Source organism: Hymenobacter latericoloratus (assembly GCF_014199535.1).
Classification (GTDB): Bacteria; Bacteroidota; Bacteroidia; order Cytophagales; family Hymenobacteraceae; genus Hymenobacter; species Hymenobacter latericoloratus.
Map to the genome: position 1 here is coordinate 1,084,788 of NZ_JACHNV010000001.1, position 57,671 is coordinate 1,142,458.

Annotated in this window: 47 protein-coding genes (2 of these 47 cut by a window edge); 29 read left to right on the forward strand and 18 right to left on the reverse strand. The window is 57.9% G+C overall.

Features of this window, described 5'->3' with window-relative positions; all coding sequences use genetic code 11:
* Both GGU46_RS04750 and GGU46_RS04755 read right to left on the reverse strand, forming a co-directional pair.
* On the reverse strand, positions 1-471 hold the start of the coding sequence (locus GGU46_RS04750) for a sensor histidine kinase (protein WP_246398614.1). 1,035 nt of this gene lie to the left of the window's left edge; the window shows 471 of its 1,506 coding nt (coding positions 1-471); its start codon is at positions 469-471; its stop codon lies beyond the left edge, outside the window.
* Between the two features lie 36 nt (positions 472-507).
* Positions 508-873, reverse strand: coding sequence for a CZB domain-containing protein (locus tag GGU46_RS04755; RefSeq protein WP_183402381.1), 366 nt, complete (start codon positions 871-873; stop codon positions 508-510).
* A gap of 234 nt (positions 874-1,107) precedes the next feature.
* On the opposite strand from GGU46_RS04755, the gene gcvT reads away from it, so the two are divergent.
* Positions 1,108-2,214 carry a glycine cleavage system aminomethyltransferase GcvT gene (gene gcvT / locus GGU46_RS04760; protein WP_183402382.1) on the forward strand — a complete coding sequence of 369 codons (1,107 nt, stop codon included), beginning with the start codon at positions 1,108-1,110 and terminating at the stop codon, positions 2,212-2,214.
* Between the two features lie 135 nt (positions 2,215-2,349).
* Complete coding sequence (locus GGU46_RS04765; RefSeq protein WP_183402383.1) at positions 2,350-3,063, forward strand: 2-phosphosulfolactate phosphatase; 714 nt, start codon at positions 2,350-2,352, stop codon at positions 3,061-3,063.
* On the opposite strand, the gene aceA is transcribed toward GGU46_RS04765, so the two are convergent.
* Entirely contained in the window at positions 3,060-4,352 is a 1,293-nt protein-coding gene (gene aceA, locus GGU46_RS04770; RefSeq protein ID WP_183402384.1) for an isocitrate lyase, read from the reverse strand. The genes GGU46_RS04765 and aceA overlap by 4 nt on opposite strands.
* 182 nt (positions 4,353-4,534) lie before the next feature.
* Positions 4,535-6,166, reverse strand: coding sequence for a malate synthase A (aceB, locus tag GGU46_RS04775; protein ID WP_183402385.1), 1,632 nt, complete (start codon positions 6,164-6,166; stop codon positions 4,535-4,537).
* Between the two features lie 311 nt (positions 6,167-6,477).
* On the opposite strand from aceB, the gene GGU46_RS04780 reads away from it, so the two are divergent.
* Both GGU46_RS04780 and mltG read left to right on the forward strand, forming a co-directional pair.
* Positions 6,478-7,962, forward strand: coding sequence for a helix-turn-helix domain-containing protein (locus GGU46_RS04780; protein ID WP_183402386.1), 1,485 nt, complete (start codon positions 6,478-6,480; stop codon positions 7,960-7,962).
* A gap of 93 nt (positions 7,963-8,055) precedes the next feature.
* Positions 8,056-9,111, forward strand: a complete 1,056-nt coding sequence (gene mltG, locus GGU46_RS04785) for an endolytic transglycosylase MltG (protein WP_183402387.1) — start codon at positions 8,056-8,058, stop codon at positions 9,109-9,111.
* 31 nt (positions 9,112-9,142) lie between these two features.
* Here mltG and GGU46_RS04790 read toward each other — a convergent pair whose 3' ends face one another.
* The gene (locus GGU46_RS04790; protein WP_183402388.1) at positions 9,143-10,612 is read right to left on the reverse strand and encodes a hypothetical protein; all 1,470 of its coding nucleotides are present in this window, start codon (positions 10,610-10,612) and stop codon (positions 9,143-9,145) included.
* A 171-nt stretch (positions 10,613-10,783) separates the two neighbouring features.
* On the opposite strand from GGU46_RS04790, the gene dtd reads away from it, so the two are divergent.
* On the forward strand, positions 10,784-11,233 hold the full coding sequence (gene dtd / locus GGU46_RS04795; RefSeq protein ID WP_183402389.1) for a D-aminoacyl-tRNA deacylase: 450 nt from the start codon (positions 10,784-10,786) through the stop codon (positions 11,231-11,233).
* Between the two features lie 53 nt (positions 11,234-11,286).
* Entirely contained in the window at positions 11,287-11,613 is a 327-nt protein-coding gene (locus GGU46_RS04800; protein WP_183402390.1) for a nucleotide pyrophosphohydrolase, read from the forward strand.
* Between the two features lie 78 nt (positions 11,614-11,691).
* Here the strand turns inward: GGU46_RS04800 and GGU46_RS04805 are convergent, their stop codons facing one another.
* The gene (locus GGU46_RS04805) at positions 11,692-12,867 is read right to left on the reverse strand and encodes a ribonuclease D (RefSeq protein WP_183402391.1); all 1,176 of its coding nucleotides are present in this window, start codon (positions 12,865-12,867) and stop codon (positions 11,692-11,694) included.
* Positions 12,868-13,170: 303 nt separating this feature from the next.
* Between GGU46_RS04805 and GGU46_RS04810 the strand changes: the two genes are divergently transcribed.
* Both GGU46_RS04810 and GGU46_RS04815 read left to right on the forward strand, forming a co-directional pair.
* Complete coding sequence (locus GGU46_RS04810) at positions 13,171-16,137, forward strand: SusC/RagA family TonB-linked outer membrane protein (RefSeq protein WP_183402392.1); 2,967 nt, start codon at positions 13,171-13,173, stop codon at positions 16,135-16,137.
* A gap of 20 nt (positions 16,138-16,157) precedes the next feature.
* A complete protein-coding gene (locus GGU46_RS04815) occupies positions 16,158-17,567 on the forward strand; it encodes a RagB/SusD family nutrient uptake outer membrane protein (RefSeq protein WP_183402393.1) in 1,410 nt (469 codons plus the stop codon).
* Positions 17,568-17,654: 87 nt separating this feature from the next.
* On the opposite strand, the gene GGU46_RS04820 is transcribed toward GGU46_RS04815, so the two are convergent.
* The gene (locus tag GGU46_RS04820; RefSeq protein WP_183402394.1) at positions 17,655-18,137 is read right to left on the reverse strand and encodes a hypothetical protein; all 483 of its coding nucleotides are present in this window, start codon (positions 18,135-18,137) and stop codon (positions 17,655-17,657) included.
* Positions 18,138-18,302: 165 nt separating this feature from the next.
* On the opposite strand from GGU46_RS04820, the gene GGU46_RS04825 reads away from it, so the two are divergent.
* Positions 18,303-18,563: a hypothetical protein gene (locus GGU46_RS04825; RefSeq protein ID WP_183402395.1), complete on the forward strand. Its 261-nt coding sequence runs from the start codon at positions 18,303-18,305 to the stop codon at positions 18,561-18,563.
* 252 nt (positions 18,564-18,815) lie between these two features.
* On the opposite strand, the gene GGU46_RS04830 is transcribed toward GGU46_RS04825, so the two are convergent.
* A complete protein-coding gene (locus GGU46_RS04830; RefSeq protein WP_183402396.1) occupies positions 18,816-20,753 on the reverse strand; it encodes a CocE/NonD family hydrolase in 1,938 nt (645 codons plus the stop codon).
* 201 nt (positions 20,754-20,954) lie between these two features.
* Between GGU46_RS04830 and GGU46_RS04835 the strand changes: the two genes are divergently transcribed.
* Positions 20,955-23,516, forward strand: a complete 2,562-nt coding sequence (locus tag GGU46_RS04835; RefSeq protein WP_183402397.1) for a M14 family zinc carboxypeptidase — start codon at positions 20,955-20,957, stop codon at positions 23,514-23,516.
* 82 nt (positions 23,517-23,598) lie between these two features.
* On the opposite strand, the gene GGU46_RS04840 is transcribed toward GGU46_RS04835, so the two are convergent.
* From GGU46_RS04840 to GGU46_RS04850, 3 genes are all read right to left on the reverse strand, one after another.
* Positions 23,599-23,916, reverse strand: a complete 318-nt coding sequence (locus GGU46_RS04840) for a hypothetical protein (protein WP_183402398.1) — start codon at positions 23,914-23,916, stop codon at positions 23,599-23,601.
* A gap of 416 nt (positions 23,917-24,332) precedes the next feature.
* The gene (locus tag GGU46_RS04845; protein WP_183402399.1) at positions 24,333-25,565 is read right to left on the reverse strand and encodes an S-adenosylmethionine:tRNA ribosyltransferase-isomerase; all 1,233 of its coding nucleotides are present in this window, start codon (positions 25,563-25,565) and stop codon (positions 24,333-24,335) included.
* A gap of 86 nt (positions 25,566-25,651) precedes the next feature.
* Positions 25,652-26,365, reverse strand: a complete 714-nt coding sequence (locus GGU46_RS04850) for a class I SAM-dependent methyltransferase (RefSeq protein ID WP_246398610.1) — start codon at positions 26,363-26,365, stop codon at positions 25,652-25,654.
* A gap of 290 nt (positions 26,366-26,655) precedes the next feature.
* Between GGU46_RS04850 and GGU46_RS21875 the strand changes: the two genes are divergently transcribed.
* Positions 26,656-27,246: a hypothetical protein gene (locus tag GGU46_RS21875; protein WP_215906253.1), complete on the forward strand. Its 591-nt coding sequence runs from the start codon at positions 26,656-26,658 to the stop codon at positions 27,244-27,246.
* Between the two features lie 929 nt (positions 27,247-28,175).
* On the opposite strand, the gene priA is transcribed toward GGU46_RS21875, so the two are convergent.
* From priA to rpsF, 7 genes are all read right to left on the reverse strand, one after another.
* Positions 28,176-30,722, reverse strand: coding sequence for a replication restart helicase PriA (gene priA, locus GGU46_RS04860; RefSeq protein ID WP_183402401.1), 2,547 nt, complete (start codon positions 30,720-30,722; stop codon positions 28,176-28,178).
* A gap of 69 nt (positions 30,723-30,791) precedes the next feature.
* The gene (locus GGU46_RS04865) at positions 30,792-32,813 is read right to left on the reverse strand and encodes a thioredoxin domain-containing protein (protein ID WP_183402402.1); all 2,022 of its coding nucleotides are present in this window, start codon (positions 32,811-32,813) and stop codon (positions 30,792-30,794) included.
* A gap of 101 nt (positions 32,814-32,914) precedes the next feature.
* The gene (locus tag GGU46_RS04870) at positions 32,915-35,215 is read right to left on the reverse strand and encodes a GSCFA domain-containing protein (RefSeq protein ID WP_183402403.1); all 2,301 of its coding nucleotides are present in this window, start codon (positions 35,213-35,215) and stop codon (positions 32,915-32,917) included.
* A 147-nt stretch (positions 35,216-35,362) separates the two neighbouring features.
* Positions 35,363-36,520 (reverse strand): toxin-antitoxin system YwqK family antitoxin, encoded by a 1,158-nt coding sequence (locus tag GGU46_RS04875; RefSeq protein WP_183402404.1) that lies wholly within the window; start codon positions 36,518-36,520, stop codon positions 35,363-35,365.
* Positions 36,521-36,737: 217 nt separating this feature from the next.
* On the reverse strand, positions 36,738-37,181 hold the full coding sequence (rplI, locus tag GGU46_RS04880) for a 50S ribosomal protein L9 (protein WP_183402405.1): 444 nt from the start codon (positions 37,179-37,181) through the stop codon (positions 36,738-36,740).
* 21 nt (positions 37,182-37,202) lie between these two features.
* The gene (gene rpsR, locus GGU46_RS04885; RefSeq protein WP_044002832.1) at positions 37,203-37,454 is read right to left on the reverse strand and encodes a 30S ribosomal protein S18; all 252 of its coding nucleotides are present in this window, start codon (positions 37,452-37,454) and stop codon (positions 37,203-37,205) included.
* A gap of 8 nt (positions 37,455-37,462) precedes the next feature.
* Positions 37,463-37,837, reverse strand: a complete 375-nt coding sequence (gene rpsF / locus GGU46_RS04890) for a 30S ribosomal protein S6 (protein WP_183402406.1) — start codon at positions 37,835-37,837, stop codon at positions 37,463-37,465.
* 378 nt (positions 37,838-38,215) lie between these two features.
* Between rpsF and GGU46_RS04895 the strand changes: the two genes are divergently transcribed.
* The 18 genes from GGU46_RS04895 to GGU46_RS04980 all read left to right on the forward strand — a co-directional run.
* On the forward strand, positions 38,216-39,565 hold the full coding sequence (locus GGU46_RS04895) for a cytochrome c3 family protein (protein WP_183402407.1): 1,350 nt from the start codon (positions 38,216-38,218) through the stop codon (positions 39,563-39,565).
* 149 nt (positions 39,566-39,714) lie between these two features.
* Positions 39,715-42,756: a TAT-variant-translocated molybdopterin oxidoreductase gene (locus GGU46_RS04900; protein ID WP_183402408.1), complete on the forward strand. Its 3,042-nt coding sequence runs from the start codon at positions 39,715-39,717 to the stop codon at positions 42,754-42,756.
* A gap of 77 nt (positions 42,757-42,833) precedes the next feature.
* Positions 42,834-44,291 (forward strand): NrfD/PsrC family molybdoenzyme membrane anchor subunit, encoded by a 1,458-nt coding sequence (gene nrfD, locus GGU46_RS04905; protein ID WP_246398607.1) that lies wholly within the window; start codon positions 42,834-42,836, stop codon positions 44,289-44,291.
* Complete coding sequence (locus GGU46_RS04910; protein ID WP_110977108.1) at positions 44,284-44,808, forward strand: DUF3341 domain-containing protein; 525 nt, start codon at positions 44,284-44,286, stop codon at positions 44,806-44,808. The genes nrfD and GGU46_RS04910 overlap by 8 nt, the downstream gene beginning before the upstream one ends.
* Positions 44,808-45,551 (forward strand): c-type cytochrome, encoded by a 744-nt coding sequence (locus GGU46_RS04915; RefSeq protein WP_183402409.1) that lies wholly within the window; start codon positions 44,808-44,810, stop codon positions 45,549-45,551. Before GGU46_RS04910 ends, GGU46_RS04915 begins: the two co-directional genes overlap by 1 nt.
* 9 nt (positions 45,552-45,560) lie before the next feature.
* Entirely contained in the window at positions 45,561-46,889 is a 1,329-nt protein-coding gene (locus tag GGU46_RS04920; RefSeq protein WP_246398603.1) for a quinol:cytochrome C oxidoreductase, read from the forward strand.
* Positions 46,890-46,968: 79 nt separating this feature from the next.
* On the forward strand, positions 46,969-48,036 hold the full coding sequence (locus GGU46_RS04925; RefSeq protein WP_183402410.1) for a cytochrome c oxidase subunit II: 1,068 nt from the start codon (positions 46,969-46,971) through the stop codon (positions 48,034-48,036).
* A gap of 25 nt (positions 48,037-48,061) precedes the next feature.
* Positions 48,062-49,921, forward strand: a complete 1,860-nt coding sequence (locus GGU46_RS04930) for a cytochrome c oxidase subunit I (protein WP_215906254.1) — start codon at positions 48,062-48,064, stop codon at positions 49,919-49,921.
* A 170-nt stretch (positions 49,922-50,091) separates the two neighbouring features.
* Positions 50,092-51,174, forward strand: coding sequence for a COX15/CtaA family protein (locus GGU46_RS04935; protein ID WP_183402411.1), 1,083 nt, complete (start codon positions 50,092-50,094; stop codon positions 51,172-51,174).
* A gap of 55 nt (positions 51,175-51,229) precedes the next feature.
* Positions 51,230-52,081 (forward strand): heme o synthase, encoded by an 852-nt coding sequence (cyoE, locus tag GGU46_RS04940; protein WP_183402412.1) that lies wholly within the window; start codon positions 51,230-51,232, stop codon positions 52,079-52,081.
* A gap of 94 nt (positions 52,082-52,175) precedes the next feature.
* Complete coding sequence (locus tag GGU46_RS04945) at positions 52,176-52,763, forward strand: cytochrome c oxidase subunit 3 (RefSeq protein ID WP_183402413.1); 588 nt, start codon at positions 52,176-52,178, stop codon at positions 52,761-52,763.
* Positions 52,764-52,785: 22 nt separating this feature from the next.
* Entirely contained in the window at positions 52,786-53,556 is a 771-nt protein-coding gene (locus GGU46_RS04950; RefSeq protein ID WP_183402414.1) for a cytochrome c oxidase subunit 3, read from the forward strand.
* A 90-nt stretch (positions 53,557-53,646) separates the two neighbouring features.
* Positions 53,647-53,988, forward strand: a complete 342-nt coding sequence (locus GGU46_RS04955) for a cytochrome C oxidase subunit IV family protein (protein ID WP_183402415.1) — start codon at positions 53,647-53,649, stop codon at positions 53,986-53,988.
* A gap of 4 nt (positions 53,989-53,992) precedes the next feature.
* Complete coding sequence (locus tag GGU46_RS04960) at positions 53,993-54,658, forward strand: SCO family protein (protein WP_183402416.1); 666 nt, start codon at positions 53,993-53,995, stop codon at positions 54,656-54,658.
* Positions 54,645-55,202, forward strand: a complete 558-nt coding sequence (locus GGU46_RS04965; protein WP_183402417.1) for a DUF420 domain-containing protein — start codon at positions 54,645-54,647, stop codon at positions 55,200-55,202. Before GGU46_RS04960 ends, GGU46_RS04965 begins: the two co-directional genes overlap by 14 nt.
* A gap of 70 nt (positions 55,203-55,272) precedes the next feature.
* Positions 55,273-55,551 carry a hypothetical protein gene (locus GGU46_RS04970; RefSeq protein WP_246398601.1) on the forward strand — a complete coding sequence of 93 codons (279 nt, stop codon included), beginning with the start codon at positions 55,273-55,275 and terminating at the stop codon, positions 55,549-55,551.
* A 103-nt stretch (positions 55,552-55,654) separates the two neighbouring features.
* Positions 55,655-55,939, forward strand: a complete 285-nt coding sequence (locus tag GGU46_RS04975; protein WP_183402418.1) for a DUF983 domain-containing protein — start codon at positions 55,655-55,657, stop codon at positions 55,937-55,939.
* A gap of 100 nt (positions 55,940-56,039) precedes the next feature.
* Positions 56,040-57,671, forward strand: the 5' end (the start) of a protein-coding gene (locus tag GGU46_RS04980; RefSeq protein WP_183402419.1) for a sensor histidine kinase. It continues 2,112 nt past the right edge of the window; only the first 1,632 of its 3,744 coding nucleotides appear in the window; its start codon is at positions 56,040-56,042; its stop codon lies beyond the right edge, outside the window.

The window sequence follows — 57,671 nt, forward strand, 5'->3', positions numbered from 1 at the left end:
TTTGCCCGTCAGGTCGGTGGTGAGGTTGCGGTGCTCTAGGTCGTTGAGGCCGATTTGGTTGGGGTTACGGCGTAGCGCCTCGCGCTTTTCGCTGATGAGCAGGTGGGAATAAGCGGCCCACTGCTGAAATAGCTGCTGCGCCCGAACCATGCGCTCGTACTGAGGGGTGCCCAGCGAGAGGTCGTTGCGCAGCTCTGTAAAGCGGCCCAGCAGGTTCCGCTCGCCGGCGTAGTACGGGTCGAGCACGGTTTCGTTGCCAATGAGCAGGTAGCCCCGAAACCCGGTTTCCATATCGATGATGTTGCGCAGCAGGGTAGTGGCCTCGCCCGTAATGCGCGTGGAGCGCTCCACGCGTTGGGAGTTGCGCAGCACGGCCCGGGAAAGCTGATAATTTATAGCCACCACCCCGGCAAAGAGCACGGAGATGGCCACAAAACCAGCAAATAGTTTGGTAGAGATTTTCAGCTTCATGCAGAAGAATGACGGCGGGGCGGCGGCCGGGCTTGTTTAGCGGCTCGCGCGAAGTTTCTGCTCCATCGTACGCAGCAGACTAGTGATATGGTCGGCTATCCTATTCATTTCGGCCAGCCCCGCAATAGCTGCCTCCTGCTGCCCATTCTGGTGCAGGTCCATGAGGCGATTGGCTACCTGGTGCATCTGGATATGGACGCGGTCCAGCTCCCGGGTTTCGGGCAGGTGCCCGTAGTCGCGCAAGGCCTTATCGGTAATCCATTGCCCGAAGCTGCACGCCTGCGGGTCGCGGATGGGCGCCTCGCTGGTGCCGCTGCCGTAGAGGAAAGACCGGAGCTTCGACTTGAACAGCAAGTGCTTGACAAAAGCTGATTCGAAGTCCTGTTTGAGGTCGTTGGTCATGCAAAAGAGAAAAACAGCGCGGGCTGGAAGTAAACCGGCCAAGAGAGGACCGCCACCGGAAGGTACACCGAACAGAAACCCGGGCCGGGTTCCGGCAACAAAGTTAGCGCAATCCGGCGGCGCTACCGGGCATAATTGGCTACTTTCGTCCGGCCAATGGCCCCCCGGCTACCCGGCGCCCGCCGGGCCGCCTCTCCCCATTCTATATCCCTACCCCATCCTCCACCCCCCCCCATGTCTGAAACGCTCAAAACTGTTCCGCTCAATGATGTGCACCAGCAGCTAGGTGCCAAAATGGTGCCTTTCGCGGGCTACAACATGCCCGTGCGCTACTCTTCTGACCTCGACGAGCACCACACCGTGCGCCGCGCCGTGGGCATTTTTGATGTGTCGCACATGGGCGAGTTCCGGGTGCGCGGCCCCCAGGCCCTACCCCTCATTCAGCGCGTAACCTCCAACGATGCCAGCAAGCTCACGCCCGGCAAGGCCCAGTACAGCTGCCTGCCCAATCAGCAGGGCGGCATCGTGGATGATTTGCTGGTGTACATGCTGGGTGAGGAAGAATACCTGCTGGTGGTAAACGCCTCCAACATCGAGAAGGACTGGAACTGGATTCAGCAGTTCAACACGGAAGGCGCCGAGCTGCAGAACGTGTCGGACGACATTAGCCTGTTTGCCGTGCAGGGCCCTAAGGCCATTGCTGCCCTGCAGCCCCTCACCGACACCGACCTGAGCAGCATTCCCTACTACTCCTTCGCGCAGGGCACCTTCGCCGGCGCGCCCGACGTCATCATCTCGGCTACCGGCTACACCGGGGCGGGCGGCTTCGAGCTCTACGTGCCCAACGAGCATGCCCAGCAGGTGTGGGAGAAAATTATGGAAGCTGGTCAGCCTCACGGCCTGAAGCCCATCGGGCTGGGCGCCCGCGACACGCTGCGCCTGGAAATGGGCTACTGCCTCTACGGCAACGACATCACCGACGAAACCTCGCCCCTGGAAGCTGGGCTGGGCTGGATTACCAAGTTCACCAAAGACTTCACCAACGCCGACAACCTGAAAAAGCAGAAGGAAGCCGGTGTGGAGCGCAAGCTGGTAGGCTTCCTGATGGACGGCCCCGGCATTCCGCGCGGACACTACGAGCTGGTAAACGAAGCTGGCGAGAAAATCGGGGATGTGACCAGCGGCACCCAGTCGCCGAGCCTGAGCAAGGGCATCGGCCTGGGCTACGTGAAGACCGAGCTGAGCACGCCGGGTAGCAAAATTTTCGTGCAGGTGCGCGGCAAGCAGCTGCCCGCCACCGTCGTGAAGCTGCCCTTCGTGAAAGGCACCGAGGAAGCGTAAGGATTTATCTATGTCATCCTGAGCAGCGCGAAGGACCTTCTCATGTTAGAACGATTCGTTGTTACGATTTACGTTCTGGCGTGAGAAGGTCCTTCGTGCTGTTCAGAATGGCAGATTTTTGACTGTTCATACTAGATGCCCACTTTCGACATCTGTTTTTCGCCCGAGCTGCTACCCCTCTTTACCCTGCAAGGCCGGGTAGCGGTGGTGGTTGATATTCTGCGGGCGACTTCCTCCATTGTTACGGCGCTGGCCCAGGGCGTAACCCATATGGTACCCTTCAGTGAGCTGGCCGACTGCCGGGCCATGGCCGCCCAGGGCTACCTGACCGCCGCCGAGCGCGACGGCCGGCAGGCGGAAGGCGTGGACCTGGGCAACTCGCCCTTCGGCTACCTCGATGGGGTAGTACCTGTGCGCGGCCGCGCCGTGGCCATTACCACCACCAACGGCACCCGCGCCCTGCACCTTTCCGCCGCCGCCGATGAAATTGTGGTGGGCGCTTTCCTGAACATCGGGGCCGTAGCAGATCATCTGCGCAAGTTGGGCAAAGACGTGGTGGTAGTCTGCGCGGGCTGGAAAGGTAATTTCTGCCTCGAAGATACCTTGTTCGGAGGCGCTCTGGCCGCCCGCCTGCAGGCCGATTTCGATACGACCAGCTCCGACGCCACCCTGGCCGCCCTCGACCTCTGGCAGGCGGCTCAGCCCGATGCCGCCGCCTACCTGCTCAAATCCTCGCATGTGCGCCGCCTCAACCACCTGGAAGCTCACAAAGACATGGAGTTCTGCCTGCGCCAGGATGAATACGCCGTTGTACCGGTGTTCCGCGAGGGTGCAATTCAAGCTGTCTAAATCCGTGACTGAAATTGGGTTTGCTCCGTGCTGCCGGCTAGGGCGGCGGTGCTGGCTTGGCCGGCCGTGACGACGTGCTGCACGGCATCGAAGTAGCCAGTACCCACGAAGGCTTGGTGCTTTACAGCCTTGAAGCCGTGTTTCTGGAGGGCAAACTCCCGCTCCTGCAGCTCGGAGTAGCCGGCCATGCCCCGGTCGCGGTAGGCAGTAGCCAGTTCGAACATGCTGGTATTGAGGGCGTGAAAGCCCGCCAGCGTGATAAACTGAAACTTGTAGCCCATAGCTGCCAGCTCCTCCCGGAAGGTTTCCATCTGCTCCCGGCTCAGCTTGGCGGCCCAGTTAAACGAAGGTGAGCAGTTGTAAGCCAGCAGCTTACCGGGAAATTGGGCATGAATGGCCTGGGCAAAGTGGCGGGCCTGCTCCAGATCGGGCGTGGAGGTTTCCATCCAGATCAGGTCGGCGTAGGGGGCGTAGGCCAGGCCGCGGGCTATGCCGGCTTCTACCCCGCAGCGCACCCGGTAAAAGCCTTCGGAGGTGCGCTCCGCCTCCTGCAAAATAAACGGCTGGTCGCGCGGGTCCACGTCGGAGGTGAGCAGGTCGGCGGCGTCGGCATCGGTGCGGGCCACCAGCAGGGTGGGCACACCCAGCACATCGGCCGCCAGGCGGGCCGCCACCAGCTTGTTGATGGCCTCCTGGGTGGGTACCAACACTTTACCGCCCAGGTGCCCGCACTTCTTGGCCGAGGACAGCTGATCCTCGAAATGTACACCCGCCGCGCCGGCTTCAATCATCATCTTCATCAGCTCAAAGGCATTCAGGTTGCCCCCGAAGCCGGCTTCCGCGTCGGCCACAATGGGCACCAGCCAGTGCACCGAACCCTCGCCCGACACGCTCTGAATCTGGTCGGCGCGCAGCAGGGCGTTGTTGATGCGGCGCACCACGTTGGGCACTGAGTCGGCGGGGTAAAGGCTCTGGTCGGGGTACATGTGGCCGGCTCCATTGGCATCGGCTGCTACCTGCCAGCCCGAGAGGTAGATGGCCGGCAGCCCTGCTTGTACCTCTTGCACAGCCTGGTTGCCCGTGAGGGCCCCCAGTCCGGCCACGTATTCCTGGGTGTGCAGCAGGCGCCACAGCCGCTCGGCGCCCTGCCGGGCCAGGGTGTACTCAACATGCACCGAACCGCGCAGCTTCAGCACGTCCTCGGCTGAGTATGGTCGCCGGATGCCCTGCCAGCGCGGGTTAGTGGACCAGTCTTGCTCCAAGGCGACAATGCGTTCCTGCTTGTTCATGGGGGTAGGGGTTAAGGATGAAGAAAAGACAAGGCTCGGCCTAGCCGACTATGCAAGCGGCTTTTGGGGTTGAGAAAATAAAGAGGGGTAGGGGCGGGGCTTGCCCCCGCCCGCCGTTCCGTAAACCTATTATCGTATTGGGCAGGCAGCGGGCACACGGCGGGCGGGGGCAAGCCCCGCCCCTACGTTAGCTGCTCGTAGGCGGGCACGGTCAGGAATTCGACAAATTTCTTGCTGCTAACCAGTTGGTCGAAAAGGCTGGCCGCTTCCAGGTAGCGGCCGGCGGCGTAGCGCAATTCGCCCACCTGGGCTTTGATTTTATCCAGCTGGCCGGGCACCAGGGAGCGGTACAGCTCCAGCGTAAGGGGGCGGCCATCCTGCAGGGTAGTGCCGGGCGTGTGCACCCACTGCCACACCTGGGCCCGACTAATTTCGGCGGTGGCGGCATCCTCCATCAGGTTATAAATCGGCACGCAGCCATTCCCGCCCAACCACGACTCCAGGTACTGAATGGCTACGTCGATGTTGAGCTTAAGCCCTTCCTCCGTGATGTTGCCGGTGGGGGCGCACACCAAATCAGCGGCCGTTACGTGCACGTCGTCGCGCTTATTAGCAATCTGGTTGGGCTGGGGCATCAGGTCATTGAACACATCCAGGGCTACCGGCACCAGGCCGGGGTGAGCTACCCAGGTGCCGTCGTGCCCGGCGCGGGCCTCCCGGATTTTGTCCTGCCGGACTTTCTCCAGGGCCGCTTCATTGGCCTCGGGGTCGTTCTTGATGGGAATCTGGGCGGCCATGCCGCCCATGGCGTGCACCCCGCGGCGGTGGCAGGTCTGGATAACCAGCTCAGAGTAAGCCGCCATAAACGGCACCGTCATGGTTACCTCGGCGCGGTTGGGCAGGCGAAACTCTGGCTTCAGCCCCAGTCGCTTGATGTAGCTGAAGATGTAGTCCCAGCGCCCGCAGTTCAGGCCCGCCGAGTGCTCGCGCAGCTCCCACAGAATTTCGTTGAGCTCGAAGGCGGCAGGTAGAGTTTCGATCAGAACGGTGGCTTTGATGGTGCACTTGGGCATTTTCATCGACCACTGGGCAAACCCGAATACGTCGTTCCAGAGGCGCGCTTCCAGGTGGCTTTCGATTTTGGGCAGGTAGAAGTAGGGGCCGCTGCCCCGGGCGCACAGCTCGTGGGCGTTGTGGTAGTAGTATAACCCAAAGTCGAACAGCGCGGCACTGACCGGCTCCCCATCCACCAGCATATGCTTTTCCAGCAGATGCCAGCCGCGCGGGCGCACCATCAGCACGGCTGTTTCCGCGTTCAGCCGGTACTCCTTCTGCGGGGTCGAAAGCGAAATGGTGCGGCGCACGGCGTCGCGCAGGTTGCGCTGGCCCTCTACGACGTTGGCCCAAGTCGGCGAATTGGAGTCCTCCAGATCAGCCATGAACACCTTGGCTCCCGAGTTCAGGGCGTTGATAATCATTTTGCGCTCCACGGGCCCGGTAATTTCCACCCGCCGGTCGAGCAGGTCAGGGGGCAGGGGGGCCACCGTCCAAGGCTTTTCCCGAATCAGGCGGGTTTCCGGCAGAAAGTCGGGTAGCTGGCCCGCCTCCAAGGCCCGCTGCCGCTCCGTGCGCCGCTGCAGCAGGGCCCGCCGGGTCCCATCGAAGCGCCGGTGCAGCTCGGCCACGAAAGCCAGGGCCGAGGGCGTCAGGATTTCGGCGTACTCCGGGGAGTAGGCTCCCACAATTCTCACGCGCTCCGGCACAAGGTAGGTGGGCGGTGAGGCAAGCGTCTGCGGTTCGGCGATGAATGACATGGGCGTAGCGGTTTGACAATGAACGGAAAGGAACAACCTCCGGGAGTATGTCAAACATACGAAAGCGAATTTTATCAATCAAGCGAAAATTCGCTAATTTCTTTAAGTCCCTCTATCCGGCTAGCTTTGCAGGTTTTTACAGGTAAAGTGATAAAGAGCCCGTAAGTGGTTGTCTGCTGCCGGGGGTACCGGAGCGGCTACACCGGTTCGGCAGCAGTTACTGCACGTTTCCTGCGGGGCTAGGCTCGGGCATCCGCTCGCAGTAGGGTCTTTATCATGGCGCTTCTTCTCACCTCATTACCTCACGCACTATGCTGAGTCACGGTCAGGTTGTCCGGCTGATTTTTGGGCTGAAACTGCGGGAATTGCGCCAGGAACGCGGCTATACTCCCGCCGAGCTGGCCCGCGCCTGCGACGTTTCGGTTTCCTACCTCAATGAGATTGAGAAGGGCAAGAAGTACCCCAAGGCTGATAAAATTCTGAGCCTGAGCAAGGTGCTGGGCGTCAGCTACGACCAGCTAACGTCGCTGACACTGAGCCGGCGGCTGGAGCCTATTTCGGAGCTGCTGCAGTCGGATCTGCTCAAGGAGTTTCCGCTGGATATGTTCGGGCTGGACCCGCTGCGCATCGTGGAGCTCATTGCCGACGCGCCGGCCAAGATGAACGCCTTCATCAGTACCCTCTTTGAAATTGCGCGCAACTACGAAATGCGGCAGGAGCACTTCTTCCTGGCCGCCCTGCGCTCTTTCCAGGAAATGCACGACAACTACTTCGAGGAGCTGGAGCAGGATGCGCGCACGTTTATGGTGGAACACAAACTTCCCGCCGCCGCTCCCCTCGACCGCCGTCAATTGGAAAGGGTGCTAGTAGAGAAGTACGGCTATACTGTTGACCGAACCGGCCTGGATGAGTACGCCCACCTGGGACGTTTGCGCTCGGTATTTCAGCCCAAAACCCGGCGCCTGCTGCTGCGCCAGGGGCTGAGTGGGGCCCAGGAAGGGTTTGTGCTGGGCCGGGAGGTAGCCTTCAACTACCTCAACCTGCGCGAGCGGCCCTACGTGAATGCCTCCTTCCCGGTGCGTTCCTTTGAGGAGGTGCTCAACAACTTCAAAGCCTCGTATTTCGCCGGCGCCCTGCTGATGGAAGAGGAAATGCTGGTGCGCGACCTCACCCGGTTTTTCGCCGCCCGAAAATGGGAGCCGGGCCTGCTGCTGGAACTGCTGGCCAAGTATGATGTGTCGCCGGAGATGTTTATGCAGCGCATCACCAATCTGCTGCCGCGCCACTTCGGCATTCAGAGCCTGTTTTTTCTGCGCTTCGACCAGGCCAACGCCTCGGCCGGCTACAAGCTGACCAAGGAGCTGCACCTCTCGCGCCTGCACAACCCCCACGGCAACGAGCTGCACGAGCACTACTGCCGCCGCTGGATTTCCCTGCGGATGCTGGCCGAGCTGCGCCAGCAGCCTGCCACTACGGCCCCCAACTACACGCTGGGCGCCCAACGCTCCCGCTACCCTAACAACGACGAATACCTCTGCCTGACCGTAGCCCGGGCCGGGGCCGCCAACGAGCCCGCCGTGAGCGTTACCGTTGGGCTGCTCTGCGATGATAACCTGCGCCAGAAAATCCGCTTCCTCGATGACGCGGCCATTCCGCAGCGGGAGGTAAACGAAACCTGTGAGCGGTGCACCATTCCGAACTGCGAGGTACGCGCCGCCGCCCCCGTGGAAGTAGAGCGCCGCCAGCGCCAGCAGGAGCTGGAAGCGGCCGTGGCTGCTCTGGTAAATGGGGGGTAGGAAATGCTGTTATAGCGTGGGGACCCTTGTCCTGGGCGGTGGCCTTTAAGTTGAGGCAGCTACTTTTGATAGGTTAATTTTTCCTGTTTGCTTTTGACTGCTGCTTCCCGTTCTGTTTTTCGGCGCCTGCTGTGGCCGCTGCTGGGGTTACTGGTGCTGCTGCTTGGGGCACTGGGCGCGGCTTGGTACGTGTTCTGGAAACCCAACGTGCGTCCCTCGGCGTTCGGACCCGCCTACCTCTACATTCGCACCGGAACCGGCTACGCGGCCGTGCTAGACTCCTTACGGAAAGGTGAGCTGCTCCACGACTTCGGCACGTTTGAGCAGGTAGCCCGCTGGCGCGATTACCCCCAGCAGGTGCGGCCCGGCCGCTACCTCTTAAAGCCCGGCCTGAGTAACGCCGCGCTGCTGACCCTGCTAGCCCAGGGCGAGCAGGATACCGTGGCGTTTACCCTCGATGCCTTCAAATACAAGCCCCAACTGGCCCGGCAGGTGGCCCGCCAGCTCGAAACCGACTCGGTGCCGCTGCGGCAGCTGCTGCAGAATAATGCCTACCTCCGGCGCCGTTATCAGTTGGATACTACCACCATCCTGACGCTGTTTCTGCCGGGGCCGTACCGGCTGCTCTGGAACACTTCGGCCCCGCAGTTTCTGGACTCAGCTGCCACTACGCACCGCCGCTTCTGGACCCCGGAGCGCCGCCGCCGCGCCGATTCGCTGGGCCTTTCGCCCGTAGAGGTACACGTACTGGCCAGCATCGTGCAGCGCGAAACGGCCAAGAAGGAAGACAAGCCGCTGATTGCGGGTACCTACCTTAACCGCCTGCGGCGCGGCATGCGTCTGCAAGCTGACCCCACCCTGCTCTGGGCCATCGGTAACTTTGGGGTGAGGCGGGTGCTGAACCGGGATAAGCTGGTCGATTCGCCCTACAATACCTACAAGCACAAAGGCCTGCCGCCCGGCCCTATCACCTCGGCCAACCGCCAGAGCCTGGACGCCGTCCTTAAACCTGCCCGCCACGACTACCTCTTCTTCTGTGCCCGCCCCGGCGGCAGCGGCTATTCCGATTTCGCCGTCACTTTTGCCGAGCATAAGAAAAACGCCCGCCGCTACCAACAGTGGCTGGATAGCCTGGGAGTGAAGCGGTAAGGGCAGGAGTTGAACAGTTAACCTTACCTCTTCACCACCTGACTACGCGCAGCTGCACGGAATCTTGGCGGGCAACTCGTTGCAAGTGCAGGGTTTGCTCGTAGCCCAGACCGGTGAATTCGGAGTGCTCCAGGAAAAGCAGGGGCGAGGTAAGCAGCGGCTCCCGCCAGGCGGCCACCGTGGGCAGGTAGCGCAAAGAATCAAATGCTGCTACGTTGGTAACGCGCCAGTATCCGTCAACGAGCAGGTAGCGGTAGCCCCGCTGGCGCAGTGCGGCGGCTTGCTGAGGAGAGAAAACCGCCCGTACCGAATCGGTGGGAAAGCGGAGGGGAGCCAGCCCGAGGCCTACGGTACTAAGCACCGGCCCGGCGCCATGCTTCTGCAGCCACGTGGCCACAGCCGGATAGGAGGAGGGAGCATATGCATAGATTTCGCGCTGAATACGGTGCAGATTGAGCCCTACTGCCCCGATTACCACGGTGGCTAGCCCCACCGCCGGTAGGCGCCGCAGCTGCAGAAAAGCCAGGGCGTACCACAACCCGTAGGCCCACAGCAAGCCCCGCGGCGCTTTAATCAGCAACGACATTCCGGCCAGCAAACACCAGCCCCACACCGCCAGATACAGTTCCGGGGGCAGCGCCTGGCCGCGCCGCAGCCGGCGCACCGCCAGCAGCGGCCCCAGCAGCCCCAGCCACACCACCCCCGATTCGAAGTCCCAGAGGTAGCGCAGGTAGTAGAGGCCATCGGGCCGGATGGTGGCGGCCCGCCCGGCCGCGTTGGCCGCGTCCGGGAAGGCTACTTTGTAGTAAATAGCAGGCCACAGGTACCAGGGCAGGCCGGCCAGCACGCCTACTCCACCCAGCACGAGGTAGGGCGCCACCAGCAAACCGGCCACCCGCCACCAGTGGCCATGGCGCCAGAGCAGTCCATCGGCCCGCCACCACTCCAGTACCGCCAGAATGGGTAGCGTCAGCAGAAATTTATAGTTGAACCCGAGCCCGAGCACCAGCCAGCCGGTGGCCCGGTACAACGCCGCGGCGGATGGTAGCTGCAGACGCCGGTAATAAGCCCGCAGCAGGCCGGCAAAGCACAGCAGACTCCAGGAGCTCATGGTAAAGTCGCGGCCCGAAAAAGTCAGGAACAGGCCCGTGCCGGCCAGTAGGGCCAGCAGGCCGGTTTGCCAGCCGGGCAGCTGGGTTTCGCGGGCAATAAAAGCCACCAGCAGGCCCAGGGCAGCCACGGCCACCAGCGCGTTCAGGTGCTGAAACACGCGGTAGTCAGCGGTCAGCCACGCGACGGGTGCGTACACCAGCGAAAACACCGGGCTGCCATGATGAAACAGGTGCAGCAGCTGGCCACGGGCTACTTCCTGCACAATCTGCCAGTTGCGCACGGAATCGTAGTCGGGTAGGGCCGCACCGGCCAGCCCGTACAGCCGCACGGCTGCCACGAGCAGCAAAGCTGACAATAGCCACGGGAGTTGGGAGCGGAGCGAGGGCAAACCGGTAGAAATTGAGACCTTGGTACCATCCCGTGGTAGCGGGGCAACGGCAATATTAGGTTTTCGACCGCGAATAGTGCGAATTACCACCGTCAGCGGCGTACTTGCGGGCCGGATTGCTACCCCTGCGGGCACACCCAAACTGTTCACTTCCATCAGACCCTTGCAAGTATGCGCATTGTAGTGCAGCGAGTTCGGCAGGCCAGTGTTACGGTGGCGGGCCGCGTTACTGGCCAGATTGGTCCTGGCTTGCTGGTGCTGGCCGGTTTTGCCCCCACCGATGCTACCGCAACGCTGGCCTGGATGGCCCGCAAGCTGGTGCAGATGCGCATCTTCTCCGATGAGGAAGGCAAAATGAACCGCTCGGTGCAGGATATTGCGGGCGAGGTACTGGTAGTCAGCCAGTTTACGCTGCTGGCCGATGCCCGCAAGGGCAACCGGCCCAGCTACGTCGGCGCGGCGCCCCCACCGGTTGCTATTCCCTTATATGAAGAGTTTGTGCAGCTGGTTGCCGCCGAGCTGGGCCGCCCCGTGGCAACCGGCGAGTTTGGCGCCGATATGCAGGTAGCCCTGCTCAATGATGGCCCCGTAACGATTGTGCTCGACAAAAACGACGAATAAGCGCGGTATCAGCCTCGGAACCACACCCTCACTTAAATACTCCCGCACCGCTCATGACCATCGACGACGCCCAACACACCGTAGATCAGTGGATTCAGACCACCGGCGTACGGTATTTCAACGAGTTGACCAATCTGGCTATGCTTACCGAGGAAGTAGGCGAGGTAGCCCGCATCATTGCCCGCCAGTACGGGGAGCAGTCGTTTAAAGCATCTGATAAAGACAAAGTACTGGCCGACGAGTTGGCCGACGTGCTGTTCGTTGTAATTTGTCTGGCTAATCAAACGGGTGTTAACCTCACGGAAGCTCTAGAGCGCAACCTGGAGAAAAAAACGCAGCGCGACGCCACCCGCCACCAGCAAAACGAGAAGCTGCGCTAGTCCGCGTAATTGCCCTGAAAGGCGCCAGCCGCAGCGGCTACGTGGCTGCTGCGGCTGGCGCCTTTCAGGGCAGGGGGCTTAGCTTTTCAGGTCGAAGGGATGGGCCACCTGCTCGAAGTCGATGCCGTGGCGCTCAGCCGTTTCCAGCAGGAGCTGGTGCTGCCAGGGGCGCAGCGTGTAGTTGGCACCCTGCTCCACAATATCGGCAATGAGGCGGTTGCTGAGTACCAGGTTGGCCATGATGGGGCTGTGGTCCTCAGCCAGATGGGTTTTCAGCGTTGTCAGCAGGGCTTCCCGGGCATCAGCCAGGGCCGCTTTAGCGCCCGTGAGCCGGCGCCGGAACGGAAAACGCCGCTGCTCGGCCGGCAGGGGCGGCTCAGGTTCCCGGCCCTCTTGGGCCAAGGTTACCAAGCGCTCGGCGAAGGGGCTGCGCTTCAGCTCCGGATGCAGGCCGGGCGCGTTGCGCAGGTGGCCCGTGCTGGTTACGGGCAGGCGGGTCAGCTCGGCTAGTCTATCGTTGCTGGCTACCATGTAGCTGGGCCGGTCAATGTAGCGGGCTACCTCGTCGCGCAGCAGGTACAGGTCCCGGAACAGCGGCAGCTCCTGGGGCTGAATCCGGTACTTGCCGGCCAGGCGCAGGTAGGGCCGCTCGTCGCGGGAGTAGCGGACTTCCTCCAGGGCCTTGTTTTCCTGCTCGGCCCAGGGTGTGCGGCCCAACGCGGCCAGCTTGGCGGCCAGCCGGTCCGTCAGCTCAAACAGGTAAAGCACATCGTTGGCGGCATACTGCTTCTGGGCCTCGGTGAGGGGGCGCTTCAGCCAGTTTGATTTCTGCTCGCCCTTGTCCACTTCCAGGCCTAATTCCTGCTGAATCAGCCGCCCCAGGGAAATATTATTGTCCGCTTCTGCTAAAAGCGTATATTGTACGCTCGTATCAGTAATGGTGCGCACATGAACGCCGTAAAGTTCATCGAGTAGCAGGATATCGGACTTGCAGCTGTGAAATACTTTTTCCACGGCTGGGTCGCGTAGCACCGCCCAGAGGGGTTCCAGTTCCTGCGCCGGGTTGGTAAGGGGTAGGGGGTCGATGAGGAAAACGGTTTCGCCGTCAAATATCTGAATCAGAGCCAGATTACGGCCGTAGCGGTGCCGCATATCGTCAAATTCCAGATCAATGGCTAAACGGGCGCGCTGGTGAAGGGCCTGGGCTGTATGAGCGACAAGATTTCCTTCAGTGATGTACTGAATATCAGGCATTTAACGATAGTAATTCGAGAAGGGAGAAAGGTGGCGGGCTACTACGCTGACCCGACGACAGTTTAGTAAAGGTAGGCAGCCCAAGTTACCAAAACCACTACTTTGCCTGGGGTAAATGGGACTATAGAGTTCGGATTTTATATTGCTAATTGCAATCATCTTACTTCCAATCCGGTCCGCCTCCGGGCAATTAGTACTATGCATGCCGAATAAATGCATGTACCTTGCATTCTTACCCGCACTTGCCGGCGCAGCGGACCGGCTTTTTTTCACTCTAATCGGCCTCAAGGAGGGCCAGGTTGTATGAAACAAAATTTTCTCATTCCACTGGCATGTGGCGTGCTGGTAGCTACTTCGGCTACGGCACAAACGCGCACGGTGAGTGGACGCGTAACGGATGCCAGCGGCTCAGCGTTGCCGGGCGTAACCGTGCTCGAACGGGGCACTACCAATGGCACGAGCACCGGCGCCGATGGTAGCTTCTCGCTGTCAGTGCAGCCCGGGGCCACGCTGGTGCTGAGCTCCATCGGATTTGAAACGCAGAACGTAGTAGTAGGCGACCGTACGTCGGTAGCCATATCACTGAAAAGCAGCGCCACCGAGCTGGGCGAAGCGGTAGTAGTAGGCTACGGCACGCAAACCAAAGCCGACGTAACCGGCTCGGTTACGCAGCTCAGCGCCAAAGACGTTGAAAACGTACCGACCGTAAGCTTCGAGCAGGCCATTCAGGGCCGGGCGCCGGGCGTGCAGATCAACCAGAGCTCCGGTAAGCTCGGGGCCGGGGTGCAGATCCGGGTGCGGGGCTCTTCGTCGGTGACGGCTTCCAACCAGCCGCTGTACGTAATTGACGGAATTCCCGTGACCTCGCAGGACGTAGGCTCCGATACCGAGCCGCTGAACCCGCTGGCCGACCTGAACCCGAACGATATTGCGTCGATTACCATTCTGAAGGACGCTGCTTCGTCGGCCATCTACGGTTCGCGCGCTTCCAACGGGGTAGTACTCGTGACGACCAAGCAGGGGCGCCAGGGCAAGACCAAGGTGAACGTGGGCTACTACGTGGGTACCAGCGAAACCACCCGTCGCCGTAAGTTCCTCAATGCCGAGCAGTACAAGGAGCTGTTTGCCGAAGCCGCCACGAACGAAGGGTACGACCCCGCCGAGCAGTTCGCCGACAACGGCCTCGACTTCAACTCGGACGTGGACCAGAGCTGGAGCGACGAGCCCTTCCAGCGCGGTAAAGTATCGCAGTACGACTTCAACGTGAGCGGTGGCGACGCGAAAACGCGCTTCTACCTGAGCACGACCTACAACGACCAGACCGGTATTATTATCGGCAACCGGTACCGCCGTGGTAGCGCCCGCATCAACCTCGACCACTCGATTTCTGAGAAGCTGAAGGTGGGCTTCAACCTGTCGCTGACTCGTTCGGTGAACGACCGTACGCCCAACGACAACGCCTTCTCGAACCCGGTGCAGCTGAACGCGCTGCCTCCCATTCAGCCCAAAATCGACCCGACTACCGGGCAGCTGAATAAAAACACGCTCTACTACAACAACCTGCAGGATCTGGAAAACGGCCGCAACCGGTCGGGTACCTACCGCTCGTTCAGCAACGTGAACCTGCAGTACCAGCCCCTGCAGGGCCTGACGCTGCGCACGGAAGCTGGTGCCGACTTCCTGAACCTGAATGAAGAACTGTACCGCGCCGCCGGTACCCAGGATGGGGGCAACACCGGCTACGGTTTCAGCAACCAGGTGCAGGTAATCAACTACACCACCAACAACACCGCTACCTACCTCAAAACCATCGGCGAAGACCACAGCATTGAAGCGCTGGCCGGCTTCTCGTTCCAGCGCTCCGACGCGCAGGCTACGTCCGCCGAAGGCCGGGGCTTCCCGAATACAGAGTTCACTAAAGTAGCGAGTGCCGCTATCAAAACGGCTGGTTCGAGCTCTGATCGGGATGGGTTCTCCTTCGTATCGTACTTCGGCCGCGTGAACTACGCCTTCCGCAACCGCTACCTGATTTCCGGTAGTGTGCGCCGCGACGGCTCTTCGCGCTTCGGGGCCAACAACAAGTACGGTACCTTCGGGGCCGGCTCCGTGGGCTGGGTTATCACGGAGGAAAGCTTCCTGAAGGACAACCGCTTCCTGAACTTCCTGAAGCTGCGCGCCAGCTACGGTCTGACGGGTAACGCCGAAATCGGCAACTTCGCCTCCCGCAGCCTCTTTGGCTCGCTGCCCTACGCCGACCAGGCGGGCATTGCGCCCGGCACCGTGCTGGGTAACCCCGACCTGACGTGGGAAAGCACCGCTCAGGCCGACCTGGGTCTGGAGTTCGGTTTCTTCGACAACCGCATTTCGGGTGAGGTGGACGTGTACGAGAAGAAAACCACCGACCTGCTGCTGAGCCGGCCGCTGCGCTACTCGGGCGGCTACACCAGCGTAACCGAGAACATCGGCTCGCTGCGCAACCGGGGTCTGGAAATCTCGCTGAACACGCGCAACATCGACAAGGAGTTCAAGTGGAATACCAACTTCAACATCTCCTTCAACCGCAACAAGGTTACCTCGCTGGCGGCCCCTATTCAGAGCCAGTACCTGGGTAGCGTACGCGAAGGGCAGCCGATTGGTATCTTCTACGGCCGCAAATATGCTGGCGTGGACCCGGCCAACGGGGATGCCCTCTACTACACGGCCGAAGGAACTACTACCAACAACCCCACGTTGGCGTCTTTGCAGATTGTGGGCAACCCGAACCCCGATTATCAGGGTGGTATCACGAACACCTTCTCGTTCAAAGGCTTTGATTTGAGCGCGCTGGGCCAGTTTACTTACGGCAACGACCTGTACAACGCGGCGGGTATTTACCAGTCGGTGAACGGCGACTACTTCGACAACCAGACGGTTGACCAGCTGCGGCGCTGGCAGAAGCCCGGCGACATTACTGACGTGCCTCAGGCGCGTCTGTACGCCGCCAACGGCACGCAGGTATCGTCGCGCTGGGTAACCAGTGGCTCGTTCTTCCGGGTGAAGAATATCACGCTGGGCTATACCCTGCCGACTGAGCTGGTGAAGCGGGGCCGCATGTCGTCGGTGCGGGTGTACGTGCTGGTGCAGAACCTGGCCACCATCACCAACTACGACGGCTATGACCCCGAGGTAAACACGGCCGCCTTTGGTGCAGCCAACTACCTCATCGGTCACGACTTCTACACGCCCCCGCTGGCGAAAACCTTCCAGGCGGGCATCAACGTGGGTTTCTAACGCTCTAGATCAACTTTCTGATGAAATCGATATTTTCTCGTTCTGCTTACCTGCTCGCCCTGGGGCTCAGCCTGAGCCTGACGGCGTGCGACAAACAGCTGGACATTGACCCGTTTCAGTCCGTAGATGCCAGCACGGCTCTGGACTCGGAAACGAAGGTAGGTAGCGCCGTGGTGGGTATGTACGCCCGCCTCGACAGCCCCAACCTGTACGGTACGGACCTGATTCTGGTGCCCGAGCTGCTGGCTCCCGACAACTACATCGGCTTCCAGGGCACCTTCACCAACTACCGGCAGCTGGCCCTGCGCACTACCAACGCCCAGAACACCTCGGCCGAAGCCATCTGGCGCACGGCTTACCAGGCCATCAACCAGGCTAACCTGGTTATCGAGGCCCTGCCGGTGGTAGCAACGGCCGATCTGAAGTCGCAGTATGAAGGGGAAGCCCGCTTCATCCGGGCCGATATGTACTTCGAACTGGTGCGCCTGTACGCCAAGCAGTACGAGCCCGGCGGCGCTAACACGCAGCCAGGGGTACCCATCAGCCTCACGGCGGTAAGAACCGTGGAGGGAGCCTCTACCACCCAGGCCCGTAACACGGTGGCCGAGGTGTACAATCAGGTTATTACTGATCTGACCGAAGCTATTGAACTGCTGCCGGATGATAACGGCACCCGTGCCTCCAGCTATACGGCTAAGGCCCTGCTGGCGCGCGTGTACCTGCAACAGAGCCGCTTTGTCGAGGCGGGCGCCCTGGCCGACGACGTAATCAAGAACAGCGGCAAATCCCTCTCGCCCACGCTGCAGTCGGTATTTACCAACCGCAACTCTTCGGAAACCCTGCTGGAAATTCAGCAGAACGACCAGAACAATGCGGGGGCTTCCAACAGCGGTCTGGCTACCTTGTTTGCCAGCATCGGGCAGTTGGGCCGCGGCGACGTGCGCGTGCTACCGGCCTTTGCTAACCTTTACGAGGCCACGGATGCCCGCGGCACGGCTCAGTTGCTATACGTAGGCACGGGCGCCCGCCCAGGCAGCCTGCGCACGGGCAAATACACCACCTACGGCCAGAACATACCGGTAATCCGGCTGGCGGAAATGTACCTGATTCGGGCGGAAACTTCATTCCGGGCCAATAACGCGGCTGCGGCCCTGGCCGACATCAACCGCATTCGGACCCGCTCGGGCGCTACCCCCCTCACGGCGGCGCAGCTTTCCCTGGCTACCATCCTGCGGGAGCGGCAGCTGGAGCTGGCCTTTGAGGGCTTCCGCATCCATGACCTGAAGCGGACGAACACAGACATCTTTGTTCCGGCGTCGGGCACCAACCCGGCTACCACCATTCCCATTACCAGCAACATTCTGGTGCTGCCCATTCCGTTCCGGGAGCTGAACGTGAACACGGCCCTGGTGCAGAACCCGGGCTACTAGCCTGCTGGTTAGCCACCCGGTAAGATAAAAGGCCGCAACGCTGAGCGTTGCGGCCTTTTTATGTTGTTGGGGTAGGAACAAGCCACCCTATTGGTCATCGTCGTCCTCTTCCTGCAAATGGCTGAAGTCAAGGGTGGGGGCCAGCCGGAGGGCCTCCCGGATTACGTCATCCATGAGGGGCTGGGAGTCGGCGTCGAGGGCGCGCTCAAACAGGTGGAGCAGCTGTTCGCCTTCCTCATTGACGTAGAGGTTGGTGTAGAGGCGTTCGAACACGTTGGCTTCTTTGGTGATGGTAGCATCAATGGCCGCCACGGAAGTTGCCTTAAGGGCCCGGTGCAACACCTCCATAACCCGGCGGCTTTCCTCCAGGTCGCCGAGGTCGGTGAGCAGCTTCATCAGGGCCAGGGCTACCCCCAGGCGTACCCGCTCGAAGCGGAAAGGCAGGTCCTCAGGGTCGGCTTCCTCGAAGGTACGGTAAGCCGCCAGCGTGGTAGTCGGCAGGTAGTGAGCAGCATCGGGAGCGGCAGGAAAGGCTAGCTGCAGCAGCCGCTGATAGGGAGGAACAAGCATACAAGGCAGAAAAACGCCCGGGCCCGATTGAAAGCCAGGGCAAACTATAATCGGGACTGAACGTAACCCCACCATGCAAAGGTACGATTGTGTATTTTGGCACGGGTAGCGCGGCGCACCTACCGCGCTACCGGCTTTCCCACTCCTAAACTCCTTCGCATGGCCATGACCCACAGAGACAAATGGTTGGTATTTGCCCCCGCCGGGCTGGTAACGGTTGGCCTGGGCACCTGTCTGGTGCAATGGGCCGCCGATAAAAAGCGCAACGGCCACTCTACCTCAGAGTGGGTAGCGGCCGGCACGGCGGCCCTGGTTGTCTTCAACGCCGGCCTTAGCCTGTTTGGGCGGGGCGTGGCCGAGAGTGTGCTCTACCAACTCAAAGAAAAGCCCCGCGAAATGGATTACGGCAACGTAGGCCGGCTGTAGCAACTTAGATAGCGAAGTTGCTGGGACTACCCTTCCTGAAGGGTAGTTCCAGCCGAGGCTTACCCGAAACCGCCTACCCCTCCCTCACCGCTCAAAGCCCCAACGGGCCGGCACTACTCGTTTAACCAGTAGTGCCGGCCCGTTGGGGCTTTGAGGATCTATATCGGGGCTTGCTACCGACGCAACGCTTCGTTGGGCTACCCCTCCGGAATCAATGAACCGGTGAACTGCTCCTGGTCGCTACCTCACCGCTTACAGCACCCGCACTTTTAGCTGGGAGGCGTGCTGCGGAGAATGATAGAGGCGGTGGGTTGCGGCCTGGAAGTCTTTTTCATTGGCCTCAAAGATATTAGGCACGAAGGTCTGAGGGTTGCGGTCTACGAGCGGAAACCAGCTGCTTTGTACCTGTACCATCAGGCGGTGGCCTTTGCGGAAGGTGTGGCAGAGGTCTTGCACGGTAAACGGCACAGCCGTTACCTGGCCCGGCACGAAGGCTTCCGGCTTGCTGAAGCTATTGCGGAAGCGCCCGCGCATCACCTCCGAGCGCACCATTTGCTGGTAGCCGCCCAGCTTCACGGCCGGGTTCAGGCTGGGGTTGTTAGGCGTGTTGTCGGGGTACACATCAATAATTTTGACTACCCAGTCGGCATCAGTTCCGGTGGTGGCTACCTGCAGCAAGGCCTCAATGGGGCCGGCCAGCGTCAGGTCATCGGTGAGCACATCGGTTTGATAAGTGAGCACATCGGGGCGGCGCGAGGCAAAGCGCTGGTCGTCGGTCATGTACTCGCGGGTCATGCCGGTGGCCGTAGCCTCGGTGAAGGGTACTGGGTGGGCCGGGTCGCTAAGGTACTGGTCGAACTCGGGGCCGGCGGCTGCCTGCTCGAAGCCGATTTTGCCGTTGGCCTGGAAAAACAAGGTACGCTCCTGCGCTTCTTTTGGCGGCCAGGTGGCAAACGTGCGCCAGCGGTTAGTGCCTCCCTCAAAAATGGTGGCTTCCGGAGTAGCGGCTGGCTTGCCATCCTTCAGATACGATTTGAAAAAGGGCGCCTCAATTTCCTTTTGGTAGTACAGGGAAGGTGATTCGCCGTAGGCCACGTTGCCCACCATTTCGCCGGTGCCGCGCGCCCAGCCCCCGTGCACCCAGGGGCCCATCACGAGGCCATTGCGCTGACCGGGGTTCTGCTTTTCAATGGTTTCATAAATCTTCAGAGCCCCGAAGAGGTCCTCGGCATCGTTGAAGCCGCCCACGGTGAGCACGGCCGTATTCTTGTTGAGGTTTTTGAGGTGAGGCCGCAGGTTGCGGGCCTGCCAGAACTCGTCGTAGTTGGGGTGTTGCGTCAGGTCGTTCCAGAAAGCTACCTGCCCTTTGTAATAGCGGGCATCGGCGTTTTTGAGCGGCCCCATTCGCATGAAAAAGTCGTAGCCATCGGGGGTGCCGTGCTGGAAGGCCGGGTTGCCGGTGGGGGTAGGCTGGGGGCGCGGCAGCCCGAACGAGGCCAGAAAGTTGAAGGCATGCGGCAGGAAAAAGGCCCCGTTGTGGTGAAAATCGTCCCAGAACCAGTCGGCAATAGGGGCTTGGGGCGAGGAGGCCTTCAGGGCCGGGTGCCGGCTGAGCAGGCCCGCGGCGGTATAGTAGCCGGGGTAGCTGATGCCCCACTGGCCTACCCGCCCGTTGTTCTTAGGTCCTTTTTTCAGCAGCCACTCAATGGTGTCGTACGTATCGGTGCCCTCGTCGGTGTCGGTTTTGCTCTGGTACGAGGTTTTAGCCGGCCGCACATCCACAAACTGCCCCTCCGACATGTAGCGGCCCCGCACATCCTGGTAAGCAAAAATGTAGCCCTCGTGCAGCATAGTGCTGCTGGGCCCCAGGTTTTTCTTGTACTTGCCCGGCCCGTAGGGCCCCACCGCGTAGGGCGTGCGGTTGAGCATGATGGGGTACTTTACCTTATCGGCATCCTTGGGCGCGTACACGATGGTGTAGAGCTTTACCCCGTCGCGCATCGGAATCTGATACTCAAACTTGTTGTAGTGCTGCTGAATGTAGAGCGTGTCGGCCAGCACCACAGCCAGCTGCCGCTTGTCGGCCTCGGAGGGCAGCGGGTACGATACCGGAGTCTGGGCCTGGGCGGCACTGGCGGCGGCAACGAGCAGGGCGACCAGCAGGGCCCGGGGTGGGGTAGGGGTAGGCATACGGATGAAGGGGTAGGAAGGTGAAACAGGTAGCAGAGTAGTGGGTAAGGTAAGCAAGTGCCCGCTGGGATGCCAGCAGGCAGCACCGCAGCGCCGGAGCATGGCATCTTTTTCCGGCGCGGACGGTCAGATTCTGTTTTCTTTGGCTACCAAACCTTTCCTTAACCTCGCCGGCCTCTGCCGGTGCTACCCCGTACCCCTGTGCTTAACTCCCGATTACGAGCGGCTTGCCTCTGGCTGCTCTGCCTGCTGCTCAGTCCGCAGGTGTTTGCCCAAACTCCCGGCGCTGCCGAAGGGGCTTTGCTTACCCCCCGTCAGTTTCTGGGCTACGAGCTGGGTACCCGCTTTACTCCGCACGCTGAACTGCTGCGCTACGTGGAGCATGTGGTGCAGCACAGCCCTGGCCGCATGCAGCAGCAGCGCTACGGTCGCACCTACGAGAACCGCCCGCTGGAGCTGGTGTACGTGGCTACCCCCGATAACCTGAGCCGCCTCGACGACATTCGGCGCAACAACCTGCGCCTGGCGGGCCTGGAAAGCGGGGCCGCCCAGCGTCAGCAGCCGGCCGTGGTGTGGCTGAGCTACAACGTGCACGGCAACGAAGCCGTGTCGTCGGAGGCCGTGATGCAGGTGCTGTATGACCTGGCCAACCCCCAGAACCAGCAGATGCAGCAGTGGCTCCAGAACCTGGTGGTTATCGTGGACCCCTGCGTGAACCCCGACGGCCGCGACCGGTATGCGCAGTGGTACAACCGCGTGGCTAACCAGCAGCCCAACTCCTCGCCCCTGAGCTGGGAGCACCACGAGCCCTGGCCCGGGGGGCGCTATAACCATTACTACTTCGACCTGAACCGCGACTGGGCCTGGCAAACCCAGCAGGAAAGCCGCCAGCGCATAGCCGTGTACAACCAGTGGCTGCCCCAGGTGCACGCCGATTTCCACGAGATGGGCCCTAATAACCCGTACTACTTCTCGCCGGCGGCCAAACCCTTCCATGCCGACCTCACGGAATGGCAGCGCAAGTTTCAGAACATCATCGGCGACTACAACCGCAAAGTGTTTGATAAGAACAACTGGCTTTACTTCACCCGCGAAACCTACGACCTGTTTGCGCCCTTCTACGGCGACACCTGGCCTTCCTTCAACGGGGCCATCGGCATGACGTATGAGCAGGGTGGGGGTAGTCCGGCCGGCATCAGCTACACCAAAGCCGACGGCGACACGCTCACCCTGGCCCAGCGTATTGCCCACCACCACGCCACGAGTCTGGCGACCATTCAGGCCGCCGCCGACCGCCACGACGAGCTGGTTCGGGAGTTTCAGAAGTTCTACCTCGATGCCCGCAACAAGCCCCGCGGCGAGTATAAGTCCTTTGTGGTGGCGGGCACGGCGGATGCCGGCCAGGTGCGCGCCCTCACCCAGTACCTCGACCGCCAGCGAATCAGCTACGGCTACGCCGCCAAGCGCAGCAAGCAGCGCGCCTACAGCTACGCTGCGGGTCAGACGGAAACCGTGCAGATTGAGCCCCGCGACCTGGTAGTGAGCATGTACCAGCCCAAATCAACGTTGGTGAAGGTGCTGTTCGAGCCCCAGGCAGCCCTGGAAGACTCTCTGACGTACGACCTCACGGCGTGGTCGTTGCCGTACGCCTTCGGGCTGAAAGCCTACGCCCTGAAAGGCACCGTGGAAGCCAACAGCGCAGCCCCCGTCAAACCTGCTACCCCCCCCCTACCGGCCAACCCTCCCTACGCCTACGTGGCCCGGTGGAACAGCCTGCCCGATGTGCGCTTCCTGGGGCGCTTACAGCAGTTGGGCGTGAAGGTGCGCGTGGCCGATGAGCCGTTTGAAACGGAAGGCCAGCAGTACCAGCGTGGCACCCTGATTATTCCGCGAACCGGTAACGAACGGCTCGGGGCCCGCCTCGATCAGCTGGTGCGCGCCCAGGCCGACTCGGCCGGGGTGCAGGTACAGGCCGTGCAGTCGGGCCTCTCGACCAGTGGCGGCGACCTGGGCTCCCGGTCGGTGCGCCCCCTGCAGCAACCCAAGGTGGCTATTCTGGCCGGTCCGGGCGTCGATGCTACGGCCTTCGGGGAGGTGTGGCACTTCTTCGAGCAGCAAATCAGCTACCCCGTATCGGTGCTGGGAACGGATTATTTCAGTAGCGTGCCCCTGGCCGAGTTCGACGTGCTGATTCTGCCCGATGGGCGCTACGACAACATTCTGACGGAACGCAGCCTGGAGAACGTGAAATCGTGGGTGCGGGCGGGCGGCCGGCTGATTGCCCTCGAAGGTGCTACCCGCTTTCTGGCCGATAAGAAAGACTTTCTGCTGAAAGCCAAGCCCACTGATAGCGCCACTGCCAAGAAGCCTAACCCTTACGCCGCCCTGCGCCGTTACGCTGATGCCGAGCGGGAGCAGATTGCCGAGCGGGTGCAGGGTAGCGTGTACCGCGTGCAGCTCGACAATACCCATCCGCTGGCCTTTGGCTACGGCAGCACCTACTACGCCTTGCTGCGCGATACGCCCAACTACCGCTTCATACCCCAGGGTGGCTGGAACGTGGGCGTGCTCAAGAAAAATGGCTACGCGGCCGGCTTCACCGGACGAAAAGCCCAGCGCGCCCTCTCCGACAGCTTTGTACTGGGAACCCAGGACCTGGGCCGCGGGCAGGTAGTGTACCTAGCCGATAACCCGCTTTTCCGGGCCTTCTGGCAAGGTGGCAAACTGCTGTTTGGCAACGCTGTGTTTATGGTAGGCCAGTAAGCGGATCCTACCCCGTAAACGCAACAATGCCCCGTCGGTAGTACCGACGGGGCGTTGTTGCGTTTACGAGAAGCAAAATAGATTAATCTACTATGTCCTCGGCCTTATTTTTTACAGCTTTAGCGCCCTTTTTTACGGCCTTGCCGGTTTTCTTGGCGCCTTTCTCAACCACGTTGCCGGTCTTTCTACCCGCCGATTTTACGTCCTGTTTTGTGTTGTAGGCTTTCTGGCCGGCTTTGGTGCGGCCGGAGCGGGCTTCTACTTTCACGGTGCCGTTGTCACGCTCTTCAACGGTGGTTTTTGCACCGGTAGCGTCGTCGCGGACGGTGGTTTTGTCGCCCTGGGCGAAGGCGGCCGTCGAGAAAAGCGCGGCGGCAGCCAGCATTACTATCTTTTTCATGAGGAGAGTCTGCGTTGGTAAATAGATTATGAGTCCTTATACGGTATGCTGAAAATTGGTTGTGAAATGCCAACTTGCGGCAGGTCTCACTGTGTGCTCCGGCAGCACTAGCTCGTCGGCATCTCGAGGATAGGTAGCAACCGAGGTTACACATTCCTGTCTGTCATCTGACTCGATTCCGGTATGATATTCCTTTGTGACTTGTAAATATTTGCAAATCAATATTGTAGATGGTCTTGCTTTATAATATTGAGTGGGGTGTAATAAGTAAAGCATACGTAGCTTTACTTACTTTCATAACTTAAAAAACGAGAAGCAGAATTGTTGCAGCAATGAAAAAGCCCCATACGTGGGGCTTTTTCATTGCTGCAACAATTCTGCTTCTCACGGGAAAACACTTTGCCTCGCCCGCCTGCTCAGGGCAACAGCAAGGAAGAGTCGCCGTAGCTCAGGAAGCGGTAGTTATGGGCTAGTGCGTGGTCATAAACGCGGCGCCAGTCGGGGCCCAGCAAGGCAGCTACCAGCAGAAGCAGCGTGCTCTCAGGCTGATGAAAGTTGGTAATTAGCCCCCGGATTACCCGAAATTGGTAGCCTGGCGCAATCAGCAGCTGCGTGGTAGCGTGCAGCGTAGCAGAGTTGCGTTCTTCCAGATGGCGCAGTAAAGCCGTGAAAGCATCAGCCGCCGTTACTGCCGGCTGGTCCTGGTAAGGTTGCCATTGGCTTACGTGCCAGCTAGGCTCAGTCTGGGACTCCTGCAGCAGGCGTGCGCCCAGCCAGTAGAGGCTTTCCAGAGTGCGCAGACTGGTAGTGCCAACCGCAATGATAGGCTGCGGCAGATGGTTCAGCAGTTGCCGCAACGTGGCGGCCGTAACGCTGATCGGCTCTCCGTGCATGGGGTGGCCCTCCATGGAGGCCGCCTTAACTGGCTGGAAAGTGCCAGCACCTACGTGCAGAGTTACGTGAGCCGCCGCCACAGACCGGGACCCTAATTCCGCCAGCACTGCATCTGAGAAATGGAGGCCGGCTGTGGGCGCGGCTACCGCCCCTTCGTGGGTGGCATATACCGTTTGGTACCGGACGGCATCGGCGGCCGTATCGGTTCGATTGAGGTAAGGGGGTAAGGGCAAATGGCCGGCGCCCCGCAGCACTTCCGCGAAAGGCAAAGCAGCCGGCTCCCAGCTAAATCGAATCAGGGCGTATCCTTCGCCCTGTTCTACCCGCTCGGCGGTTAGCACGGCGGCTTGGCCTGCCGCTTCAAACTCCAGCGTTACAGCTCCGGTTTTCCAGCGCTTCCCGTTTCCGACCAGGCATTTCCAGACGCAGCTGCCGGTTTGCTGCATGGCGGGCTCAATGGCGCGGTGCGGAGCCACCGGCTCCAGGCAAAACAACTCGACTATTCCGCCCGTGGGCCGCCGGGCAAACAGGCGGGCGCGTACTACCTTGGTATCGTTAAAAACCAACAGGCTGTCCGCCGGGAGCAACGCCGGTACCTCATAAAAATACCGGTCGGAGATGGTACCGGCCTGGTACAGCAATAGCCGGGACTGGTCGCGGTTGGGCAGCGGCTCCGGTGCGATACGCTCCGGGGGCAAGTGGTAAGTGAAGTCGTGAATGGAAAGCTGACGAGGATCGGACGAGGAAAAAGCCATAGCCCGCAAAGATAAAGCGGGGGCGCGTGATGCTTCCTGCCTGACTGCTACAATAGGTAGCGCGCTCCGGAGAGAGCCAGCGCCAGCTATTTCTGGAAGAACAGCAAGTGCTGCTGAGGCAGGGTCTCCACTGAGTCGGTGAGGCGCAGGCCAATGGCAGCCATTTCGCGGCGAGCCTGCGCCACGCTCATTTTGTGAATGCGCTTGATGGGCACGTTCGGGTCCTCGGCACGGTACTCAACCAAGGCTACCCGCCCAGTTGGAGTAAGCGAATTCCGGACGGCGCGCATCATTTCCCGGGGATGGTCAAACTCATGGTAGGCATCTACAATAAGCACCAAATCCACTCCCCGCTCGGGCAGGTTGGGATTTCGAGTGGTACCCCGCACGGGAATAACGTTGTGGATGTGCCGCTTCTCGGCTGTTTCGCGGAGGGAGGCCAGCATTTCGGGCTGAATATCTACGGCCAGCACTTTGCCTTTGGGCACCAATGGACTCATCCGGAAAGAGAAAAACCCTGTGCCGGCCCCAATATCTGCTACCACATCGGTGGGTTTGAGCTTCAGTTCGCGTAGCAGAATGTCAGTGCCTTCCTCCTGTTGGCGGTCAGCGCGCTCAAGCCAGCTGGCCCCCTCATGCCCCATCACGTGGGCAATCTGGCGGCCCATGTAGTAGGTGCTGATGCCGTTGGGGTCCTGGGGGGCGCGCCGCTCGTAGCCGCTGGTATCGGGCAGAACCTGTCGGCGCTGCTCCACCAGCTGGGCGGCAGTGCTTTCAGTGAGCGGCTGCGTGCAGGCCAAAGGCCCGAGAAGCAAACCGGTTGCTGCGCATAGCAGCAAATACTTTGGATGGAACGGCATATGCACGGGTGCAAATAAACAGCGCGACGATAACATCTGTCCAGCCCGAACCGTTCGGTGGGATGAAGCAACAAAAAAATAACCCTTCGCTAAGTGCCTGCGTAGCCGCAAGGAAGCAGCTGTACGGGCAGCTGCCCGCCGGGAATATATCCTGTTTTTTATTTTCATTCTTTAATTTCGCCCGTACAAGTCCCCAATTGCACACCATTCACCCTAACTTCTTTTCCTCTATGAAACACCTGTCCGGAATTCTGCACAAGCTTACGGCTGTGGCGGCTGTAGCAGTAGCCCTAACCAGCTGCAACCGCGCCGAGTACGCGATGCTCCCCAAAACGTCATCGGCTTACCACGGTGCCCAGCGGGGCGTAGTGGTAGCACCAGCTCCAGCAACGGCCGTTGCTCCGGAAGCTACCGCACCAGTGGCTTCAGAAGCTGTAGTAGCAGCAGAGGCACCGGCCGCCAGCAGCGCCACCCCAGCAAAGCAAGCTCCGGTAGCCGAGCGCCAGGCTGTAGCCAGCGCCCCGGCCAAAGCGGCAGCTCCGGCTAAAGCAGCCACCGCTCCCAAGCTGAACTTGGCGCAGAAGGCGTTGGTAGCCAAGCTGGCTAAGAAAGCCGACAAACTGGCTGCGAAGGCACAGGTAAACAAAAAGTCGGAAACGGCTGCCAAGGAAGATGCCAATGCCATCAGCCGCAACATCAAGCTCGGCATTATTCTGCTGCTGATCGGTATTCTGGTAGGGCTTATCATTCCTATTCTGGGTACTGTAATTGCCATCATCGGTATTGTGTTCATCGTACTGGGCCTCCTCGACGAGGTATAGTAGGATAGTAACCCGCTTTTCTACACAAAGCCCCAACTGCCAACTGGCGGTTGGGGCTTTTTTTATCCGCCTAAATTCTTGTGCTTAGAGCCAGAACTATCTTCTGCCTATTCATCAAGCTTTATCCTCAAGAATGAAATTTCGGATTGTTGGCCTACTGATAAGTGGGTTGTTAGCGGTAGGATGTCAGTCGGCCCGGGTTCCTGCCGTACTGCCCGCAGTTCAGGAATATGGTCACCAACCTGCTTTCCGAGCCGGGCCTGCTACTACCACTCCAATAGCCGAGCCGCCCCAGTTACTAGCCGATGCTTCTGCTGCTACCAGCGCCCCAGCGCGTAGCCGTAAGCTACCCCCCGCGCCGCCGCTAAAGCCCATCCGGCCCGCTGATGCACAACGCAGGCCGCCTGTTGCCGCACCAGATACGGTATTGGTTCGTGCGACTGCTCAAACAACGGGGCCAGACCCGGAAACCAGCAGGGTAAACATGCTGGGTGGACTGTTTACGGCTGGTGGGCTAATTACTTTTCTGGCTGCCTCTGGCGATTCATCTCCGGGCTGGGACAGTCTTTTGCTGGGCCTAGCTGGCTTAGCTCTGATTCCGGTAGGGATAGCCCTATTACTTTATCAAGGTAAAAACGGCCGACTACGGCTCCGCCGACAGGCCCGGCGAGAAGCCCGCCGGGCTGCCAAAAACCCTGGCGGGAATTCAGAAGCGCCGGTTGTTACCCCTCCCGTGAAAGGCAACCCTCATATGCGCAAAGTGGGCTCTATTCTGCTGCTGATAAGCGCGGCGCTGCTGCTGACCGGGGCCTTATTGGGAGGAGGATACGCACTAATCTTTCTTGGACTTCCAGGCCTCATTCTTGGTATATCAGGCCTGGTTGCTGTAGTCGCATCCTTGTAGCACGTCAAACCTGCTACCCCAACTTCTACATCGGGTCCACGTCGGCGGCGATGCGCACCTGCTTGAACTCCTTCTGGTCGCGCACCAAGTTGATGGCCTCCAGAATATCGGCTTTGGCGGCGCGCAGCACAGTATGCTCCCGGCTGAGCTTAATGGTAATTTCCTGGAGGTAGAAGTTGCGGATGCGGAAGATGTAGGGCGCTTCGGGGCCCAGCACGGCCTCGCGGCCCAGGCGGTCCACTAATTCCTGCGTGAGCAGAATCGCGGCCCGTTCGCCCACCACGGCGTCCATATGCTTTACGGTAAGCCGGATAATGCGCATGAATGGGGGGTAGCCATGCTCGCGCCGCTGCAGAATCTCGTACTCGTAAAACTCCAGGTAGTCGTTGCGGATTACCTTATCGAAAATTACCTGCTGCGGGTCGCCCGTCTGGATGATGACGCGGCCCTTCTTGCCCTTGCGGCCCGCCCGCCCGCTTACCTGCACGAACATCTGGAAGGCCCGCTCGTGGGCCCGGAAGTCGGGGTAGTGGATAATGGAGTCGGCATTGATAATGCCTACCAGGCTTACGTTGGCAAAGTCGAGGCCCTTGGTCACCATCTGGGTACCCACCAGCACGTTGGTATTCTGCTTCTCGAAGTCAGAAATAATCTGCTGATAGGCGTTTTTGGCCCGGGTAGTATCCAGGTCCATGCGCTGCACGTTAGCTTCGGGCAGCATCACCTTCAGGTCGTCCTCCAGCTTTTCGGTGCCGAAGCCCACGGTTTTCACGTTGCGCGAGCCGCAGGCCGGGCACTGCGCGTACATGCGCTCGTGGTAGCCACAGTAGTGGCAGCGCAGCTCGTGGCTGTGCTTATGGTAGCTCAGGCTCACGGCGCAGCTCTTGCACTTCGGAATCCAGCCGCAGTCGAGGCAGTTGATGAAGGGCGCGTAGCCCCGGCGGTTCTGGAACAGAATGACCTGCTCTTTGGCCGCCAGCTTGCCCTCCATGGCCTGCATCAGCTCCGGCGTGAAGTGGTTGTGCATGGTTTTCTGCTCCCGGCTTTTGCGGGTATCTACCAACTCTACCTCGGGCAGGCCCGCTTCCCCAAACCGCTTTGTCAAGGACACCAAGCCGTAGCGGCCGGTGCGCGTCTGGTAGTAAGTTTCCACGGCGGGGGTAGCCGAGCCCAGCAGGGTTTTGGCGCCTTGGAAGTTGGCCATCATCAGGGCCACTTCCCTAGCATTGTAGCGCGGGCTGGGGTCGTACTGCTTGTAGCTCGATTCGTGCTCCTCATCCACAATGGTCAGGGCCAAGTTATCGAAGGGCAGAAACACCGAGGAGCGCACTCCAATCACCACCTGAAACCGCCCCGAGAGTACCCCGTTCCACACTTCTACCCGCTCGTTGTCGGAGAATTTGGAGTGGTACACGCCCAGCCGCGAGCCGAACACGCGCATCAGGCGGGTCACAATCTGGGCGGTTAGGGCAATTTCGGGCAGCAGGTAAAGCACCTGGCCGCCGCCATCCAAAGCCTGCTTAATCAGGTCGATGTAGATTTCGGTTTTGCCCGCGCCCGTTACGCCGTGCAGGAGCACGATGTCCTTCTCCTGAAACTGCCGCATGATATCGTTGCGGGCTTCCTGCTGGGCCTCACTCAGGGTGAAGTGCATCTTGGCTTCGGCATCATCTTCATCTAGCGGAAAGCGCGACACAATCACGTCGAACTGCTCCAGCACGCCGTTTTTGATGAGCGTGTTCACGGCCGAGGGCGAGAGGTGCGGCGCACTGGTCAGGGCCGCCTTCTCCATGCCTTTGTGGTTGGCGTACTCGTTCTGGTACACCGGCACGCGCTGCAGGTAGCGCATCAGCACGTCCAGCTGCTTGCTTTTGCTGGCCAGCTGGGCAAACAGCTGCTCCAGCGCAGCTTCAGCCACCAAATGGTGGGCCAGCCGCACCTTCTTCACCACTTTGGGCGAGTACTTATCCTGCAGATGCTCGAACAGAAACACCACGTCCTTCTGCATCAGGGACTTGATGTACTTATGAAACGAAGCAATACCGAGCAGGTCGCCTACTTCCGTAAACGTCAGGGACTTGCCTTCCTCGCCAGTGCTCAGGGCCTCTACAATCTTCTGTTCCTGCTCGCTGAGGGGGTAGGGATTGTTCTCAGGCTCGAAGGCGGGGTGCAGCTGCACGCGGCTTTCGGAGCTGAGCTTGAGGGCCGAGGGCAGAGCGGCATTGATAACTTCGCCCAGCGTGCAGAGGTAGTAATCGGCCATCCAGCGGAACAGCTTCAGCTGGGGCTGAGTTACTACCGGGGCGTCGTCGATGAACTCCAGAATGTACTTAGCCTGGTACTCCTTAGGCGGATTTTCGTGCACGGCGGCCACAATGCAGCTCAGCGTTTTCTTGGCCCCAAACTGCACAATCACGCGGCCGCCCACTACTACCTGGTCGTTCAGCTCGAACGGGACGCGGTAGGTGTACAGCTTGGGCAGCGGCAGCGGCAGAATCACGTCGGCAAACAGCGTGAGGCGGTCGGCGGCGGATTCCGGCTGGGGCTGGACAAAGTCAAACGTGAGGCTCAAGGGAAAATCAGACTGGAAGCGGAAGGTAAAGATAACACACCCACGGCCGGATCGGTAGCCACCAGTGCATCAAAGCTGGGCCAGGGCCTCGGCTACAGAATGCACCGGCTGCCGGCAGGCCCGGTTAAAGCAGACATAGATGGTGGTCTGCGCGTTCCGGGCAGTTCGGCCTTGCAGCAGGGGTAGGGGGCTAGCCCCCACACTACCAGCTAGTACCGTGTTGGGCAAATACTGTCGGCTAAGCTCCCGGCGAAACTGCTCGGCCTCGGGCCCCACAATGGCAATTTCGGCTGAGGGCCGCAGCCTTGCCGTGTACAGCAGCGCCCAGTTCGCGAGGCTATGCGGTTCCTGTACCACCAGCGCCTGCACCTGCCGGAGCATGGCGCCGGCCAGCTCCTGATATCGGTGGTTTTCCAGGTGCAGGCCCAGCCGGTGCAGGTTGTGCGCCATCACGGAGTTGGAAGCCGGAATAACGTTATCGAACAGCTCCCTTTTGCGAGCAATGAGCGCCTCTCCATTATCAGCTGTGAAATAAAATAATTGTTCTTGTGGGTCCAGGAAATGAGCCAGCACATACTCAGTTAGCTGCTCGGCTTCTCTTAGCCACTCCTCCGCGAAGCTGACTTCATAGAGGCTGATGTAGGCCTGAATCAGCAGGGCATAATCCTCCAGAAAAGCCGGAATGGTCGCACGCCCGTTCTTGTAGTTACGCCGCAGGCCTTCGGATGTCTGAAGCTTTTCGCGCAGGAAACGGGCGTTTTGCAGAGCCAAGTCCAAAAATTGCGGCTCCGTAAAGGCCCGGTAGGCATCCGTCAGGCCCTGCAGGGCCAGGGCATTCCAGCCGGTCAGAATTTTGTCGTCGAGGGCCGGACGGGTACGGGCGTTGCGGGCTGCCAGTAGCTTCTGCTGCCACCGTTCCACCATGGTTTGCAGCTCCGCCGGGGGTAGGGCGTGCTGTTGGGCAAACTCCGCATCGGGGCTGGTGCGGTGCAGAATGTTCAGGCCATGCTCCCAGTTGCCTTCCGGTGTACATGAGTAGTAAGCCGAGGCCAGCGTCGCTTCGTCGCCCAGTGCGGCGTGTAATTCTTCCTGAGTCCAGACGTAAAATCGGCCTTCCTCGCCTTCCGTGTCTGCATCCAGCGAAGAATAGAATCCGCCTTCCGGGCTCAGCAGCTCGCGCTGCAGAAACGCCACGGTATCATACACCACTCGTCGGTAGAGCGGGTCGGCGGTTACCTGAAACGCCTCCGCGTACAAGCTCAGCAGTTGCCCGTTGTCGTAGAGCATTTTCTCGAAGTGGGGAACCAGCCAGGCCTCATCCACCGAGTAGCGGGCGAAGCCTCCGCCCACTTGGTCGTAGAGGCCGCCGTGGGCCATTTGGCGCAGGGTCAGGTTGAGCTGGTTCCGGAGGGTAGGGCTGCCGCTGAGGGCGTGGGCGTGCAGCAGAAAACGCCCGATGCCGGGCATCGGAAACTTCGGCGCCCGGTTCAGTCCGCCTTGCTCCCGGTCGAACTTCGACGCCAGATTGTAGACTAGCAGCTTAAACTCGTCGTCCGACACTCCATCAGCAGCCTCAGCCGGACGGTATTTGTCCAGCTCACTGCGTTGGAGCACCTGCGCAAACTGCTCGGCGGAAGCTTGTAGCTCGCTTCGGTACTCGCCGGCGTACCCGCGCCCGATGCTGGCTAGCAGCTGCAGCCAGTTTTGGGGCGGGAAGTACGTGCCTCCATAGAAGGGCTTGGCTTCAGGGGTTAGAAAGACGTTCAGGGGCCAGCCGCCCTGGACCCCCATGGCGTGCAGCGCTTCCATATACACTTGGTCCACATCGGGACGCTCCTCCCGATCCACCTTGATGCATACAAAGTGAGTATTCATCACGGCGGCCACCTGCGGATTTTCAAACGATTCGCGCTCCATTACGTGGCACCAGTGGCAGGCCGCATACCCAATGCTCACCAATATAGGCTTGTTCTCGGCCTGGGCCCGTTGCCGGGCCTCAGCTCCCCACGGGTACCAATCCACGGGATTACGCGCGTGCTGCAGCAGGTACGGGCTTGATTCCAGCGCCAGACGGTTAGGAGGAGGGTTCATGGATAATGAAGGGGGTAGGAGCTGACGACGCCGATGAATAACTGCTGCCGTTAATGCTTGGTACAAAAGAAAACCCGACCAGCAAGGGTCGGGTTTTCAGATTAGGTAGTTTCAGGCTCTGCAGCATCAGCAGCCGGCTTCCGCCGGGGGGGGCGGGCCCTGCGCTTGGGTGGTTCCGGAGCCGTTGCCGGTTCGGTGGACTGGATGGCTTCGGCCGGAGCAGCTGGCGCTTCGGCCGCTGGCCGCTTCGGAGCCCGTTTGCGGGCCGCTGGGGCGGGTAGAGCGGGCTCGGTAGGAGCTACCTCTGAAGTGGGTGCTTCTGCGGCGGGCGCTTTACGGCGGCTACGGGGCTTTGCAGCGGCTTTTGCGGGCTCAGCTGCCGATTCAGGGGCTGACACTTCAACAGCCGGGGCCATTGCCCCTCCCGGTACTGCAGGCAACTCAGCAGAAGCAAGCTCCGGCTGCTTGCGCCGCGACGGACGCGGGGGCCGATCAGCGGCGGGCTTGCTTCTGCTCGGTCTGCGGCCGGCCGGAACAAGTGTTTCGGGGTTTGCGGCGGCGGCTTCGGGTAGTGCGGGTGGCAGAACAGGTGCCGCTTCCGCCGGAGCTGCCGGTAAGGCGGCTAGGTTCTCGTTGGTTGGTGCTACCTCGGAAGGTGCCAAGGCCTCGGGCATTGGGGCAGACGCCTCTTGCGGAGCAGCAGCCTCGGCAGATGTGTCTTCGGCCGCTGCATACAAGGGTTTGCGGGCATGGCGACCCCCGGCACGGGCAGGACGCTCCTCGCGCCCACCACGGCGCCGATTCCGGTTCCGCCGGGCTGGCTCCTCGGGCGCCGTTTGCTCAGCTTCCACAGCTTCAGTTATGTCCGTTGGGTTTTCCAACGGCTTTGGCGCTACCTCCGGGGTAGGGGCCGCAAACCGGTTGCCCCGTAGTTCAGCTTCCGTAATGTACACCACATCCGGTGCGGGCTCCGGGGTAGCAGGCGCCTGTTCGGGCGCTTCAGGTGCCGGAACCTCCGTTGTAACGCCTTCCTGAGCCGCCGCCTCCGCGGCCAAACGGGCATGCTTGCGCTTGGTGCGCTTGGCCCCGCCTCTCGAACGACGTTTTTTCTTTCTTACCGGCTCTTCACCTTCAACGTCATCCGAATCAGAAAACTCGTCAGTTAGCGAGGCGGTTTCTTCCTCTTCCGTTACCTCTGCCGAATAAGCGTGCTCATACGCCGAATCAGGCGTAATGCTGTTCTCTTCAACGTCTGCGGAATCCTCTGTGGTGGCCTCTTCCGATTCAACTAGCAAACCAGCTCCTCGTCCGACCAGGGTAGCCGCGGCTCCTACTTCTTCCTTATCTGCGGAAATACCGATATCAATGCGTTCCTCATCGTCGTAATCTTCCTCGGGTTCCGGCTCGGTTGGAGCCGGGGGCAGGGGCAAAGCAGCCAGTTCCCGCTCCAGATGTAGCAGTTCCATGCGTACATCGGCTTGGCCGCTGAGCGTGCGCAGCCGCTCCAATGTTCCTTCCAGAAACTGCCGATGCTCGGGCGCCTCCGCGTGGAGTGGTCGGTGCCCCAACGCCTGCCGAATGGTTTCCCACTCTTTCTTGAACCGCCCGAAGGCGGCATCGAAATACGTACGGGTGAAACGCTCCCAAATGTAATTTTCCGCTACCTCCGACGGATGCAGCATATCGGAGCTATAAAACCGATAGTCGCGCAAATCATCCACCAGAAGCTCGTACGCCGGAAAGTACGTGACGTCGGGTAATAAATCACTGAGGTAATGGCACGCCACGCGCAGCATGGACTTGCTGACCGAGTTGAGCACCAACGTTTCCTTGATGTGCCGGACCGGGCTAACCGTCAGGATGAAACGAAGCCTGGGGTTAATTCGCCGCAGATAGGCGTGTGTTTCCGCCACGGCCGCAATAATCTCGTCGGCGGTCAGCAACTCCTTGGTAAACTTTTCGGCCGGTACCTTGTGGCAGTTGCTAATGATTTCGTCGGTTTCGCGGAGCCGGTAGGCGTAGGCGCTGCCCAGCGTCAGCACCACCGCGTCGGCCGTAGCCAGGAATACGCCCGTTTCTCGGGTAAGGGTCTGGATGTGCTGCAGCAACTCAACCGGATTGTTGGCTCCTACCTCTGCGTGCAGGTCATAGCTTTGCCAGCGGCCCCGGGCCTCCACCAAGTGCTGCTGCCAGTCGGTGTCTTCGCCGGCAGCGGCCCGCAGGAGCTTGCAGGCAGAAATAGGGTTGAACACAGTGCCGAAGGGGTTCACCATAGCCGCAACCTTAAAGTCGCGGAGTCGGGACCCAATGGAGTCAGAAAAGCAGGAGCCTAGCGTCAGTACCCGCGCCGAGAGGGGCAGTTGTTGCGGATGGGGCGTAAGCGGTAGTTCAGTACGAAACATTTCGATTAATACGGCCTTTGGCAGGCCAACGGACAGGCAACCTACTCAACATCCCGCGTTCAGCCAAAAAGAACAGGGGCTGCTCGTGGTTTCGCACGCGAAGCAGGGTTTTGAAAAAAGGTAGTTTACAGGCACAAGCGGCCGTAGTTAGCGCAAGGCTGCCGGCAACTGAAACCGATGCCAGAAGATATACTCATCCTTGCCGGTTGTCGGATTACGGCCTATAACCGCAGCTGGCCGCACTTCAACAACCATATTGGCGGGCGCAGTAATTAGGAGCATTATTCCGCTCGAAACGTAGCGGCCCTTGATAGTCGCCGGCTCCCAGTGTGGTAGCTGACGGATGGCCGCTTCCAGCGTAACTTTCAGTGGCACATTCTCTGTACTCATCGCCGTTACTTGGCCCAGCGAGTCAAGCCGACAATACACCTGGGTGCGGTCCGGTAGCTGTTTAAACCACGGCTGGTTGCTGTAAATACGCAGTTTTTGCGCCAATTGATTTTGATATTCCGGTATGCTCAACTGGTTTTTAGGCAGAACCAGCTGGCTGAGCAGCTGCCCGCGGGCTTGCGCTTTCTCCCGCTCCTGCTGCTGCCGCAGTTTCTCGGCGCACGAGTAACCCAGCTGAAAGCGCTCAGCCAGAGCCTGCGGGCCTTCTACCTGCAGCCGGATTTGCGGGGCCGTAAGCGTAGCGCTACCCGAGGCAGGCTTGAAGTTCAGCTTACCACCGCGGAAACGTCCGTCCACGAAGGTTTCGGAAGTGAAGACCTGCTTTGTATTCCGGTTCACGCTTTGCCACTCGCCATGCGGTACTCCATTCCGTAGCGTACCCCGAAAATACAGGCCATCATCAGCCAATGGCGGCTGAACCGGGCCAATACGCACGTACTGTGGGGCAAGTGTACCCTCCCAATAGCCCGCTCCGTCGGTGGTGCGCGGTGCCCCAGTTGAATCCCAGTAAGCCTGAATCTGAACATGTCCTTCGCTGGAAAATACCAGGGTTTGGTGCCGCTGCCCGGTAGGATACCAGTAGTGCCACTCGTCGGCCGGAACGCCCTGCCGTAGCTGACCACGCACGGCCGGCCGACCATCGGTAAAAAACTGCTCCACCGTCCCCGTTGCTTTGGCGTCCTGGTAGTGCGCCCGCAGAATCAGAGTGTTGCTGTCCATCCAATAATCCCGCACTTCGCCCCGAAAGTCGCCGGTAGCAGTCAGCCGCGTATGGCGTCGGATGCTGGCGCAGGCGGGAGGGGTTAATACGTAAGCGGCGTCGTAGAACAGAATGATGCTGTCTCCTTGAACCACCTTAGTACATTCTTCAATCCCGATGTTGGTTGGCGTATTGATAGAGGGCCCGGGCGCCTGAGCAGCGGCTGATAACCAAGCACTGTTTAGGTAGAGCAGTATAAAACGGTGGATAGCGCCGAATCGCATTGGAGTGAATAACCGTGAGCTGGTACGAAAAAACGCCCAACCACTCTGAAAGTAGTTGGGCGTTTCCAGTTGGTTTACCGCAGAGGCCTTACTCGGCAACTACGTTGAAGTTCAGCTTGTGCTTTACTTCGCGGTGCAGGTCAACGGTAGCGGTGTAAGAACCTACTACGCTGGGCTCCGAGTCAAACGACACGCGCTTGCGGTCTACCTCGATGCCTTTGGCCTTCAGCGCATCCGTCAGCTGCAGCGTGGTTACGCGGCCGAAAATCTTGCCGCTTTCGCCTACTTTGGCCGGAATGTCCAGTACCACGTCACCAATTTTATCGGCAACAGACTGAGCATCAGCTTTCACCTTCTCGGCTTTGTGAGCAGCCTGGCGTACGTTCTCAGCTACGATTTTCTTGTTGGTTTTGTCGGCCAGAACAGCCAGACCCTGCGGGAGCAGGTAGTTGCGGCCGTAGCCGGGCTTTACAGTAACAATGTCGTTCTTGTAGCCCAGGCCTTTAACGTCGTCTTTCAGAATTACTTCCATGTCAGTACTACGGTTGGCGGGTTACTTCAGCGAATCAGTTACGTAGGGCATCAGCGCCAGGTGGCGGGCTTTGGCTACGGCTTGAGCTACTTTGCGCTGAAACTTCAGGCTGGTGCCTGTGATGCGACGGGGCAGGATGCGGCCCTGCTCGTTCACGAACTTCAGCAGGAAGTTCGGGTCTTTGTAGTCTACGTACTTAATGCCGTTCTTCTGGAAGCGGCAGTATTTCTTGCGCGTATCCTGCTTGTGGATTTTTTCGTTGGCGAGGCTCATTTTCTTAACTACTGGGCTACGGCTTCCGACTGTTTAGCTTTCTGCTGGTTCATCTCGCCTTTGCGACGACGCTCGGCGTACGCTACAGCGTGCTTGTCCAGAACCGTGGTGAGGAAACGGATGATGCGCTCATCGCGGCGGAAAGCCAGCTCCAGCGTGTCCACGATGTTTCCTTCGCCGGTAAACTCCACGAGGAAGTAGTAACCGGTGTTTTTTTTCTGAATTGGGTACGCCAGTTTCTTGAGGCCCCAAGCTTCAGTGTTGATGATGTCGGCGCCATTTTCCTTAAGCACCTGCGAGAACTTCTCGACCGTCTCTTGCACCTGACCCTCGTTCAGTACGGGAGTCAAAATGAAGACCGTCTCGTAATTTCTTACTGCCATTACGACGGGGTGAAAATTGTGTGAAAAACTAAATGAGGGGCAAAGATAGCAGGATTTGTTGCAAGTACCATTGCGACCCTATACTTTACTTAAATAAACCAGCGAAACAGATATTTAGGCTTCCAAGGGTGAAACTTTCTGGTCTGCAATGAGTTGAAAAATTGGGTTAAGCTGCTTCACCATAGTAGGTATGGGTCCTGGGTTTCGTAAACTGTTCTTTGCTGAGATGAGGTGGAGGCGAGCAGCAATTTTAGAATGATTCTAAGCTAGCTGAGCCAGCTGAAAATTAGCCAAAGCGGGTTTGTTCTCTGGGTTTCCCGACCTACATTTGTGGCCTTGAAGCACCCCCGCGTTTCTTTTTTCCAGTCAAATTGTGCTATGAATAGCATCCGACTTCGTCCCCTTTCCCGCCTTTTTCTCGCTCTGTTCCTGACCGTTGCTACCATTGGTGAATCTTTGGCGCAAGCGGTTGGTGCGGCTCCGGCCGTGAGCAAGGAAGGCGTGGCCCCCGGCGCTACGGCTGCCGCAACTCCCGCCACGGCGGTCGCTCCCGCCGCTGGCGGTGGCGACGCCGCTGCCATTGCCGCCGGCGATGCTCTTTTTAAAGGCAACTGTGCCCAGTGCCACGCCGTGAACGATGTGGTAGTAGGTCCTGCTCTCGCAGGTATTGCCAAGCGTCGGCCCATGTCCTGGATCATTCCCTGGGTGAAGAACTCCAGCAAAATGGTTGCCAGCGGCGATGAGTACTCGGTGAAAATCTTCAACCAGTACTCCAAGCAGCAGATGCCCAGCTTCCAGCTGTCGGATCAGGAGATTACCTCCATTGTTGCGTGGGTAACCTCGCAGGAAGGCAAAGCTACCGGTCCTAATGACAATGCCAATGGCACGGGCATTAAACCCGGTGAGCAGGGTCCTGCTGGTGGCGCTGATACCGCTGACGCTGGCGCTGGTAAGTACATGAACGTGCTGCTGATTGTGCTGGTAGTAGTGCTGATCGTGCTGATCGTGACGCTGGTTATCATTGCCAACATCATGAAGGATGTGCTCCGCGGCCGCAAAGACTTGGATGGTCGCGACCGGGAGGTACTGGAGCAGCGTTTTGATTTCTCGAAGATTTATAAATCAACCGCCGTACGCACCATTGTGGGGGTTGTATTTGTACTAGCCGTTCTCTACGAGTCTATTCAGGGCGCTATGGGGGTAGGTCTGCAGCAGGGTTATCAGCCCACGCAGCCGATTGCCTTCTCGCACAAACTGCACGCTGGTGAGCACCAGATCAACTGCGCTTACTGCCACACTTCGGTGTACAAGAGCAAGTCGGCCAACATTCCTTCGGCCAACATCTGCATGAACTGCCATTCGCAGATCAAAACGGAGTCGCCGGAAATCAAAAAGATCTACCGCGCTATCGAGCGGAAGCAGCCGATTCAGTGGGTGCGTATCCACAACCTGCCCGACCTGGCTTACTTCAATCACTCGCAGCACACCCAAGTGGGCGGCATTGAATGCCAGACTTGCCACGGTCCCATCCAGAACATGGACGTAGTGTATCAATACTCGCCTCTAACTATGGGCTGGTGCATTAACTGCCACCGCGAAACTCCGCTGAACACCAAAGGCAACGGATACTACGACAACCTCGTGAAACTGCACGACAAGTCGAATGGAGCTGTTCCGTTCACGGTTTCTTCGAATGGCGGCACGGAGTGCTCGAAGTGCCATTACTAGTAATACCTAGGGCTTAAGTCCCATCAGGCCTGGAATATTCGCCGGTCGTGATGGGATTTAAGCCCTCATTTCCCTCTAAAAAAGCCTGCTTAGAGACTATCTTAAAAGGATGTCCCTAAGTCTCTAAGACCCTAAGTTCCAAAAACACGATGCAAGAGTCGCCTAAGTACTGGAAGGGAATTGAGGAACTGGAGAACTCGCCGGAGTTCGTGAAGAATGCACTCACTGAGTTTGCTGACTTCCTACCGGTGAAGGAATCCACTGGCGGTGCCGATGCAACCATTGCGCCCCGCCGAGACTTCCTCAAACTGATGGGCTTCGGTATTGCCGCTGCCACCCTTGCCAGCTGCGAAGCCCCCGTCCGGAAGGCTATTCCCTACCTCAACAAACCCGAGGAGGTTGATCCGGGTATTGCCAATTTCTACGCTTCTACTTTTTTCAACGGCCAAGATTATAACAGCATCTTGGTGAAAACCCGTGAGGGCCGTCCAATTAAGTTTGAAGGGAACCCTGAGTCTCCGATTACTCGCGGTGGTCTATCGGCTCGGGCTCAGGCCGTAGTACTCAGCCTCTATGATGGCGGCCGTCTGCAGCACTTCGCTAAGAAGGGCGCTAAGATCGACAAAGACCAGCTGGACCAGGAAGTGCGCAATGCACTGGCCGGTGCGGGTCGCATTGCCATCGTTTCGCCTACTATCATCAGTCCTTCCACGAAGAAGGTTATTGCTGAATTTGCCGGACGTTTTGCTGGTACCGAGCACGTCATGTACGACGTACATTCTGCGTCGGGCCTGCTACGGGCTAATGGCGGTGTAGTACCCGCTTATGATTTCAGCAAAGCCGACGTAATCGTAAGCTTCGGTGCAGACTTCCTCGGTACGTGGCTGTCACCGGTGGAATATGCTCGTCAGTATATCACTAATCGTAAGGTTTCGAAGGAGAAGCAGACGATGTCTCGTCACTTCCAATTCGAAAGCAACATGAGCCTAACCGGCTCCAATGCTGACGTACGAGTACCCCTCAAGCCTTCGGAAATGGGTGAGGCGGTGCTGGCTGTTTACAATGCCGTAGTAGGTGGCGGCAGCGCTTCTTCTTACAGCAACAAACAGCTACAGACAGCCGCCGCTGAGCTGAAGCGCGCAGGGGCTCGTGGTCTGGTAGTATCGGGTTCTAATGATCCGGCTGTACAGACGTTGGTAGCTGCTATCAACCAAGCACTCGGTTCGGCCGCAGTTGATGTAGCTGCTCCTTCCTATATCCGCCAGGGCGATGATGCTCGCATGAGCCGTTTGTTGCGTGATATCAGCAATGGCCAAGTCGGTGCCGTAATTTTCTATCACGCTAACCCTGTGTTCGACCACCCCATGGGTGCCGACCTGGCAGCCGCGTTGAAGGCGGGTAAAGTACGCACCACTATTTCGCTCAATGACCGGCTGGATGAAACCGGCGAGCTGTGCACCTACGCAGCTCCCGACCACCATTTCTTGGAGTCGTGGAACGATTACGAGCCTAAACGCGGCTTCCTGAGTCTAGCTCAGCCGGTAATCACTCCGCTCTTTGCCACCCGTCAAGCCCAAGACTCCCTGCTGACTTGGGCTGGAAACCCCACTACCTATTATAACTACCTCCGCAATCAGTGGAGAGGAGTGCTGGGGGGCGACTTCAACAAAGCTTGGGATAAGGCCGTCCACGACGGGGTTGCTACGGGTACGGCTACGCCGGCCCTTGCAGCCCAGACCGCACCGGCCTTGGACGTGACGGGTGCTATCAGTGCCATCAAGTCGGCTCCAAAGCCTTCCGGCATTGAGTTGGCTGTTTACGAGAAAGTGGGCATCGGTAACGGAGCTAACCTGTTCGCTAACAACCCTTGGCTGCAGGAACTGCCCGACCCGGTAACGAAAGCCACCTGGGGTAACTATGTGACGGTTCCGCGTGCCTATGCTGCTGCTCAGAAGTGGGAGCAAGGCGATGTGGTTACCGTAACAGCTAACGGTAAATCCATTCAGCTGCCCGTGCTGATCCAGCCCGGTCAGGCAGCAGGCACGATTGGTATTGCGTTGGGTTACGGCCGCACCAACGCTGGTAAAGTAGGCAATGACCTCGGCAAAAACGTGCTGCCGCTGCTGGGCATGCGCAGCGATGCCGTCAACTATGTAGCCTCGGTAACCTTGGCTGCTACTGGCACGCAGGAGCCAATTGCTCAGACGCAGACTCACCACACCATCATGGACCGCAAGCAGGTGGTTCAGGAGGCTACGCTGAAGCAATACATCGAGAATCCAAAGGAGGTAACGGAATACGAGAAGATTTCGACTCCTGACGGCTTGGAGAAACCAAACAAAGTTTCTCTGTGGCAGGACTACGAATACAAGAACCACCACTGGGGCATGGCCATCGACCTCAACTCATGCATTGGCTGCGGCTCTTGCGTGATTGGGTGCCAGGCTGAAAACAACGTGGCTGTAGTTGGTAAGCAGGAAGTAATCAACCGTCGTGAAATGCACTGGATGCGCATCGACCGGTATTACAGCTCTAATCACCACAAAACGGAGTTCGAGACAGAAGGCAAGCTGGACACGTACGCTGCAATGGAAGACCCCTCGGAAAATCCGCAGGTTATCTTCCAGCCTATGCTGTGCCAGCATTGCAACCATGCTCCTTGCGAAACAGTGTGCCCCGTACTGGCAACTACCCACAGCTCGGAAGGTCTCAACCAGATGACCTATAACCGTTGCGTAGGTACCCGCTATTGCGCGAATAACTGCCCGTACAAGGTTCGTCGTTTCAACTGGTTCTCGTACTACTCGAACGAGAAGTTTGAAACCGTAAACGGCCATATGTTCACTGATCTTGGTCGTATGGTGCTGAATCCGGACGTAACGGTTCGGGCCCGCGGGGTAATGGAGAAGTGCTCGTTCTGCGTGCAGCGTATCCAACTCGGCAAGCTGGAAGCGAAGAAGCAGAAGCGCCGTCCACAAGATGGTGAAGTAGTTTCGGCCTGCGCCCAGTCTTGCCCCACCCAAGCTATTGTCTTTGGTGATATGCGTGACCCCAACTCCCGCATCTCGCAACTACTGCGTCGCGAAGATGGTGAGCGAGCCTTCCACGTGCTCGACTCTATCAACGTGCAGCCGAATGTCACGTACCTGACGAAGATCCGGAATACGGAGTCGTCGGAGTTTAACGCCTAGAAATTGAGCCACGGGGGAGGGTAGAAGCGCCTACTGCACTGTTACCCTCCCCATCTACTCCTTTAAGTCCAAAAACTATGCAGCACGTATCGCCTGTACGGGAGCCGCTCGTTACCGGGGGGAAAACGTACCACGACGTCACCCAGGACGTGTCGCGCCAGGTAGAAGCCGCCCCCAACATCCGGTGGATGGCCGCTCTGAGCGTAGCCCTTGTCCTCCTCGGTGTATTTTTCTACTCCGTGTACCGCACCCTGTGGTACGGTATCGGTGAGTGGGGTCTGAACAAAACTGTTGGTTGGGCCTGGGACATCACCAACTTCGTGTGGTGGGTAGGTATCGGTCACGCCGGCACCCTTATTTCAGCAGTTCTGCTGCTGTTCCGTCAGAAGTGGCGGACATCCATCAACCGTGCTGCGGAGGCAATGACCATCTTCGCCGTAATCTGCGCAGCTATGTTCCCGGTGCTGCACATGGGTCGTCCGTGGTTGGCATATTGGGTATTCCCGCTGCAGAACACGTTCGGTTCCCTATGGGTGAACTTCAACTCCCCACTACTATGGGACGTGTTTGCTATTTCCACCTACTTCTCGGTGTCGTTGGTGTTTTGGTACACCGGTCTGGTGCCTGACTTTGCTACCATCCGTGACCGTGCCAAAGGCCCTATTGCTAAAGTAGCTTACTCGCTGCTGAGCTTTGGCTGGAGAGGTTCGGCTAAGCACTGGTCGCGTTACGAAACGGTATCCTTGATTCTGGCCGGCGTTTCTACTCCGCTGGTACTTTCGGTGCACACCATCGTATCGATGGACTTTGCTACCTCCGTGGTACCTGGCTGGCACACTACTATCTTCCCGCCCTACTTCGTAGCTGGTGCTATCTTCTCCGGCTTTGCCATGGTACTGACGCTGATGCTCATTACTCGTGTGGTGTTTAAGCTGGAGGACTATATCACCATCGAACACATTGCCCTTATGAACAAAATCATGATGGTGACGGGCTCGATCGTGGGGGTAGCTTATATCACGGAGTTCTTTATTGCTTGGTATTCGCAGGTAGAGTTCGAGCAGTATGCCTTCATCAACCGTGCTACCGGTCCTTACTGGTGGGCCTACTGGTCGATGATGACCTGCAACGTAATCACCCCGCAGCTGGTGTGGATTCGTCGTGTACGCTACAGCATTCCGTTGACCTTCGTACTGTCGATTATCGTGAACATCGGGATGTGGTTCGAGCGTTTCGTAATTATCGTAACGTCCCTGCACCGCGACTACCTGCCGTCGAGCTGGGTGATGTTCTCTCCCTCTATCATCGACATCGGTATCTACGTTGGTACGATTGGCCTGTTCTTCACGCTGTTCCTACTGTTCGCCAAGTTCTTCCCGGTGATCAATATGGCGGAAGTGAAGTCTGTTCTGAAATACACGGTGGACAATGGTCCGACTTATACCGGTCACGATCCTCACCACCATACCCCTCAGCCTGCCACCACCCACGGAGTTCCAGCTTCGGCCTCTGTAAACTACGATAAGCATGACTAAGCGCTTCGCCCTCGGCATCTTCGACGACGAAGACGTGCTGCTGCACGCCGTTGAAAACGTCCGCGAAGCGGGCGTTAAGATCTACGAAGTTTTCACACCCTTCCCAATTCACGGGATGGACGATGCTCTCGGAATAGAGCGCTCTCGACTTCCCATTGCCGCTTTCTTCTTCGGCTTAACGGGTTTGAGCTTCGCGCTCTGGATGCAGATCTATATGTTAGGTTTCGACTGGCCAATGATCATTGGTGGTAAACCTCACATTGCTCTGCCATCATTCATTCCGGTTTCGTTTGAGCTAACTGTATTGTTCTGCTGCCATGGTATGGTCATTACCTTCTATACTATCAGCAAGCTTTATCCTCGCTGGAAAACTCCGGTACTGGATGTGCGCTCCACGGATGACAAATTTGTGGTAGCCATTGAAGTGAACGAAAACACCGATATGACGAAGCTGACGCAACTGCTACGTGATAACGGAGCATCGGAGGTGAACCAAAAAGAAATGTCCAAGTTCTAATGACGCATTCGCTGAAAGTAACTCTGCAAGCGTCGGCGGTTCTGCTGGCATCGGTGTTCACCACCGCCTGCAACCGCGCCGATGACCCTGGCTTGGAGTACGCTCCCGAGATGTACTACCCCATTCCTTACGAGCCTCTGAAGCAGTTGAGCTCCAATAAGGTGAATCCTATGGGACTGAACATGCGCACTCCCGCCATTGGGACTGTGCCTCGTGGCAAAGCCAACTACTATACTCACATCGCCAAGGATGATATAGCAACCGCTGAAACCACTCTTCGCAACCCTTACGCCTACACAAAAGACGCGTTAGAGGAAGGAAAAACGCTCTACGTGCGTAATTGCCAGCACTGTCATGGTGAGTCAGGCGCGGGAGATGGACCAGTTGGGGCCAAGTTCAAAGGGGTACCCAACTACTCAGTTGGTGCCTATAAAACCATGAATGACGGACATATATACCATGTCATTCAGTGGGGTAAAGGTCGAATGATGCCGCATGGTTCTCAGGTTAACCCCCAGGAGCGGTGGAAAATTGCGATGTACGTACGTATGCTCCAGCAGGGGAAAGGCCCAGATGGAATGACGGACTTTCTCAAGGCGAGCGGAGTAACAAATGCTGCAGTAGCTGATTCGTCGCAGACCACTGATCAGCAAAATCAATCACCGGTTCAGGAAGCCCAAGCTGATAAGGCTTCGCAAACTCCCGGTCAAGGTGATAAAGCACGTAACGGCACGGCACTATAATCTGCTTCTATGGCAACTCTGACGCATCACGAAAGCGTTACGGCTGAATACCTGGAGGTTTCGCCGAATGCTCGTAAGAAATTTATCATGATCATCGTGGCGGGAGTCGTTGTCCTAGCTGTCGGCTTGCTGCTGTCTGCTCTGGGTATCGGCGCGGAACACCACGAAGGAGCCGCTGCTGCTCATGAGGCTACCAGCCATGGTGCTGGTCCTGCCGCTGGGCACCACGGCAGCCCAGCTTGGCTGAAACGCCTGATTGTGAGTCTGTGGCACAACAACGTCTTTTTTACGGGCGTTTCGGCTATTGGAACGGTATTCATGGCCATTCAATATGTAGCCTATGCTGGCTGGTCGGTGCTGATCAAGCGCATTAACGAGGCTTTGAGTGCTTGGCTTATCCCTGGCCTGATTCTGATGATTGGCATATTTGCCATTAGCCTAATCAACCACGACATCTTCCACTGGACGATGCCGGGTATTATGGATGAAGGCAGCGAAAATTATGACCACATCATTGCTGGTAAAGCTGGCTTCCTGAACCTGCCTTTCTACCTTATCCGGATGGTATTGTTCCTAGGCCTGTGGGCGTTCTTCACGAAGCGTCTGCGCGACTTGTCGTTGGCCGAGGACTTGAACGGGGGTACCGAGTATTTCCACAAGAGCATCAATGTTTCAGCTCTGTTCCTAGTGATTTACGCTGTTTCCTCGCCTATTGCTGCTTGGGACTGGGTAATGTCGGTTGATACTCACTGGTTCTCCACCATGTTTGGGTGGTACGTATTCGCTTCGTGGTGGGTATCGGGTATTGCTGCGGTAACGCTATGCACGATTCTTCTCAAACAAGCCGGCTACCTGCGCTGGGTGAAAGAGGGACACTTGCATGATTTAGGAAAATTCATGTTCGGCTTCAGCATCTTTTGGACTTACGTGTGGTTCTCTCAGTTCATGCTGATTTGGTACGCTAACCTGCCTGAAGAATCTGTGTACTTCAACCAGCGCCTGGGAGGCTTCGATGGCCGCTACACTTGGATGTTCTTCGGCAACTTGGTTATCAACTTTGTGTTTCCCTTCCTTGTGCTGATGACCCGTGACGCCAAGCGTCAAATGATTATGCTCAAAATTGTGAGCATCGCCATTTTGATCGGCCATTGGTCTGACTTCTATCTCATGTTGATGCCTGGAACGATGAAGGCTGAAAATGGGTTTATTATCGAGATAGGCACCGCACTGATTTTCTTGGGGGCTTTCCTGTTGCTGATGACTAAGCGACTATCGCAAGCTTCCTTGGTGCCGGTTCACCATCCATTCTTGGATGAAAGCGTCCACCACACCACCTGATTTCAGACGCTGAGTTAGGGGAGGTGAGAATGTTCATCTCTCACTTCTCACTCTCAGTACTCACTTCTACCTCCTGCTAATGACTACTCTTGGTATTCTTCTGGTGTTGGTGTTGCTGCTGGTCGTGTTTGGCCTGCTGTTCCGCCTCCAGATCATGACTTCAATCTTCTCGGGCAGTTCGTCTCGTGAAATTGGGGTTAGTAACCGTGTTAACGCCATCTTGTTCATCATTTTCATGATTGTTGGTGGAGCGGCCTTTGCCTGGTCGTTTATTGACAACTATGATAAAATGAACCCGCCCATTGCCTCTGTGCACGGTCATGCTACCGAGCGCATGTTCTGGACAACTATGATCATTCTGGGTATTGTATTTACCCTGACTCAGATTTTGTTGTTTGTGTACTCTTACAAGTACCAGCACAAGGAAGGCCGCCGGGCGTTTTTCTTTCCTCACAATAATAAAATAGAGGTTATCTGGACGCTGATTCCGGCTATCGTTATGGCTGGACTGGTGTTTGCCGGCTGGAAAGAGTGGACCCGTATCACGGGTCCGGCACCTAAAGGCTCTGTGGTGGTTGAAGTGATGGGTAAGCAGTTTAACTGGCTGGTACGTTACCCTGGTCGTGACCAGAAACTCGGTGTGGTTAACTACCGCTTAATTGATGCCACTAACGAGTTTGGTTTTGACTTAAGCGATAAAAACGGCATCGACGATTTTGTTGCCCCTGAGATTCACGTTCCCAAGGGTCATCCTGTGCTCTTGAAGATCCGCTCGCGTGATGTACTTCACGCGGTATATATGCCGCACTTTCGCGTGCAGATGTATGCAGTTCCGGGTATGCCGACCAAGTTCTGGTTCACGCCAACCAAGACAACGGATGAAATGCGGGCTCAAACAGGTAACCCAAAGTTTAATTACGAGCTTGCTTGTAACCAGATTTGCGGGCGCGGTCATTTTGCGATGAAACTGAACATCATTGTAGATGAGCCGGATGACTACGTAGCTTGGTACGGACAGCAGAAGTCATTCTCAGAGCAAAATCCTGATGTACTAGCAGGCTTTAAACAGAAGTCGGATAATCTGGTTGACAATGAAACGGCTGCTTCTGCTGCCGCAGTAGTTCCGACTGCTAAGGCCTCGCTCTAACTCCATTTAATTGCAAGCTTCTACTATGGCTGCTAATCTTCCCACTCAATCGCAAGTGCAAGGCGGTGCTGGTGTTACCGAGCCAGGTATTGCGCACGATGAGCATGCGCACCACGACGAGCACCACGAGCAAAGTTTCCTGCAGAAATATATCTTCAGCACGGACCATAAAGTAATTGCCAAGCAATTCCTGATTACAGGTATTCTGTGGGCTATTATTGGAGGTACACTGTCGAGCCTATTTCGCCTGCAGCTGGGCTGGCCAGAATCCACCTTCGAATGGCTTTCGCCCTTCTTGGGCAAATGGATCGAAGCTGGCAAGCTGAACCCGGAGTTTTACTTAGCACTCGTGACGATGCACGGCACTATCATGGTGTTCTTCGTGCTGACGGCTGGATTGTCAGGTACCTTCTCTAACTTCCTGATTCCGCTGCAAATCGGTGCCCGTGACATGGCTTCGGGCTTCATGAACATGCTCTCGTACTGGTTTTTCTTCCTGTCGAGTGTAGTTATGTTTGCTTCTCTCTTTATCGAGACGGGACCTGCTGCTGCTGGTTGGACGATTTACCCGCCGCTGAGCGCACTGCCTCAGGCAATTCCAGGTTCGGGCGCTGGTCAGACGCTGTGGCTGGTATCGATGGCTCTGTTCATCGTTTCGCAGTTGCTTGGTGGTGTAAACTACATTACTACCGTTATCAACCTGCGTACCCAGGGCATGAGCATGAGCAAACTGCCCCTGACTATCTGGGCGTTTTTCCTGACGGCTATTCTGGGTCTGCTTTCCTTCCCGGTGCTCTTCTCGGCTGCTCTGCTGCTGATTTTTGACCGCTCTTTCGGCACGTCATTCTTTCTGTCGGACATTTACATTGCCGGTCAGGCCCTGCCTAACACGGGTGGTTCTCCCATTTTGTTCCAGCACTTGTTCTGGTTCTTGGGTCACCCGGAAGTATATATCGTAATCATGCCTGCTATGGGTATGGTATCGGAAATTCTGGCTACGAATGCTCGTAAGCCCATCTTCGGTTACCGTGCCATGATTGGTTCGTTGCTCGGTATCTCGTTGCTTTCCTTCATCGTGTGGGCTCACCACATGTTCGTGACTGGCATGAACCCATTCCTTGGTTCGGTCTTCATGTTCCTAACCCTGATCATCGCCGTGCCTTCGGCCGTGAAAACCTTCAACTGGTTGGCTACTTTGTGGCGTGGTAATATCCGCTTCACGACGGCAATGCTCTTCTCCATCGGCTTTGTGTCGCTGTTCATTGCCGGTGGTCTGACGGGTATTGTGCTGGGTAACGCTGCCCTTGATATTCAGATGCACAACACTTACTTCGTGGTAGCTCACTTCCACTTAGTAATGGGTTCATCGGCTTTCTTTGGCCTGTGGGCTGGGGTTTATCACTGGTTCCCGAAGATGTTCGGGCGTATGATGGATGAGAAGCTAGGCTACGTTCACTTCTGGTTGACTTTCCTGGGTGTGTATCTGGTGTTCCTGCCCATGCACTACGTAGGTATTGCCGGCTTCCCCCGTCGTTACTACGCTTGGACTGGCTTCGACACGTTCAGCCAGTTTGCTGATCTGAACAAGTTTATTTCGGCAGCGGCCATTATCGCCTTCTTTGCCCAGTTCGTCTTTATCTTCAACTTCTTCTACAGCATCTTCCGGGGCCGTCGGGCAACTGAGAACCCTTGGAACTCGACGACGCTGGAGTGGACGACGCCGGTAGTTCCCGGCCACGGCAACTGGCCCGGCGCTATTCCTGCCGTGCACCGCTGGCCCTATGACTACAGCAAGCCTGGCGCTGCCGAGGACTTCATCCCACAGCACGTGCCTTACTCGCAGACGCAGTCTTCTAACCTGCCGTACGAGAAAGAAATGGAGTAAGCGCGTCGCGCATTTGCCTTCTGAAAATGGGCCGCTGTGTACACGGCGGCCCATTTTATTTTACCTACAAGGGAAGTCCGAACAAGTCGCGCTGACAACGGATTTCCCTTTGTTTTTGGAGCAAACAGGTAACCTAAACTGTTTGCTGAATGGAAATCAGCTCTCTCTGTATGTCAACCCCAGCGTTTGTGCGCCGCTTTCGTTTTGTCGGAATCCTAACGGTAGTGGCCGTATATTTCCTCATCTTGGTCGGCGGTATTGTCCGAAGCACCGGCTCCGGTATGGGCTGCCCTGACTGGCCAAAGTGTTTTGGGACGTGGGTGCCGCCCACCCACGTGAGTCAATTACCCGCCAACTACAAGGAGATATACACTGCCCAACGGGTGGAGAAGAACAAAAAGCTGGCGGCCCGGCTGGAGCGCATGGGTTTTCACCAGGTAGCCGGGGACATTTTTGCTCATCCCACGCAGTACATCGAAACTGACTTCAACCCGGTTAAAACCTGGATTGAGTACGTGAACCGCTTGGTAGGGGCATTGATCGGTGTATTCGTGTTCGGCACCGTGTTGTTTGCGCTTCCCTACTGGCAACGAGACCGAACGGTTTTCTGGCTGGCTTTTGCCTCTTTTCTGCTAACCGGGGTGCAGGGCTGGCTAGGGTCGCTAGTGGTTTCTACTAACCTGTTGCCTATTATGGTGACCATCCACATGGGGCTAGCCCTGCTGATTGTAGCGATGCTGCTCTACGCCGTAGACCGTTCGCAACGTGGTGCAGTTGCGGATATAGAGCCCATCCGTGAAATTTCAGGTTTGGGAGGGTGGCTATGGGTAGCAGTCCTGCTAACATTTGTCCAGATTGTACTCGGTACCCAAGTGCGGGAGCAGGTAGATCTGGTAGCTTCCGCGGCTCAATATTTAAACCGCGGCGGCTGGGTAGAGCAGCTGGGGGGAGTTTTCAAGTTCCACCGAACGTTTTCGGCTGTGCTGCTTCTGGTGAATCTCTACGTGGCTTACCGACTTTACACCACTTCCTCAGCCCGCCTGCACCGGCTGGCCACTGCAATTGTTGGTCTGATAGGGGGCGAGATTATAGCCGGGATTATTCTGACTTACTTTTCATTTCCCGCGGCAGCTCAGCCGGTGCACCTTACGCTGGCTACTTTACTGTTCGGAGCACAGTTTCTGGCCGTCGTGGCGTACCACCGGGCCACGAAGTTGCGGCGGCAGGTGGCTACTACGGCCGTTGTTGCGTAACTTTGCGGCCCCGTTTGGCGGGCTTTTTCGCCACGCAACTTGTTGAACACAGTTGATGAGTAAGGCTAGGGCTTTCTTCCAGTTACTTAAATTCCGCCTGGCGCTTACCGTAGCCTTCTCCAGTGCTATCGGCTATTTGTTGGGCGCCCACGAGCTGAGCTGGGGCCGCGCGGCGCTGGTGATGCTCGGTGGGTTGGCAGTAACGGGCGCGGCTAACACCATCAATCAGATTTTCGAGGTAGACCTCGATAAGCAAATGAAGCGCACCGCCAAGCGGCCCTTACCGCTGGGGGTAATAAGCACGCAGGAAGCTTGGATATTCACGATTATTCTGGGGGTAGCCGGCTTGGGCATGCTGGCGTACTTTTTTAATCCGGTAGCCGCCGCCCTATCCCTGATTTCGCTGATTCTGTACGGCTTCATCTACACACCCCTAAAGACCATTTCGCCCATCTGCGTGGCCGTAGGAGCCATACCGGGCGGAATGCCGCCGCTGATTGGCTGGGTAGCGGCCACGGGCTTCCTGGGGCCGGAGGGGTGGATTTTGTTCGGTATTCAGTTTATGTGGCAGTTTCCCCACTTCTGGGCCATTGCCTGGGTGCTCGACGACGACTACAAGAAGGCCGGCTTCAAGATGCTGCCTACCCCCGGCAAAAAAGACTTGCGGACGGCTTTTCAGATCATGACCTATACGCTGGTCCTGATTCCGCTGAGTCTGCTGCCCTTCTATTTCGGCATGACCAGCACCACGTATCCTATGGTGGCGGCCATCTGCGGCGTGCTGTTTCTCATGCAAACCTTTTACCTCATGCGTACGGTCAGTAAAAAGGCCGCTATGAGTATCATGTTCGGTTCCTTCTTGTACCTGCCTATTGTACAGATAGCCCTCGTGCTGGATAAGATTTAACGGACGTACTGCAGCGGAAAGTGAGACAAAACGGCCTCACTAACTGTTTTCCCAAGTGTAGTTTGCGTCTTCATTTTTACTTCTGTTTTCACGTATGCATCCCTCCGAAGCATTAAACACCAAGCAGCCAGCCACGGGCATCCACCCGCTGCGGTTCGTGCTGGTGCTGATGATGGTCAGCATCTTCATGATTTTTGCTGCCTATACCAGCGCCTACATTGTGCGCCGCAACGAAGGCAACTGGCTGGAGTTCGACCTGCCGTTTGGCTTCCTAGTTACCACCCTGATTCTGGCCGCTAGCTCGGTTTCCGTGCAGTGGGCATGGTTTGCCGCTCGCAAAGATGAGCTCAACCAGGTCCGGACGGCCCTGATTGTTACTACCGTGCTGGGAACAGCGTTTTTGGTTGGACAGTGGCAAATGTGGGCGCAGCTGGTAGGACAGCGCATCTTTTTTGCGGGCACTGATGCCAACCCTTCCGGCTCATTTCTGTATGTACTAACCGGCGTTCATGCATTTCACCTGATTACCGGGCTGATCTTTTTGCTGATCGTTTTGCGTAAAAGCTTTAACTATCAGGTGCATTCCCGGCAGATGCTCTCCATTGGCAACGTCACCATCTACTGGCACTACCTAGGGGCGCTTTGGTTGTACCTGTATTTGTTCCTACTTTTGAATCACTGATTTTCGTCAACCCCCGCACGCTATGTCCACCATTTCCACGACGCAGGCAATTTCTGATTCCGCCCTGGATAAGCCGCGTACCGGCACTTGGGACGGCGGGAACGAGCCCTTTAAGGCGAGCTACGGCAAGCTGATGATGTGGTTCTTCCTGTTGTCAGATGCCTTCACCTTCGCGGCCTTCCTCACCACGTACGGCCTCATCCGCCACCGGCATGGGGTGTATGAAGGTACGCCCGAGGCGTTCAAGTTCTCGACCAACTACTGGCCCATTCCCGAGAAGGTATTCGATGCTTTCCCCGGCCTGCATGGCACCCACCTACCGCTTGGCTTCGTGGCCCTCATGACGATGATCCTCATCTTCAGCTCGGTAACCATGGTGCTGGCTGTAGAAGCAGGTCACCGCTTCGATAAGAAGGACGTACAGAAATGGCTGCTCTGGACTATTCTCTTTGGTGCTACTTTCCTGAGCTGCCAGGCCTGGGAGTGGACCCACTTTATCACGGGTACCGAGGAAGGCACGCTGATGAACGATGGTACCGTATTCCACGGTGCTAACCTGGCCATGAACCAGTATGGCCCGGTACTGTTTGCTGACCTATTCTTCTTCATTACTGGTTTCCACGGTACTCACGTATTCTCGGGCGTATGCTTGCTGGTTTGGGCATTTATCGCCACTACCAACGGGACCTTTGAGAAGCGTGGCCATTATGAAATGGTGGAAAAGATTGGCCTGTACTGGCACTTTGTAGACTTGGTGTGGGTGTTCGTCTTCACCTTCTTCTACCTCGTTTAATTTTACTTGAGTAACTGAGCAGTTCAGCACTTTATCTGGTAGCTGGGCTGCTCAGTTGCTTTTCTCTCCGTTACTCAGCTACTCAACCTCATGGCTCAGCACGCAACGCACGATACCGTTCCGACGGGCGAGATTCCGAAGCCGAACACGGCCTGGATCTGGAAAACCTTCTGGATTATCTCGGCCATTACGGCCCTGGAATTTGTTATTGCCTACCTTATGTCGGCTGGCACGTTCCGTAATTCCATCTTCATTATTCTGACGATTTTCAAAGCCTTCTTCATTGTGGCTGAATTCATGCACTTGAAGCATGAGACGAAAGGCCTGATCTGGAGCATTCTGATTCCGATGGCCTTGCTTATCTGGCTGCTGGTAGCCCTGATAACTGAAGGTTCCTACATCGGTGAAGCGGTTCAGAACCTGATTAACTAACTCCATGAGGCCCCAACAAACACTGGTGTTGGGCCTTATTCTGCTGGTTCCGGTTCTGGCTTTCTTATTCCTGAAAAGCTTCGGTACCAACCGTTACGCGCTGCCAACTTTCCTGCCCGACCGAGTGGATTCTGCTCAGGTTGCCGGAAAGTGGCAGCGCGATACTGTTTATCACCAAATCGGTGATTTTCGGTTGGCGTCGCAATCAGGCAGGGAGGTCACGGAAACGGAGTTGCGGAACAAGGGTCTATACGTCGCTAATTTTTTCTTCTCTACCTGCACGGTCGATTGTCCGCGCATAAACAGCCAGCTGGTTCGGGTGCAGGAGAAATTCCGGCAGGAGCCGCGGGTGCGCCTTGCTTCCTTTTCAGTTGACCCGGAGCACGATTCTGTAAATGTACTGGCGCGCTACGCCGAAGAGTACGGCGCTATTGCGGGCAAATGGTTTTTCCTTACCGGTGACAAAGCGGCCGTGAGCCGGTTAAGTACCCAGGACTTCCGTTTGCCAGCGCCCAGTGGGAGCGGGACCGGAATTGTCCACAGCTCGGAAGTGTTTTTGATTGACCGTGCCGGCCACGTCAGAGGACGTTACGATGGCACCAATGAGCGGGACATGAACCGTCTCATCACTGAAATAGAAGTGTTGCTTTACACCTATGACCACCAATAATTCCCCGGTTGCCAATCCTGGCAACTTCACCAAGTACAAAGTAGCGGCCGGCATTCTCGGGGCCGTGGTGCCGCTGGCCGTAGCCGTACTGTATTTCTTTCCGGGCGTGTTTCGTATCCCGGGGGCCAATGTAGGAGTGCTGCCCGCCGTCAACGCCGCTCTTAACTCCCTGACGGCGGTATTTCTGATGCTGGGCTATTACTTCATCCGGCGCAAGGACGTAGCCAAGCACCGCGCCATGATGGGCATGGCCTTTCTGCTCGGCTCTCTGTTTCTGGTTTCCTACGTGGCCTATCACTCGCAAGGCATCGTGACCAAGTTTGGGGGGCAGGGCCTGATTCGGGGCGTGTATTACTTTATTCTGATTACTCACATTCTGCTGGCAGCCATTACCGTGGGGTTGGTGCTGTTTACGCTCTACTTCGCCCTTACGGAACAGTTTCAGAAACACCGGCGCATTGCCCGCTGGACTTACCCCGTGTGGCTATACGTGTCCGTGACGGGAGTTATTGTGTACTTCCTGATTGCGCCTTACTACCCCTAGCCTAAGCACGAAGTTGTACCGACTAAACAAAGCAACGAACTAAGCTGGGAAGCAGGTCGTTTTCTTTTTAATGAAATCAGTTCGCGCCATGAAAAAAGTAATGTACAGCGGCCTAGCAGCTCTGTTTCTGGGGGTACTGCTCAGCCTGCTGCCCGTAGCAGCACAGGCACAGTGCACCATGTGCAAAACCCAGGTGGAGGCGTCGCGTCAGGAAAAGGACGGCTACGACACCACGGGCCTGAACAAGGGAATCCTGTACCTGATGACGATTCCTTACGTACTGATTGGAACAGTTGGGTACTTCTGGTACCGGCACAGTCAGCAAAAGAAAAAAACCACGCATGGCTAACACCAGCTCCTCTTTAGTAGGAATTCTGCAGCAGCGTTGTCCGCGTTGTCACCAGGGGCCCTTATTCACGCACTCGGCCCTGAATCTGGCTCACTTCACTGAAATGCCATCGGCCTGCCCGGTTTGTCAGCAGGTGTACGAGCCGGAGCCGGGATTCTACTGGGGAGCTATGTACATAAGCTTTGGCTTTTCGACGGCTATTATGCTGGTGGTAGGGTTTGCCGTGTATTACTTGCTCGGCGACCCGGATACCTGGGTGTATATTACGGCCGTGGCCGTGGTAGCTTTGCTGCTGACACCCTTGAGCTTGCGTTACTCGCGCACCCTAATGCTTTATCTGTTTGGGGGCGTACATTACGATGCCCGCTACGCCACCGGCCGCCGCTGAAAGGGCGTCTGGTGCCAGTGGTTAGGAAATGCCGCCGTCGGGCGGCATTTTTGTTTGGTACCAAGCTTGCACTAACCCGATTCTACTATTTTCCTGCCTTTTGAAATCCTTTCGTTATCCTCCGGTCTGGCTGCTTGCGTTGGCGCTGCTCTGCTTTGGCGGCGCGTATCTCAGCAACCGGTATAGTCAGAATCCGGAGGTAGCCCTGCAAACATCGGCTACCCGGCTGCAGGAGTTGCTGATGGAGGCCGAGCTAACGGGCGAGCGGGAATCAACGGACGTGCTGCAGCGACTGGCCACCCGGCGGGTTAGCTTTCAGAACCTGGCCAGTCACACCACATTTCCTACCTTCATCTTTCGGGGCGACCAGCTGGTGTACTGGTCCAGCCACAGCGTGCGGCCCGATCCTGAGCAGGCCACCCAGCGCTACCACGAGCGGTTGCTGGAAACCCGTTTCGGCAAGTTTCTGGTGCTGCGCCATACTGAGGCTCCCTACGTGGTGCTGACGTACATTCCGCTGGAAATCAGCTATGGCATCAGCAACCGTTATCTGCGCGAAGGCAACGGGCAGGGCATTTTTCAGGGGCAGAACGTACGACTGGTAGTGGACAAAGCGGCCTCCACCCGGCCCCGGCTGGTTTCAAACGAAGGCAACTACCTGTTTTCCATTGAGAGTCTGCAGGCGGACCCTATCACGGGCAAGTACCTGCCCTTGTTGCTGTTGCTGCTGGGGGTGGGGTTTTATATTGCGGCGTGGGCGTGCGTAGCCCGCCAGCAGTTTAGGCAGGGCCCGGCCTGGGCGGGTGCTTTGGCCATAGTAGTGCCGCTGGGTGGCCTGCGGGCCGTGATGCTGTACTTTGGGCTGCCGTTTTCCTTTTTGGAGATTCGTTTGTTTGACCCGCGGGTGTACGCGGCCTCCTGGTTTTCGCCCTCCCTCGGCGACCTGCTGCTGAACGCGGGCCTGTTTGTGGTGGCCTCCTACTACGTGCTGCTGCTGTTTCGGCGCTACGGGGTGCTGCGCTTCACGCAGCGCGTGCGCGGGGTGCCGCAGCGAGTGGCCCTGGGAGCGGTTACGGTACTGACGTTTTACGGACTGCTGGAAATGCTCTTCGATTTTTACGCCAGCAGCTTCAGTAATTCCCAGCTCATCCTCGATATCACGCAGGATATCCAAGTCAACCTGTTCAAGGTGCTACTGGTGGTAGCCATTGTGCTGCATACCGGTAGCTACCTTGTGAGCTTTTACATTCTGTCGCAGCTGTTTACGGGCATCGTCCGGCCTTCTACGCGCAATGCGGGTCTGGTACTACTGATGGCTAGTGCCGTGGTGTTCCTGGGTACGGGGGTAGGGGTAGGGCAGGTACATGCCACTATTCTGGGTATTACGCTGCTGTTTTTCTTTGTGCTACGCCTGACCGGGCTGAAGTCGAGCGGCGTGGTACTGCCCTATCAGGTGTACCTATTTATTTTCCTGATGCTGGGCGTGAGCTCGGCCGTAGGCGCCCTGGCTTTGTACGAAGACTTTAACCGGCAGCTGCAGGTAAACAAGCAGAATGTAGCCAGCAACCTACTCACGGATAACGACCTGCAGGGCGAGTACCTGCTGGTGGAGCGAGGACAAGAAATGGCGCGCGACCCGGTGCTGCGGACCCTACTGGCCAGCCCGTTCGTCAACCTGGATCTAATCCGGCAGAAGGTGGTTAAGTACTACCTGCGCGATTACTTCAATAAG

What these genes read in the sequence shown, in the direction of transcription:
- rpsR (WP_044002832.1), bottom strand. Translation starts at nt 37,454, where the DNA reads ATGAGCCTCGCCAACGAAAAAATCCACAAGCAGGATACGCGCAAGAAA.
- GGU46_RS04845 (WP_183402399.1), bottom strand. Translation starts at nt 25,565, where the DNA reads ATGGCTTTTTCCTCGTCCGATCCTCGTCAGCTTTCCATTCACGACTTC.
- GGU46_RS04925 (WP_183402410.1), top strand. Translation starts at nt 46,969, where the DNA reads ATGACTACTCTTGGTATTCTTCTGGTGTTGGTGTTGCTGCTGGTCGTG.
- GGU46_RS04975 (WP_183402418.1), top strand. Translation starts at nt 55,655, where the DNA reads ATGCCATCGGCCTGCCCGGTTTGTCAGCAGGTGTACGAGCCGGAGCCG.
- GGU46_RS04805 (WP_183402391.1), bottom strand. Translation starts at nt 12,867, where the DNA reads ATGCCTGATATTCAGTACATCACTGAAGGAAATCTTGTCGCTCATACA.
- GGU46_RS04900 (WP_183402408.1), top strand. Translation starts at nt 39,715, where the DNA reads ATGCAAGAGTCGCCTAAGTACTGGAAGGGAATTGAGGAACTGGAGAAC.
- GGU46_RS04800 (WP_183402390.1), top strand. Translation starts at nt 11,287, where the DNA reads ATGACCATCGACGACGCCCAACACACCGTAGATCAGTGGATTCAGACC.
- GGU46_RS04960 (WP_183402416.1), top strand. Translation starts at nt 53,993, where the DNA reads ATGAGGCCCCAACAAACACTGGTGTTGGGCCTTATTCTGCTGGTTCCG.
- GGU46_RS04830 (WP_183402396.1), bottom strand. Translation starts at nt 20,753, where the DNA reads ATGCCTACCCCTACCCCACCCCGGGCCCTGCTGGTCGCCCTGCTCGTT.
- gcvT (WP_183402382.1), top strand. Translation starts at nt 1,108, where the DNA reads ATGTCTGAAACGCTCAAAACTGTTCCGCTCAATGATGTGCACCAGCAG.
- GGU46_RS04930 (WP_215906254.1), top strand. Translation starts at nt 48,062, where the DNA reads ATGGCTGCTAATCTTCCCACTCAATCGCAAGTGCAAGGCGGTGCTGGT.
- GGU46_RS04910 (WP_110977108.1), top strand. Translation starts at nt 44,284, where the DNA reads ATGACTAAGCGCTTCGCCCTCGGCATCTTCGACGACGAAGACGTGCTG.
- GGU46_RS04920 (WP_246398603.1), top strand. Translation starts at nt 45,561, where the DNA reads ATGGCAACTCTGACGCATCACGAAAGCGTTACGGCTGAATACCTGGAG.
- GGU46_RS04755 (WP_183402381.1), bottom strand. Translation starts at nt 873, where the DNA reads ATGACCAACGACCTCAAACAGGACTTCGAATCAGCTTTTGTCAAGCAC.
- GGU46_RS04935 (WP_183402411.1), top strand. Translation starts at nt 50,092, where the DNA reads ATGTCAACCCCAGCGTTTGTGCGCCGCTTTCGTTTTGTCGGAATCCTA.
- GGU46_RS04950 (WP_183402414.1), top strand. Translation starts at nt 52,786, where the DNA reads ATGTCCACCATTTCCACGACGCAGGCAATTTCTGATTCCGCCCTGGAT.
- cyoE (WP_183402412.1), top strand. Translation starts at nt 51,230, where the DNA reads ATGAGTAAGGCTAGGGCTTTCTTCCAGTTACTTAAATTCCGCCTGGCG.
- GGU46_RS04945 (WP_183402413.1), top strand. Translation starts at nt 52,176, where the DNA reads ATGCATCCCTCCGAAGCATTAAACACCAAGCAGCCAGCCACGGGCATC.
- rpsF (WP_183402406.1), bottom strand. Translation starts at nt 37,837, where the DNA reads ATGGCAGTAAGAAATTACGAGACGGTCTTCATTTTGACTCCCGTACTG.
- GGU46_RS04780 (WP_183402386.1), top strand. Translation starts at nt 6,478, where the DNA reads ATGCTGAGTCACGGTCAGGTTGTCCGGCTGATTTTTGGGCTGAAACTG.
- GGU46_RS04815 (WP_183402393.1), top strand. Translation starts at nt 16,158, where the DNA reads ATGAAATCGATATTTTCTCGTTCTGCTTACCTGCTCGCCCTGGGGCTC.
- GGU46_RS04955 (WP_183402415.1), top strand. Translation starts at nt 53,647, where the DNA reads ATGGCTCAGCACGCAACGCACGATACCGTTCCGACGGGCGAGATTCCG.
- GGU46_RS21875 (WP_215906253.1), top strand. Translation starts at nt 26,656, where the DNA reads ATGAAACACCTGTCCGGAATTCTGCACAAGCTTACGGCTGTGGCGGCT.
- GGU46_RS04840 (WP_183402398.1), bottom strand. Translation starts at nt 23,916, where the DNA reads ATGAAAAAGATAGTAATGCTGGCTGCCGCCGCGCTTTTCTCGACGGCC.
- GGU46_RS04965 (WP_183402417.1), top strand. Translation starts at nt 54,645, where the DNA reads ATGACCACCAATAATTCCCCGGTTGCCAATCCTGGCAACTTCACCAAG.
- GGU46_RS04895 (WP_183402407.1), top strand. Translation starts at nt 38,216, where the DNA reads ATGAATAGCATCCGACTTCGTCCCCTTTCCCGCCTTTTTCTCGCTCTG.
- GGU46_RS04915 (WP_183402409.1), top strand. Translation starts at nt 44,808, where the DNA reads ATGACGCATTCGCTGAAAGTAACTCTGCAAGCGTCGGCGGTTCTGCTG.
- rplI (WP_183402405.1), bottom strand. Translation starts at nt 37,181, where the DNA reads ATGGAAGTAATTCTGAAAGACGACGTTAAAGGCCTGGGCTACAAGAAC.
- GGU46_RS04970 (WP_246398601.1), top strand. Translation starts at nt 55,273, where the DNA reads ATGAAATCAGTTCGCGCCATGAAAAAAGTAATGTACAGCGGCCTAGCA.
- GGU46_RS04865 (WP_183402402.1), bottom strand. Translation starts at nt 32,813, where the DNA reads ATGAACCCTCCTCCTAACCGTCTGGCGCTGGAATCAAGCCCGTACCTG.
- aceA (WP_183402384.1), bottom strand. Translation starts at nt 4,352, where the DNA reads ATGAACAAGCAGGAACGCATTGTCGCCTTGGAGCAAGACTGGTCCACT.
- GGU46_RS04870 (WP_183402403.1), bottom strand. Translation starts at nt 35,215, where the DNA reads ATGTTTCGTACTGAACTACCGCTTACGCCCCATCCGCAACAACTGCCC.
- GGU46_RS04765 (WP_183402383.1), top strand. Translation starts at nt 2,350, where the DNA reads ATGCCCACTTTCGACATCTGTTTTTCGCCCGAGCTGCTACCCCTCTTT.
- nrfD (WP_246398607.1), top strand. Translation starts at nt 42,834, where the DNA reads ATGCAGCACGTATCGCCTGTACGGGAGCCGCTCGTTACCGGGGGGAAA.
- GGU46_RS04825 (WP_183402395.1), top strand. Translation starts at nt 18,303, where the DNA reads ATGACCCACAGAGACAAATGGTTGGTATTTGCCCCCGCCGGGCTGGTA.
- GGU46_RS04820 (WP_183402394.1), bottom strand. Translation starts at nt 18,137, where the DNA reads ATGCTTGTTCCTCCCTATCAGCGGCTGCTGCAGCTAGCCTTTCCTGCC.
- GGU46_RS04810 (WP_183402392.1), top strand. Translation starts at nt 13,171, where the DNA reads ATGAAACAAAATTTTCTCATTCCACTGGCATGTGGCGTGCTGGTAGCT.
- aceB (WP_183402385.1), bottom strand. Translation starts at nt 6,166, where the DNA reads ATGTCATTCATCGCCGAACCGCAGACGCTTGCCTCACCGCCCACCTAC.
- dtd (WP_183402389.1), top strand. Translation starts at nt 10,784, where the DNA reads ATGCGCATTGTAGTGCAGCGAGTTCGGCAGGCCAGTGTTACGGTGGCG.